Here is a 57,671-nt window from a genome sequence, read left to right as displayed (position 1 = left end):
CGGAAATGAACCAGTATAATACGCGTTGTGTAATTTCGATTTATTAAAAAGAGAATTTAGGAAAAGGTTCATGTTCTGTATCTAACAGCCGGGGTAATTCATCACCAGGTATCATCGTGAATACCGGTGCAACACTTGGGTTGGAAGGATAGGAGTTCCCATCATACTTTAGCAGGTGTAATTTTCCTGCGCTTTCAATGAGTAAGTCATTCCATCCTTTTGAACGCTCTTTAAGCACAATTACCGGTGTTCGGCTAACGGTGAATTGGGTAATCTGTTTTCCATCGGGAGAAAGAAGCAGTAAGTTGCAACCCCCAGTGCCGCAAAAATAGGAGCCGGTATGGCTGACAAAAATTTCTTTTCTGCCATCTTCATTAAGATCATATTCAAAAAAAACAAAGGTTCTGCTAAAGGAATCAATCAGATTTTTTTCAATATCGGATTTGTAAAGAGTGGCTAAGGTATTAATTACCAGTTTGGCGGTTTCCGGTCGGTGGGTATCAGGACCGTAGCTTAAGCTGCTATCTGCTACCGCTGTTTCAAGGCTGGTAGTAGAAGTATTCTGGCAGGCTGTAATACTTAGGCCAATTACCATCAAACAGAGCAATTGTTGTTTAGGAGACATTTTATTTGGTTTTATTATTAGGCGAATGGGGTGTAGGTGTTCTAAGCAATACTTCCTGTTGAGGAATTGGAATTTGTATACCCGCAGCTTCAAATTGTTCCTGGATCTGCTGAATAACCTGGCTTTTAACCTCTCCTGCCATTCTCAAATCACTGAGCCAGAAAAATACTTCCAGTTCAATACTGCTGGGTGCGAAATCACGAGCAAGTACCACCGGTGGCGGAATGGTTGAAATCCTGGTATCCGCCTGAAGTATTCCGGTAATTACTTCTTTAGCCTGCGAAATAGTTGTTCCATAAGCAACACCAACTACCAGGCTGATCCGCTTTCTGTTTTTGCTCATGGTCCAGTTTACCAGGTGTTGACTAAGTAAATCACCATTCGGAATAATAAGGCTGGATCCATCGGATGTAACAACTACGCTTGAACGAAACCCGATGGACTTCATGGTTCCGGATTTGCCATCAACTTCAATGATATCTCCCACATTCACCGGTTTTTCAAAGGCGATGATAAGTCCGCTTACCAGGTTATTTACCAGCCCCTGCAGGCCTAATCCAATACCAACTCCCAGTGCTCCAATAATCAGTGTTATCCGGTCAAGGGGAATGCCTGCTGCCGCAATGGCAAGAAAAAGTCCCGTGCTGATGATGATAATTCGAATCAGTAATAACCAGCTCCCTACAGATACTTTGCCTATTTTTTGTTGATGTGGTGAAGTTGCATCCGGTTCGGCCGCAAAAAAAGAGATAAGCCTGGAAAGAAAAAGTGAACCGAAAAGGATCAACACAAAAATAAAAATGCCATTGATACTGAAACTGTAGTCACCTATTGTACGTTCTGTCGTCAAAAATAGATTGAATGGTCCTGCCAATTGCCGAAAGACAAAGAGATGACGGCCCATTAAAATTGCCCAGCCAACTATAAGAAAAATATAAAATAGGACAGGTACCCTGTTTCCAACTTTTTCAAAATTTATATAGAAGAGTTTTTTATCCGGATGCTGATAAATCTGGGAGGCAATCACAAGACCTTCATTTAAAAGTCGAACGGTCCAAAGAAACAGAATAGCGATTATTAACCCGCTGTATCCAATAATCATAAACGTCTTGGAGAGGTTATACCTACCGAATGAATTGAATCCGGCTGCCAGCAATTCTATAATAGTAAAAATACCAATGAAATAGAGAATTTTTCGTTCTCTCAGTTGAGCTTTTTGCTTGTTTTGAAGAATATATATTCCATAGACAATTCCAAAAACCTGCAAGGCTAACATTCCCCATCTTTCAATACGGGAAGCTTGCAGTATAAGATTACTTAATCCTGATAGAGCGAAAGCTGCTACTATAATAATCCAGAATCGCATCCAGAATGGAGTGATGTACCTGTTAAACAATACACCAAGGAAAACGGCAGCAGCTATCCATAATATAAAACTGAAAATGAAGGGAGGATCCAGGAACATGAATTGGAAAATGGAACTACTGATGATGATGGCAGACAATACAGGATATCTGACTACCAGCTGGCCTTCATAATTTGTATGAAGGGCCTTGTTTTCTTTAAGGTGACTTTTAAGAGTGTTTAAAAAATAGGTGCAAATCATTATTATAATTGCGAGCAGCAGCAATCTTGTGATATTGTCTTTCAAATAAAATTTTAACGCCAGCGATTCTTTTTTTTCTGAAATGTTCAGGATTTCAGGTAATGGCCGTTTGTTTTTTGGCTTTTCCCAAAGGTTGGGGAATTCCCGATTTCCCAAATTTGCTGCTAGGTTGGCATTGATTTTTTCAATCTCATTTCTTGCTGTATGAACCTCGAATAAAAACATGTCAACATCCTGGAGTAAGTGCTGAATAGAAGAAACTGCGTTAGTTATGGAACTATCAAGTGGGGCAACTTCCTTAAGGATGGAAAGCATTGTTTTGAAATAGTTTACCACCTCGCTTGAATCACTTGGAAATTGATATATAATAGAATCACTGGACAAGGAGTCGATTCTGTAACGGTAACCTGAAAGTGTCTGATAGTAAGTGTCAAGTTTGGATCTGTGACTTTCGAGCGTAAAAGCAACCTGTTCGAGTATGGCATCAGAAACAAACAGGTTTCGCTGTGTATGATGAGTTCCCTGGTTCCGGAATACACCATCACCAACAATAGCAAAGGAAGCTTTGCTGCTCTTAAGATCCCGAATGATATTGATGGTGTCAACTGATTGCTTGAGAAAAAGTCCCGCTTTTTGAATTTCCTGGCGTACGGCCTCCAATACTTTACGCTGCCTTGCTTCTATTCTGCCCTTTTCAAACTTGGCAATACTGCTCAATTCTTCTTTTATGCCGATTTTCTTAACCATTTTCATAAAAGCAGAACTGTCTGATGCTGCCATCGTATGAAGGGTGTCGGTTTTTTGGCCAACAGCTTCAAAACAATTGTAGCAAAAAACAAAAAAAATAGTAAGCCGAAGAAAAACGAAACGGTTGATTTTCATAAAATGATTACTTTGAATAAAGCGGGCATCTTTTTAAAAGGTATTCCAGTGTAATTTTATAAGCATCCTGTGTATTCCAGAAGGATCTCCTTTCCTGACTGTATATACTAACTCCTTTATCATTGTAAATACTGAGCGTTAAACTGGTTTCGAAATTCTGGGTACTGGTTGAAACAACCGATCCGGAACTCTTTTCTCTGCTCTTGTACTGATTGTTTTTATTGTTATTACCACTGCTGTAGGTAGTGTTCGAATTACCGGTCGTAATATTTGTCTGATTACCTTTATTTACTGAGACGATTCCATCAATTACATATTCAACTCCCAGAATATTACAAAGATCGTCCATGGTATATCCTTTAATTGTTTCCCTGTTGATTCCTGCTTTAATTAATAAAGCATTGCTTGTTCTTGGGTCTACTATGCTCATTACACCCGCATGACGGTTCAGAAAGGCAAAGGTTTCGTTTTGCACCTTGAAACTGATATCGTCAGATGCAGTTTCCCCGTCTTTCAAAAACGCATAGGGGAGGATGGCTACCTTATTATGGTGGTCAGCCAGTCCGGGGCCACTCATTGCTGCCGTTGAAGCAGATTTTGAACTCGCTTCAGATGGCAATGCTGGTTTCGAGAACATTTCAATTCTGCCGCTGCTATAAGTTATTTTCAGGACATCCGTTTTTTTGATTTTGTAAACAAGCGACTCCCCTTTGTAGGTAAATTTGATTTCATTGTCATCAATTTCCATAACCTTCCCAACCAACTCATCTCCGTTGAGTTTTAGAATAACATCATTTTTTGTATCTGTCTGGGCCAACAATATTGAACTGAAGAAAATTAATAAAATTCCAATAAGTAGCTTTTTCATTGTTTACTTTTTAAGCTTGTTCGTTAATTTGGTTTTAATAGTTGAAACACGTTCTTTTATGACTCGAGGTGCAGGAATCCGGTAGCCTGCAAACAGTTTAAAAACAATACGGGCATTCCCATTCACGACCTGGGTGTTCTCCTGCCGGTAGGACGATGTAAAAGCAGTTGCATACAGGCCACCAAAAAAACGTTCGCCATTGTAGCCAATACCGGCTCTGCTATCCAGTCGAAATATAAAATCCTGCTGACGGGTTTTGATCCTTTCTCCATTACCACTACGGGTAGTGAGATTCATGAATAATATACCTGCACCGGGGGTTACACCCAGTGCGAAATAAAAGTTGCCCTTCAGAACGAAGTTGTGATAATAGCCGGCCCCCAATACTAATTCCAGGTTGTTGGATCGTTGGGATGTCTGGCCTGGATTTACCAATTTAGTCTTGTCATCTATGGTGTAATACCGGTATAACAATTGTGGAATAAAACTGCCGGCACTTTTGAGCTGTCGCTCCGACTGCGTAGCCAGGGCATTTAAAGAGAAGTTTCGGTTGAATTTGTAGCCTGTCATACCCTGGAAACTCCGGTACTGCAGATCTGGAAACTGAATGTAGGGGTCACCGTCCTGCCAACCCGGCCTGAAATCGGCTGTGTTTTCCAGGTAATAACCGCGGGTACGCTGGTAGGATAATTCCTGGAGCCAATGATCCAAATAAAAATTCAAAGCAAGTCCACCACTCCTGGTTTTTCCTTTCTCTTTTGTATCGCGGTTGCCTGGAAGGAAATGAGGAACGAACCGAACGGATAGGGAGATAAAAGAATAATTGACGCTGAGCGTTGAGACGGATGAGGCATTAGGATCAATACGGGATTTGGTACCATTCGTAAAAACAGAGAAGTTTTCCTGATCGGTAGTTTGGGCCAGTTTGAATGTTATATACTCATTCATGCTGGCTATATAACCCTGTTTTTTTTCAGAGTGATCCTCCAGGCTGTCTTGCGAAAAGACCGGACTGCAAACTGACAGCAGGAAGCCAGCTGTCACCCACCGTAATGTTCGATGAATAAAAGGCATATAACTTATTGACTCAATGTTGAGCTTCCAGGGTAAGAATCAATTGCCTGTTCTTTATGCCTTAACGATATACAATTATAAGATAAAGTATTTAATGTTGAGTTGACTTTAGTCTTCCCTACCTTTGACTTATGTCAATTAGTTCAACAGCAGATTTATTGGGAATGCAGGCTGTTAGCACAGCCGTTGCCATTACGCTTAAAAAAATGAGGGAATTTGCCAAACCCGGTATGAACTGTGCCGAGCTGGATGAATATGGAGCAGAGATACTAGCTGACTTCGGAGCACGGCCTGCTCCTAAACTCACTTATGGGTTTCCCGGATATACTTGTATCAGCGTGAACCAGGAAGTGGCACACGGAATTCCCGGTAAGGACAAAATTCTTGCAGAAGGTGACCTGGTCAATATTGATGTCTCTGCTGAATTAAACGGCTATTGGGGTGATAATGGAGGCTCGTTTGTATTGGGTGCTGATCTTCATGGTCATGCTAAACTGGTGAATACTTCCCGCGATATTCTCCTTAAAACTATTGCAGCCATCCGGCCCGGTATGAAAATCGCTGAAATGGGAAGAATGATTGAGCTGTCTGCAAAAAAAGAAGGCTTTCGCGTTATCCGGAATCTTACAGGGCATGGTATTGGAAGAAGCCTGCACGAATACCCACATTCCATTGCTAATTATTTTGATCCCTTCAACAAGGACCGTTTCCGGAAAAATATGGTAGTGGCTATTGAAACCTTTATCTCAACAGGCGGTCAGCGGGCGAAAGAATTGAAAGATGGATGGACACTGGTTACCGGAGATGGAAGTTATGTTGCCCAGCATGAACATACCATCATGGTTACTGAAAAAGAGCCGCTCATTTTAACTGCGGCCAATGAAATTTAACGCCTCCTGGTTTTTTTGGCCAATCGGTTGATGACCGTATCCAGTTTTACCTGCTGTTCATTGCTGCAAATAGCCCGAACTTTTCTGAAATGCCGGTAATTATTCATACTGATCTGCTTTTCAAAACCGGCTATTTTCCCAGCTAATGAGTCGATCAATGTTTCCGGCTGAGGTTCCAGTTTTAAATTAGCATACAATGCCTCCCGATTCTGACGAATCGAATCATATAATCCCCGGTTGTTGTTAGATACTGTTTCCCAGAGTTCCCGAAACTGTTGCTTTTGGGTACTGTCAAAACCAATTTCTCTTGTCATGTATTCCACGGGAGACCGGTCATTCCGGTTGGTCTGGGGTGTTTTTTTCTCCCGCCCCCAGAAATAAGCACCCAGCAATACCAGGTTGCTGATCAGCAGGGCTGCTATGACTATGATTAATGTTTTATTCTGCATACGAATCAGGGTTGATTAAAACCATTCTCCAGGATATTGGAAGGCTGGAAGCTGTAGTCCTGTGCCAAACTTACCAGTTGATCAGTCGTTTCTTCCGGAACCGACCGATTGGCGGTGATGGTTAAAATGTTTATCAGGATGACGGTAGCCACCAGCGCAACGGCCACAATAGGTCTTGAGAGAAATGCAGCCAGCCATCCCCAACTGCTTTTCTCCTGCTCCAGCTTCGCTTTGATGCGCGTGTACAGATGAGGGTTAGCGGTGGCCGGCTGAATGCCGTCCAAACTGCTCATCGCTTTCGCGACCTGATCCTGTACCTGATTTTTATTAGTCATCTCTGTGTGTTTGATAATAGCTACTCAATATTTTTTGCAAATTGGTTTTTGCCCGGTTCAACAATGCTTCCACAGCTCCGTCCGTTGTTTCCAATACCTGTGCTATTTCTTTAATGGCCAATCCTTCAATTTTCTGCAAGCTGTATGCCACACGCTGCTGTTCCGGTAATTTACGAATCGCTTTAAACAAAACCTGCGCTTCCTGCTTTTTCTCCAATTGCACACCCGGATGCAGAAAATTTCCGGGTTCCTGCTCCTGTTCTTCTTCCGATCCAAAAAGCGGCACCAGGAAGCCAAATCGTTTCTTGCGTTTTCTTCTTCTGATGCAATCGAGCGACTGGTGTACCGCTATTTTATACAGCCAGGTCTGGATACTGGATTCGCCTCTGAACTGTTGTACCGATTTCCAGGCGATAATAAAAACATCCTGTGTTATTTCCTCTGCATCCTCTGCCTGCTGCACCAATCCAAGTGCTGTATTGTATATCCTGTCTTTCCAATCCTCCACCAGTTGATGAAAAGCTGTTTCATCTCCCTTGCGAAGCAGTTCTATAAATTGGGGATCGGTCACTTTTTTTTCTGATTGCCTGTTTCAGCCCCAATTTACAGGTTAATTCATTGTTCCGCCAAAACCACCCGGACCACCAAATCCTCCGGGACCGCCACCAGGCCCCCAGGGCCCCTGACGACGTTGCGGGGCAGGAGCCTTACCAAAATTCTTGATCCGGTAAGAGAAGGTCAGCATGAAATATTGTGTCAGCACTTGCGTCTGGTTGTCTTCAATATAGTTCGGTTGAATGGTTCTGCTAATGCTTCGGTTCTGCTTTAGTAAGTCAAATACGCTTAAGTGTAGTTCACCTTTCTGGTCCTTCAGGAATTTTTTCCCAACACCCATATTCCACAACCAGAAGTTCTGATTGAATGCAGCTGTCAAACCACGGAACAATTGATTGTTGATATCGGTATTAAAGATCCATCCATTTTTACTCAACAGGTTTACACCCAGGCCGGCAGACTGACTGAAATAATTATTGTTCAGCGATTGCTGGAAACTGTTTTTAACCGTACTGTAATTCGCATTGTAATTCAGGTTAAAATCGACATACTCACTGATATTGCTGGCGATGACCATTCCTCCACTCCAGGTTGTATTGCGTGCAATGTTAGATACACTGTTGATAATGCCAGGTGTTTTACTGAAATTTCCCCCCGCATTAAAAGTCAGGTTCGATTTTATTGCTTTAAATGGAAAGGAATAGGTGAACATGGTATTGGCCGACCAATATCCATTCAGATTGACCGGTTTGGACAACTGTGCTCCTTCTCTTAGGGTAACCGTTGGTGTTAGTACGGAATCCGAAAAAGCAGTATAAGTTGCATTGGTGATAAAATTGTCCGATTGCGTTGCAAAGAAGTTCACAAAGAAACTGTTTCCTTTCCTGCTATTGGTATACGTGTAGCGGCCACCAACGCGGTTACTCACGGTCTGTTCGAGCTCCGGATTACCAGTATTCAGGAACAAAGGATTGGTGTTGTTGATCACATTCTGCAACTGATTTACGGAAGGATTGTTAGTACTGCTTCTGTAAAAGATGCGGATATTACTCCTGTCGCTGAGTTTCTTGCGAAAGAAAGCGTTTGGTAACAAATTGCTGAATGTCTTTTTCAGGTTGCCGGTTTGCGGATAGGTTTGGTTGTTATCCAGCGTGGTATGCTGTGCATCCAGTCCGATATTGAGGTTCATGTTACGATCCCCGATCCTATAGGTAACGCCACCACGATGTGTGGTCACCTCATTTACAAACACATTGGATAAACTGGTATCGAGGATGCTGAACTTGTCCGTTGTATTGTCAAATGCCCAGGTACGTTGATCTGCATCGCTTTTGGTAAAGGAAGGGTTGTAGCTGAATTGCAATTGTCCGCGTTTACCAATAGGTTCGGTGTAAGAAATATTTCCTGATAAATTATATCCCTTGGTGTCGGCCAATTGTTGCTGTAACAAAGAATCATTGGTTGGTATACCGGCTTTGTAGAAAGTTGAAATCGCTGAAACATCCTTCTGGCTGTTTCGGTCATTGATACCTGTTGTAATTCCAACTGAAATGGATCTTCCTCTTTTGCCGAAGGAATGGCGATACAACAGGGTATTATTGAAGTTGTAACCATTTCCGGTGGTGCGGTTTCGGTTTTCGGTTTCGCTGATCAGGTCACCATTTTGTTGTGTCTGAATACCGCTGATCGTGTTCTGTATATCATTCTTCTGGTAGCTGAAGCTGGGTATGATCAAAAGCGTATTGTTAGAATCAATCTTGTATTCCATCCGCATGTTGACGCGGTGGTTGAAATTCTTGTTTTCACTCAGTGATTCTTCGTTGTAGAAAGTGCTGGAATCCGGGCGGATGAATTGTTCGCGGGTTGATCTGGAATCATTCTCATTGTTGGCATTGTTAAAGAAATAACTGCCGCTTACATTGAAATTCTTGCCCCAGAGATCACTGAAGTTGATGCCCAATGCATTGGTGGTAGTAATCCCATTGGATCCGGGTACCTGGAAGTTGCCTCCACCGCCTCTGCCAGCACCACCACCACGGCCACTTCCACCACCTGAAAGTCCCAATAAATCAGAGCTTGAGAAGTTTTGCTGATTGATATTATTGAAAAGCCCAACCACCGATATGCGGCGTTCCTTGTTAAAGAAATTGACAGAGCCTCCGCCCTGGTAGCGATCATTGGTTCCATAACCGGCATATACTCTGCCGAACTGCCCGGCCCTGCGATCTTCTTTTGTTACAATGTTGATAGCTTTATACCCCTGACCATCATCAAAACCGGTAAGTTGTGCCTGGTCGCTCAAACGATCAAATACCTGGATTTTATCTACTACATCGGCAGGCAGATTACGCAACGCGGCCGTGGCATCATCTCCAAAGAACTCACGGCCATCCACAGTTACTTTTCGAACCTGTTCTCCCTGGGCTTTGACCTGACCGTTTTCTATGGATACACCCGGCATTTTTTTAACCAGGTCTTCCACATTTGCATCGGGATTCACTTTGAACTGGCTGGCATTGAACTGAACAGTATCGCCTTTCTGCTGGGCAGGAGGGGTAGTTGCTTTTACTACTACTTCTTCCAGGGCATCTTCGCCTTTTGCCAGCCGGATGGTACCCAAACTGGTTTCACCACCCCGCAGGGTTACCAGTTTTTCAAAGGGGGCAAAACCAACAAAGGAGATAGCAACTTTGTAAGATCCATTAGGAATCTCTGAAAAACTAAAGGAGCCGGTCTTATCCGTTACTGCATTTCTACTGAAATTACTGTTCCGGAGTTGTACAGTGGCGCCTGTTAAGGGAGCTTTGGCGGTACTGTCTTCAATCTTTCCGGTAATCCGGTTTTGTGCATAGGAAGGTAAAACTGAAACCAAAACCAGCACGAGTCCAAGGAAATACTTCATATAATATAGGTCTGTGAAGTATTGGACGCTGATTCTTATAAAAACCTACGGCTCATCCTCAATCTTTTTTAAAAGCCTGCCCGTTTTAGGGATACCGCTGCGCTGGGAACTATAGATACCGGTATGGCCACTGAAATAATAGGCAGTAAAACAGGCAATTGCGAAAAACAGAAAATGCTCTCCGCCAAATAATTCAATTCCCATAATAGTGCAGGCAATAGGTGTGTTGGTGGCTGCAGCAAACATGGCAATAAAACCAAGTCCTGCCATCAGGTCTACCGGAGCCCCCATCCATACAGCCAGAACGTTGCCAAGCGTAGCACCGATAAAAAACAGGGGGGTAACCTCGCCTCCTTTGAATCCCATCCCTATAGTGATGGCTGTAAATAACAGTTTCCAGACCCAACTGAAAGTTTCCGCTCCTCCCGTACTGAAAGCAGAGCTGATGGTGACTACTGATGGATCGGCATTCCAGACTCCCAGCCCCAGATAGTCCTGGTTGCCTGGTATCATACTGAGTCCAATTATGATTAATCCCCCTGCAATTGGTACCAGCCAGGGCCTGGGAATCAGCATATTGGAGATGTATTTAACCTGGTTGGTTAGCATACTGAAACAGGCACTAACCAATCCCGCGCAGGCTCCGAGGAGAATTACTTTAACCAGCAACATGCCTGAGTTCCACCAGTTTTCCGGCACCGTGAGTGTTATCGCCTCAGATAGAATGGAATAACTCACATGCCCAACGCCCCAGAACTGGCAGGTGATATCAGCCAGCAAACTGGCGATCAGGCAGGGGAGTAGCGCGGTATGCAGGATCTGTCCAAGAAATAATACCTCCACAGCAAACAGAGCACCGGTTACCGGGGTGCCAAATACTGCCCCAAATCCGGCAGCCATTCCGCAGAGGAGTAGGGTTTTGCGATCTTCCTGATCCAGCCGGAAAGGTTTTGCCAGTGCATCGGCAAGGCTGCCTCCCATCTGAACTGCTGTGCCTTCTCGCCCGGCTGATCCGCCAAACAAATGGGTGATCAGGGTCGCTATCAATACCAGTGGGGCCAGCCTTAGTGGAATGCCGGTACTGGGTTCATGAATTTCGTCCAGGATCAGGTTGTTCCCTTTTTCGGTTCTTTTGCCAGCCAGGTCATATAAAAAATAAATAAGTACGCCGGCGGCTGGTAAAAAAGCCAGTAACCAGGGATTTCGAAGTCGCAGGTTGGTGACTTCATCCAAGGACCAGAGAAAAAAGGCCACCAGGCTTCCAACCAAAATCGCAAGAGGGATTGCCAAAATGGTCCACCGAATCAGGAACCAGGAAATCCGGGCTTGTTCGGGTGCCTTCCATTTTTGTTCTAAGCCTTTCATGTGTATTAAAAATACACAAGTTAAAAGGGAATAAGGAAGGAAACCGATATTTGAAGTATGATTTATCCTCCCTACTTACAAAAAGGCGATACCATTGGAATGGTTTGTCCGGCTGGTTTTATGGCACCTGAAAAATGGCAAACCTGCGTGCAAACCCTGCAGGACTGGGGATTTAATGTGGAGCTGGGTGCTACTATGAATAGTGCCTCAACTACCTATTTCTCAGGGACGGATGAGGAGCGCAAACTGGATCTGCAACGCATGCTGGATGATAAAAAAATCAAGGCCATCCTTTGCGGAAGAGGCGGATATGGGATGGGGCGTATCATAGATCAGCTTGATTTTAAAAAATTCGAACGTCGCCCCAAATGGATTATTGGTTTTAGCGATATCACAGTACTGCATGCACATCTTAACAGGGTATGCGGAATTGCAAGCATTCATGGACCCATGGCTGCAGCCTTTAATGAAGGTGGCGATGAAAATCCCTATGTTCATTCACTCAAAGCAATGTTGCTCGGTGAAAAATCGGAATACCAGGCTACACCTCATCCCTTTAATATTGCTGGAACTGCACAGGGGCGACTGGTAGGTGGCAACCTGAGTTTGATTGCACACCTGGTCGGAACAAACTCTGCCTATAAAACAAAGGGGAAAATACTGTTCCTTGAAGATGTGGGAGAACTATTATACAATGTAGACCGCATGTTTTACCAGTTAAAAAGAGCTGGTCTGCTGGATGGATTAGCCGGACTTGTATTAGGTGGGTTTACGGATAATAAAGATACAGAACGCCCTTTTGGTCAAACCGTGGAAGAAATCCTGCATCACCTGGTTAAGGATCGTGATTACCCGGTTTGCTTTGGTTTTCCGGTCAGTCATGAAAAAGAAAATTACGCCCTGAAAGTTGGTGCGAGGTATCAGTTACTGGTTTCTCCATCAGAAGTTCGACTGGTAGATAAAGGCTGATTACTGGCAGCCAGTTGCAAGCTGTTCCGAAACGGTATTCAGTTTAACATGGAAAGCTAAGCCTGTACTATCGTTTGCCGGCTGCAATTCAATGGAAGCACGAACATATACTCCTTCAGCAAGTTTGGCTGCCTGTTTTGCAAAAAACCGATTGGCTTCTTTAATTCCTGCATCATTCATAAGTTCCCAGCTTTGTGCAATTCCGCAGGGTTGAAAATTCCCCTGGTTGTTTTCAATTTTCAGGAATCCATTCGTCAAAAAAGGGCGGGTGATCAGGTTGACTGGTTGGGTTGTTTGTTCAAGACTGTAATCCAGTCCGGTTATCATCTCAGAGCCATCTTTGTCCAATTGCACAACACGGTCTTCCATGATCTTGAATCTGCGGGCGCTGTCATCAGCAGACCCCAGGGTAAGAACATCGCCTTCCCGGCTGAATCTGCCGATAGAACCCAGGGGCTGGCTTTGTTCTCCGATATATGATTCGGATAGAAAATAGGTGCTGTCATCCAGTATAGCCAATTCGGTGAAGATCCCTTCACAACTGGCGCAGGGTAATGTATCTGCATAGTAGGAAGCCAGTTCATTCAGTGAAAGGGCGGTTCGGGTTTCCGGAACTGTTATATCTGTTGTTACTTCAATACCATCATTACAGGCCAGCCAGCCCAGGGCAAGCAGGGCCATAAAGTGGGTTCGTTGCATTGGAGGAAATTTGACCCAATATAATGAAAAAAGCCACCCGTATGGACGAGTGGCTTTAGTGTGCTTACTACCAACCAGTGACTTAAGCAAAAATTTTATGATTGTTATGATTCAAATTTATCCTTTTTTCAAATAGTGAAAAGATTGATTAATTTTATAGATACATAGATTCTATCTATCAGATGACACTTACTCAGCTTGAATATATACTAGCGGTAGATGAGCACCGGCATTTTGCTACGGCAGCTGCGCATTGTTATGTGACCCAGCCAACTCTCAGTATGCAGATACAGAAAATGGAAGAGGAAATGGGGTTGAAAATCTTTGATCGCAGCAGGCAACCGGTAATACCGACCCCTTTGGGTGAGTTGGTGCTGGAGCATGCCAGGCGGGTGATGCGGGAAGTAAAACTGCTGGAAGATGTGATTAAGGAAAAGCAGGGACTGATACATGGAGAGTTGCGCCTTGGGATCATCCCTACGCTGGCTCCCTACCTGCTGCCCATATTTCTGCCCTCCTTTCTGGAGAAATATCCGGAATTGCAATTAAAGGTGAAGGAGATGACAACCGATAATCTGGTTGAAGCAGTTGCTAAAGGACGATTGGATATGGCACTGGTGGTAACTCCACTGAATCATAAAGGAATAGAAGAATATCCTCTTTTTTACGAAGAGATGATGGCCTATGTATCGCGCAAGCATGCGGCGTATAAAAAAACCTACATGCTGGCTAAGGACATTGATGTACATGATCTCTGGTTGCTGGAAGAAGGGCATTGTTTTCGGGATCAGATACTGAACCTTTGTGAATTGCAGCAGGCACACAAAGACCTGCTCTTATTCGAATACGAGGCCGGGAGCCTGGAAACACTTAAGAAAATGGTGGAAACCAATCGTGGTATTACCATTTTACCAGAGTTGGCCACCTATGACCTGACTGCTTCCCAGCAAAGAATGTTACGACACTTTAAAACACCTGCACCCATGCGGGAGGTTAGCCTGATTGCCAGCAAAACCTTTGTGAAGGAGAAATTACTCGAGGCGCTGAAGGAATGTGTACTGTCCAGTTTGCCTGAAAAAATCCGGAAGAATAAACCCCGAAATGTTATTCCTGTTCAGGAGGGGTAACTGCTTCGTCTACTGTTTCCTCCAGTTCTTCGGAGTCTTTTCCTCTGCGGACACGTACAACCGGATTTTCTGAGGTGCCGGTAACGGTCATGGGTATCCCAATAATGCCCAGGGGAGGCAGACCCAGGCGGAAGCGCAAATTCAATTGTCCGTCCAGGGAAACCTGTCCTTCTACCCTTGGCCGGAATCCGAATATGCGCATTCTCGTTCTCTCAATTGTTATCAGGTTGTTGTTTATGGAAGAATTAATAACAACTGCTTTCAGTTGAGGATTATTGATGCTGTCCTTGCCGCTTGCTTTACTGACCGCATTGAACAGTTTCAATCCTTTTACTTCAACATTTTCCAGGACCAGTTTTCCTTTTCCTTTCAGAGATGGATTTACCGGATCCATTTGTTCATTGATTCGTCCGGATAAAAAGTAATCCATTGAAATCAGCCCTTTGGTATAGGCAGCAGATGGCGCCATTTCTCTGAACAGACTGATTTCCTCGTACGCTTTTTTGACATCAAAAGAATCAGCGCGGGTTTTAATTGAAAACTTTGCGGAGTAGGGGTTTTCAGGCTGGTAGTCGGCTTCCAGGAACACCCGGGCACCTGCAATCCGGGCGGTTGTTTGACTAAGTTTGGCTACTCCTTTTTGTATTTGCAATTGGCCGGCCAGCTGATGCAGGCTGCTTTCTCCAAACTGAACAGTATCAATGGCGGCTTTCAGTATAAAATTTATTCCATCAGGGAATAATAAAACCCCTGAACCTTCTTTGCCAGTTGAAGTACTGTCTGACACAGTTGTTGCTTCAAAAGCTGTGAAATCATCCAACTGCAAATGTTTTCCTCTTATGGATAAGATCCCTTTGAGTTCGGATTGATTCATAAGATACCCGACTATTTGCTGCACATCTCCCTCCAAATTCAGTTGATTCCTTTTATACTGTAGGGTGGTGTTTTTCAGCCAGGCATGTTCCTGGTTGAATTCCAATCGCAACGAAGGAAATACAAAGGGTGCAGGATAGGCATTGCTGCGCAGTTGTAATTGTTCTGCCTGCAGGTATCCTTTTTGCCGGAGGTTTCTGTATCGTTTTTGCTCTATATCAGATACGCGCCCGCCCAGATCCAGATTCATTTCAAGATTTCCGCCAACCCGGAAATCATCAATCGCCAGGAGCTGGTAAAGGCTGTCCAGGTTCAGCGTTCCATTTGCTGCAATCTGGTAATGGATGTCTTGCAGGTTTTCCAGTTTTCCGGTCAATTCAAAAGGCTGATTATTGAATTGGAATTTGGCTGTTGGAATCGAAATCCTGAGGTCTTTGGAATTCCCTGTATTGGATTCAATGGATGATTCAATAAAGATATTATCAAGGGAGCTTGCTGAAAAAGGGGTTTGAATTCGTCCTGCTTTCCATTGGAGCTGAGCAGCCGTTACTGGGAACGCATTATTCTCCGTATTTAGCTCACCCGCCGCATCGATTTGCATGTGAAGGTCCCCTTCATAACGGTAACCCTCAAGTGGAAATACCTGGTTGATTTCCTTCATAGGAAGGGTTGCCTTTCCGGAGATTTTCATGTTTGAGGGAAACAGTCCATCCAGCTCTGCTGTCATTTCCATCTGACCAGAACCTGGTTTTGCTTTGAATTCCTGAATTTTTAAATGAATGTCCTCCCAATTGGACCCTGTAAGGCTGGATTCAATGCTGGCAGAGATTTCAGCAACCGCCAATGGTAACTGTTGGAATTTAATCTTGCCTTGTTCAAGGCGCGCATTAAGTTGATAGGAGGGGACAGACAATAAAATGGTATCTGGCCGAAAATTGGAAGGATTCTGTCCTCTTTTCAGTTGACCATCTATGTTTGCCCGAATAGCTAATTTACCAGCGATGTCAACATCACTCAGGCCAAGTGCCTGGTCTAATAACTGCAGTTCTATTCTGCTGTTGATATCCGCCTGAATGATTGGGTTGTCGAATCCCTGTACCTGTCCTTTGATTTGGGAGCTATCTTCATCCAGTGTGAAATACAAGCAATCTATTTTCACCAGCATGCTGTCGGGTTCCAGCCGGGGCAGGTAGAGGTCAGCCTTCAATTGAACGTTACGTAAAGGCTTAGGCGCATTTTTATGTTGTATGCTTCCCTCGTTAATCAGGCAGGAAATATGCATGTCGGGTGCTTCGCCGGTACCGGCTCTGTACGCGCCTTTCAGATCCAGGGTTACTTTACTTTTTCCGGTGATGCGGGTATCCTTGAACCAGCTGTCATACCCTGGCGGTAAAACAGAGAATATGTTTTTAAAGTCTGTCGAACCAGATACAAGACTTAGATCAATATCATAGCCATCCCGCACGAAAAATAGTGTTCCGGAAAAATCAACCGGTAATTGATTGATCAGGATATCATTTTTTTGAAAGCGTAAGGCCAGTGAATAGGTATTTACGCCGGTAATTAAATCAGCATCCACACTGCGTTGATCCAGGTATCGGGTGCCATTGTATTCAACACTCATGGATTTTGCATGAAGCGAGGAGGTGAGATCAAACTCTTCCTGATCTAGCATGCCTCTTCCTTCATATGAAAATTCATTGGATTCTATTAACAAGGGAATGGACGCATCCTCATAGTACAACGAACAATCCGAAAAATATATTCCCTGTATTTGTAAACTCGTTCCTCCGGACTTTTTCACTGCAGCAGTGTCAGTTTTATTCTTTGCTTTATAGATTGCATAATTGGCTTTTCCATCTTTGTCAACTAAAACTTTCACGTTGGCCCCTTCTATGAAAAACTGATCTACTTCGAGATCGTCTTGAAAGAGGGAGGCCAGATTAATCCCAAAACTCAGGCTTTCGCCTGCCATCAGGGTGTCTTTTTCAAAAGGTTTTGCCCCTGTTAAGGAGAAGTCTTTTAGTGTAAGTGTCAGCCTTGGAAAATGACTGAAAAAGCCAATCTGGACTTTTTTAAAATCGACCTGGCTTTCCACCGTTTGGTTGATCCAGGTTTTGATTGACTGTTCAATCCGATCTGCAAAAAGCAAGGGAAGCAGGTATAGTAATGCCAATATGCTGCCTAATAAAATACCAATTATTTTTGCCACTCTTCTGATTCTAACACTCATACTGGTCTGGATATAATTAGTTCTTGTATTTTAAAACAGAATCGATCGCGGCTTGATATGCAGGGAATGTTGTAAGATCATTATGACTTCCTTCTTCTATCGTTTCAAATTTATCGGCTGCTTTTAATAGCGGTTTCAACCTGCTCGCATTGGAATAAGGAACAACACCATCATCTGTGCCCTGTAGTATCAGAATGGGAGCTTTGACCTGTTGGATGTACTGGTAGGTTGGGAATTTCATTTTTATCATCCGGCTTACCGGGTAAATGGGAAGGTAGCGACTGAACAGGGAAGTAATGCTGTAATAGGGCGTTTCAAGAATCAGTGTTTGCGTAGCCGATTCGGTTGCCAGTCGGGTCGCGATTCCGGTACCCAGGCTCTTACCATAGATAAAAATACTGTCAGCAGCATACCTGGCCCTAACCAGCTTGTAGGTTTGCCTGGCAAACTGGTGAAGTTGTTCTTCCGTCAGTTCCCCGGTGCTTTTGCCAAAGCCCGGATAATCGGGCATCCAAACTTCAAATCCCCTGCTGGTAAAATAGCCGGCATATTTCGCATAATGCGAAATATTTTTTTTGTTGCCATGGAAATAAAGAACAGCGCCTGAAGCCGGTTTGCTGCTGTCTGAAGCAGGTAAAAAACATACTACATTCATGTTAACCCCTTCTTTAATGGGGATATTCATTTCCTTAAAGGGTTGCTCAAATTTATAGGGACTCGATTTGGTAAGCGGCTCGGGGTGAAACAAAAAATAATCCTGTAAATAAAAAACTGCGATTCCAATAACCGCATACAATACCACTGCAATTTGAAGTCGGCTCAGCCATTTCATCCGACAAAAATAAGAAAGCAGCCTGCTCCACTTGCAGGTAAATAAATTAATACTATATTGAATATGTAAATAGTAATATATGAAAAGTGGATTTTCATTGATGATGCTTGTTATAGCCCTGTTCTCAGTGTTACAGCTTTCTGCTCAAACAGAAGGGCAGGAGGAGAAACTAAACCTGCCGGGAGATAACCTGAACCTCTATGCTGTTATGAAGATGTTCCAGGAATCGGAGACCCTGGAAATTTTTGAAAAAAAACTTAACGAAGAAGATAACCGGATCAATAACCTGGATCTGAATGGGGATGATGAAATCGATTATATCAAGGTCCTCGATGAAGTGGATGGGGATGTTCACAATATTATTCTGCAGGTGTCCCTGAATGATAAGGAGAAGCAGGACGTAGCCGTATTCACAGTGGAAAAAATCAAGGATGGCCAGGTGCGGATCCAGTTAACAGGGGACGAAGAACTGTATGGCAAGGATTATATTATTGAGCCCAATATGACAGAAGGCGCTTCCAATGGGAGACCCAATCCGGGTTATACAGGCAAAACACAAAAAATCGAGGACAAGCTCATTGTAGCCAATTCAGTCCCTCAAACTGAAATTGCCACCTGGCCGGTGGTGGTTTATATGTACCAGCCAACCTATGTGGTATGGCGTTCTCCCTATTACTATGGATATTATCCGCCCTGGTGGAGGCCCTGGCGCCCCTGGTACTGGCACCAGTACTATGGATACCATTACAACTGGTATCACCATTACTATGGGTTCTACAGAAGAAGTTATTATCACTACTATCCCGGCTGGTCTGTTTTTTATTACAGCAACCGCAGATCTGTTTCAATAACAGTCACCAACAGACGCAGATCCGGCTATTACCGGTCTACTTATTCCAGGCCTGAATTGAGAAGGGATGGGATGGCGATGTACACCCAAAAGCATCCCGACCGGCCGGTGCTGAAACCTGGTGTAAACCGACCTGCACCCCGACCTACACCCAGCAAGCCTACAGTAACCAGGCCTGCTCCTGAAAGACCAGGAACAACAAGACCTGCTCCTTCCAAACCAGCTCCCGCAAAACCTGGGGTGGAACGCCCTGTTGCAAGACCTACTCCGCAAAAACCAACTACCCGACCAACAAACCCGGTTAGCAGGCCTGCCCCGTCTACTCGTCCGGCACCATCAACACGCCCGGCACCTTCCACACGCCCAGCAGTGAAACCGGCTCCGGCTGCTCGTCCGGCACCTAAACCGGCAACACGCCCGGTTAAAAAACCGGGTGGCGGAAATTAATGATCTATACTTATAACACGGGTGATCAGCCAACGGTCACCCTCTTTTTTCCACACCATTATGTTTTTAAAACTGCCGCAATCCATTTTGTTATTCTCTATATGGCAGAAACGATGGCGGTTGATCTGGATTGCACCCGAACCCGGAACAGGATATACTTCTAATGTACCAGGTTCCATATCCCGACGGAAACCGGATTCCGTGTTTCTCTCAAACAGCTGTTTTGATTTTGTTCGGGTTTGTTCATAATTGTCCATTCCTCCTTTATCATGATAGAATTCAAGATCAGGAGAAAAGTAAGCCATGACTTCATCTAACTGGCGTCGGTTAAACGCATCAAAAAAGGCACTGTCCAATGCCTGGATCTGGTAATATAAACTATCCCGGTTAGTAGCTGTACCAGATTTAGCGATCTCAGGTACAGCAAACAGGGTGGCGGTAAATGCAAGCAAGGCTCCATCTCCGTAAGGACCATGTCCGGGTACTACGGTTGCTACCTCCGGATAAGCAGCTTGCACAGCCTGAATGGTGGTACTCCAGCTGGTGATATTGGCATCTCCTACAAATCCGAACCCGGCATCCAGTGACTTAACAAGGCATCCTCCAAACAGGGCCTTATACTCCGGTACATAACTTACTATATTGTCTTTCGTATGTCCTTCTCCGAAATATCGGTTAATGATTGGTTTGCCATTCAGGAAGAGCTGCTGTTCTCCTTTGAAAACCTGCCTGGGCAAAGGACTGCCTGCAGCTTCTGCCAACTCTCTTGTCAGTTCATTTGAAATGGAATGAATACCCGCTTTATGAAACTCCGCCAATCCAGCCAGGCAATCATTATGAAAATGATTAATAACAACAGCCTTCACCTTCAGCTTCCATTTTTTTCTCAACACCCGGATCAACTCAATACTCGCCGTATCCGATGCGGGCGTGTCAAACACAACAGCAGAATCTCCACTGATATAGATCATGCCATTACAACCAACTTTACCCCAGTTGTCGGTTTGCAGATAAGATTCATGTACATACAGATTAGGCTGAATGGGAGTAATCTTCAAATGCGAAGACGCATAGGATTTCGATTGTGCCTGCAGGTTATATCCGGTTGCAAGGCATAACACTATCATTAATATCTTACCGATACAGATCCATCCAGGCAAGGAGTTTTTCTTCAAACAGGGGAGTTTCTTCATATGGAGGGTTATGTGCACTGTGTTCAAATAATTCAAGTGTGATGTCTGAGAATTGTTTCATAATGCCAGTCCATTGATCTGCGGGGCCAGCAAGGTAGTCGAATTTTCCATGTGCAAGCCAAACCGGCACATAGAAATCAGTCAGTCCCTGGGTTATATCAATATCTCTGAAAACAATTCCCCACAAATAGTCTATCGCCGGCATATTGGTATAAACATCTTTCCAGAAAGCGCCAGCATCTATTTCAAGATTCAGCCAGCTCTTGGGTGCCAGTGCCAGGTTATACAAGAGGAAGGATTTGTCCGGTTCAGCTTCAATGGCTGCAGGTAATGCTTCCATATTGGCACGAAAGGCATTGATACGTTCAGGCTCCGCCAGTGTTTCAAAATGCAGATCAGCCAGCGCATGATTTCCCGTAGAAAGGGATGTGGCCATGCCGGTCAGTATTACTCCCTTAACATGGTCGGCATATTTTTTTGCATATTCCAATGCCATATACCCATGTCCACTGTGACCAACAATCCAGCACCGCTTCCATCCAAGTTCCTTTCGAAGCGCTTCCATATCCTCAATGATCTCCTCCAACGCATACAGTTCTTCTACTGGTTCTGTGCTATCTGGAGGAATGCTAAAGCCACGGTGGTCAGCAAATACAAAATCCAGTTTTTCTTTTAAGGATGCAGAGAACAGACGCTGGTAAAAAAGCCTGCTTCCAATTACGAATACTGGTTCTCCTTTTCCTTCTTTTAAATAGTGGAGCTTAAAGCCATTTCTTTCAATAAAGCCTTCCTGGATTTTCATATCGGATCTTGCTTTGGGGTACGGAAATTTCGGTCAGTTTCATCAACCGCCCGCAATATACTACAGCAACGGCTTTGTAAGGATGTAAATGGTAAGCAGTTATTCACATGCTTGAATTATCAACTGCATTATTTCTCCAACTTGTTGATTCGTCCATCTTGTTACAACAACCAGTTCATTTTTATAATCAATTATGATATAATTACCACCGTATCCTGCTGCATAATAGAGTTCACGCGGGGCTCCTTTCAATGACTGATCACTGTTGTTCCACCATAGATATCCATAGGCTTTATTTGCAGGCGATGGTGCAAGTGCCTGCCGTATCCAGTTTTCTGAGAGCAGTTGTTTGTTTTTCCATTTTCCTTTTCGGAGAAAGAGCAATCCATATCGTGCCTGGTCCACTGTGTTGATAAACATCCCTCCACCAAAATGCCCACCTCCGCTTACTGATTGTACCTGCAATCCATCCATCGTTACCCATGAATTTGAATAGCCATACCATCTCCATGTAGTGGAAGCTCCAATGGGATCCTGTATCTGTTCTTTCAAAACCTGTGGCAGTGGCTTTCGCCAAACCTGCAAGAGAGAATATGCCAGCAGGTTTACCCGGATATCATTGTATTTAAAAAAAGTACCGGGTTCATTTAATTTCCTGTTTTTCCAATCGTCGATAGTCCCTTCGCGGGGAGGCCTGTCGGCCCAGTCCTGCTGACCGAATAATTCACCCGACCAGTCTGAACTCTGGTTTAATAAATGTTCCCAGGTAATCTTGCTGTTATGCGGACTATCAAAAGATCCATCCCATACGTATTTATTCAGTTTGTCATTGGTAGAACGAATCAGTCCCTGGTCTACTGCCAGTCCGGCTATGGTTGATAAATAACTTTTTGTAACACTGAAGGTCATGTCCACCCGCTCGATATCCCCCCAACTGGCAACAATATATCCCTTTCTGATAATCAGTCCGGCTGGCTTACCCCTGTCCTTCATGGGCCCCAGGATCTGGTAACCCGGTTCTCGCTGATAGGATTTATAGGCAGCAATTCTAAGGTCGGTATCCAGTTCAATTTCGGATCGTTTTGCCAATGCTACGGCACTGTCCACCAGTTCTTGTTTCATGCCCAGTTTGGCGGCCGGTTGCCGGATCCAGTTACTGTCGGGATAGTACCCTTGCTGCGCAAAACTTGTCAGGGTAAAACAGGCAGTTATCAACTGAAAAAACAGAATCTGAACAGGATTTCTTTTCATTACAGAAAGGTACAGCAGGGGACTGAAAAAAATTCCGGGAATTCTGTAATGCAGCGTTCGATCCTGCATCTATAGAAGTATAAAACCTGAAAATATGAACCTTCGAATCCTTTTTTGTATGGTATTTTATCTGGGAATAGTATTGAAATCCCAGGCTCAATATGCATTTAAAACAGAAGTAAGCGGAAAGGGGCCAGCCCTGCTGCTGATTCCCGGCTATAGCTGCAGTGGTGATGTCTGGAAGGAAACGGTTGCAATCCTTAGCGCAAACTACGAGTGTCATGTGTTGACCCTGGCCGGGTATGCAGGCCAACCGGCTATAGATACACCGGTACTGAAAACAGTAAAAGGAGATATCATTCGCTATGTAAAAGATAAAAAACTAAATAAACCAATTCTGGTGGGGCATAGCCTCGGAGCTTTTATGAGCATCTGGGTGGCAAGCGAAGCACCGGGACTCTTTGGAAAAATTGTCTGTGTGGATGGTGTGCCATTTATTTCAGCATTAGGCAGACCTCAAATCACGGTTGATTCAGTGAAGAAAAATCCGGCATTCAATCCGGAACTGGTGATTCGTAATTTTCAAAACCTTCCCGATAAAGGGTTTGTTGATCAAACAGCCATGGCTATGCGCTGGCAGGTACAGGATACTGCAAGAGCAAGGCAGATCGCAATCTGGCAATACAACAGCGACCGCAAAACACTTGCTACCACATTGCTGGAAATGTCTACCACCGATCTTCGCGCAGCATTAAAGAAAATTCCTCAACCTGTATTGGTGATGGGTAGTATTTATCAGACAAAAGAGCAATCTGAACGTTGGCTGAAGCAGCAATATGAGCAAACACCTGACCTGGTAATTAAAGTTGCTGATAGTAAACATTTCATCATGTACGATCAGCCGAATTGGTTTATAACTGAATTAACTGCATTTTTAAACAAATAAGCAGGTGAAGCAACACAAAGAATTTACGGATCTCTACGAGCAGTACGCTCCCGGTATACTAAAACTCTGTATGGGTTATACCGGAGACCGTACGCAGGCGGAGGACCTGTTGCAGGAAGTCTTTCTATCGGTCTGGAACAATATGCACAAGTTTCGGCAGGAAGCTTCCTGGAAAACCTGGATTTACAGAATCGCGGTGAATACCTGCCTCACCTATTTGCGGAAGCGTAAGTTGAAAACCGTGGATATTGATGAACACCCGGTTGCACAGTTACAGGAGGAAAAATCAAACCGGGAGCAGGAAGTACAGTTATTGTACACCTGCATCAGCAAACTTCCGGAAGCCGATCGTCTCCTTATTTCCATGGTGCTGGAAGATCAGTCCTATGAGGAAATTGCTGCAGTAGTTGATATCAGTGTGAACAACCTGCGCGTGAAAATTCATCGTATTAAAAAACAATTGACAGAAATCTATAATCAATATGCAAGACTTTGATGCACTGAAAAAAATCTGGCAGGAGGAGCCAGGTACAGCCAGGCAGATTTCTACACCTGCTGAACTCAGCAGTACCTCCCAGCGTAACCGCAAGTGGTTGAAGAATACCCAACTGATTGGTGCCATCGGCCAGATTTTTACTGCGGCCTTTATCACCTGGATGATCTTCTATGGAAATTTCGGTTTCAAATACTGGTACACCTATTTTTCAATGGGACTGATTGTATTGTTATCCCTTATGCAGATGGGAATCATGTTCTATACCTACTCAAAAATCAATGCCATTGATGATGCGGCTGCTCCTTCGGCTCATCTACGGCAATGGGAGGAGTATTATGCCATGCGGATGCGCATGATTCAATTCCAGGCACCAGTCTTTGCCATCCTGCTTACATTGGCTATTGGCATCTATTATATTGAAGTACTCTCTTTTATGAAAATGCTCCAGGCATCGATAGCGGTGGTGGTTACAGCAGCCTGGATTCTCTTCGCCTATTTTTACCTGGGTAAGAGAAGTATACGTAAAGAGAAAGGGCGCCTTCAATCGATCATTGATGAGCTGAAAGAGGTAGAGCAGCAGTTGACAACAAATGAATAATCCGGTTGGATCAATACTTCAGAATATCTCTCAGAAAATTATGGTACTCCGGATAGGAGGGCAGGTTATTATGCCCTCCACCTTCGATCCGTATTAAGGTGATTTTGGAACGATTGATTGCCTGCAATTTTTCACTGTGCCGGATGGGAATCAACCAGTCGCGCGTGCCATGCAGGATATAGGTATGACAATTCACATGCCGGATCCATTTGTCTGTTCGGAGGTGATAACGCAATACCACAGACACCGGCAGGATGGGCAGAAATCGTTCCACTACTTTTTTGAAACTATAATAAGGCGCGTCCAGGATCAGGTAACGGGGACGATTATCCGAAGCCAGCTTGGCAGCAAATCCACTACCTATACTTCTGCCATAAACAATGATATGATGTTCAGGGTACTGGTGGGTAAGTTCAGCGTAAACAAACTGGATATCTGAAAGCAACTGTTTCTCGCTTCTTTTGCCGGTACTTTTTCCAAAGCCCCGGTAATCAATAAGCACTACGTCATAGTTGTACCGGTAAAAATCCCGGGCATATTTGGCCCAGCCCTTAATACTGCGACTATTGCCATGCAGGTAGAGGATTAATCCTTCCGGTTTGTCGCGGTAAAAATGCAGTCCATTGATACTGACCCCCGGCTCCGGATGAAAGAACAATTCCCGAAATGGACTATCATATTTAAACTCAAAATCAGCCGCCAGTTTCTCCGGTTTGAAAATCAGTTTTTCCTGCAGGAAATATCCCAGCACGCTCAGGAGCAATATGGCAAGGAAGATGTAGAGGAGGATCATGGTATGGAAGATAATACATTGGAAGGAGGTGAATCGAGTGAATGAGGTGAATAAGGTCAATGAGGTGAATAAAGTGAATGGTGAATTTCTACCCGTCGGGTTTACCCCCAATTAGTGCACTTTTCCCATTCCTCGGTATTCCCATTCTCCCGTCTCCTCTGTATCCTGTCTCCTTTGTTTCCTCTGTATCCTGTCTCCTTTGTATCCTCTTCCATGCCTCCTTTGTCTCCTGCTTCCCGTCTCCCGTCTCCCTTCTCCTTTGTTTCCTCTTCCATTCCTCCCGTCTCCCTTCTCCTTTGTCTCCTCTTCCTTATTCCTCCTCATGATACACCCGCTTCAACCGTATCGTGGTTACGGGTGCAACAATAAGCGGGAATTTCTCCACCACGACATTGGAGGGGTCGAGACCAAAACCTCTTTCTTCAGAGAGACTGATTTCTTTCAGCCAGAAATAAATCTTCATGATGATGCGCTCAAAGAATGGCAGTTCATTATCCTGGCTCAAGTATTTTTCCATTACGATAAACTGGAAATCACCCACCACATTGTTTCGCTCCAGGCTTTCGTACCGGCTGTAAATATTCACTTCCTTATTGTTCACCAACTCTTCCACCACTTTGCGGAACAACAGGTTGATTTTTGGTTCCATCCGGAAGCCCAGCCTGAATTCCACCCGGATAATATCATTGGGAATGATATGGTCTACCACATACTCACAGGTATAAGGATCATCCAGCGTATCCACATGCACAAACCAGTAGATGTCTGCCCGCTTGGGTTTCTTGTTCAGGATGGAATAAATGATCTTGTGTTCAATCTCTTTGGGGTTGTTCGCACTGGTCATATACACCAGGTGGGTAGCATGTTTCGGAACTGTTTTGTCATTACTGAGTTCCTGGATCATGGGCACATAATGCTCCAGCCGAACAAATTCCACATAGCGGTTTTTGATCTTGCGACTCCGGTAGGATACATACATGATGATGAACATACCCAGCCCAATAATCAGGGTGATATAACCCCCATGGGTAAACTTTTCCAGCAAGGCTACCAGGAAGGTTATTTCAATCACCAGGAAGGTAATCAGAAACAGGTAGATCAGTCCCGAATTAATCCTGCGTGCCACCATATAATTTGAAAACAGGATCGTGGTAGTAATCAGGGTAACTATAATCGCCAAACCATAGGCAGCTTCCATACGGGAAGATTCCTTAAAGTATAATACAATGCCCACGCAACCTATAAACATCATGGTGTTGATACCCGGTATAAACAACTGGCCTTTTTCCTCAGAAGGATATCGAATCTTCAGCCTGGGCCACAAATTGAGGCGCATGGCTTCACTGATCAGGGTGTAGGCACCGGAGATCATTGCCTGGCTGGCGATAATGGCAGCAGTGGTGGCGATAATCACCCCCGGTATAATAAACCATTGTGGCATCAGGTCGTAAAAAGCATTAATACCCAGCTCTGCTTTTGCCGCAGGGGTAACTTCAATGCCGGTACGATTGGCCAGCAAAAACGCGCCCTGTCCGAAATAATTCAGCAACAGGCAGGTTTTTACATAAATCCAGGAGAAACGTATATTATCCCGACCGCAATGTCCCAGGTCACTATACAGCGCTTCCGCACCCGTTGTACAAAGGAATACCGCACCCAGCAACCAGATCGCCTTGGGATAGGTAGCCAAAAAGTTGACCGCGTAATAAGGATTGATCGCCTTTAAAATGGATAGATCATCTGTAATATGCAATACCCCCAAAATACCCAGCATGGTAAACCAGACCATCATAATGGGACCGAACATCTTTCCAATGGAAGCAGTCCCAAACTGCTGCATAAAAAAGAACAGCGATATAATCGCCAATACAATATATACAATGGTGGAAGTCTGCAATTCATGAAATACCGGCAACTCTCTTAATCCTTCAATGGAAGAAGTAATGGTCATGGGAGGGGTGATGATACCATCTGCCATCAGGGAAGCCCCCCCAATCATGGCCGGTACTACCAGCCATTTTTTTCTTCGCCGTACCAATGCATACAGGGCAAAGGTTCCGCCTTCCCCCCGGTTATCTGCCCGCAATACCAACCATACATACTTAACCGTGGTTACCAGGGTGAGGGTCCAGATAATACAGGACAAAGCTCCAACAATCAAATCCTCCGTGACAGTCCTGCCGGATATAATCGCGTTAAATACATAGAGAGGAGAAGTTCCAATATCACCGTAAATAATTCCTAAAGCAATTAAGAGGCCTCCTAATGAGACTTTGTCTAAATTTTTTCCCACTGTTAGACTATTGCGCCGGCATTCAACTGCCGACTGGTATTCAGAATAGACCAGCTATATGGATGGTCGTCTTGCAAAGGTATAGTTAAAATAATCATACCTTATGCATATGTTGTGAACATAAACAACCGACTGGTGCGTAAAATTGTCCTATAAATATCTGCAATGGATATTACCTTTAACTAAAGCGTACGAAATGAAAATCAAACTCGTATTGTTTGGCATTTTTTTATTGGCCCTTATTAATGTAAACGCCCAGGCTCCCCGGATAGTATATACGGAGCCTGAAAAGGAAGACTCGCGCCGTACCTCTTTTGAGATCCTGGGAAAAATAGACGGCAACATCCTGATCTATAAAAATAACCGGACAGAACATGCGATTTCCATCTATGATGATGAAATGAAGTCGCAGGACAGGGTGCTTATGGACTTTATGCCCGACCGTGTGATCAATGTGGATTATATCACCTATCCTGAAAAAATCCTTTTCTTTTACCAGTACCAGCGCAAGCGGGTGGTGTATTGTGATTATATCGCCATCGGTGCCAATGGTAAACCCCTGGGCAACCCGGTAACCCTGGATACCACCGAAATCGGTTATACATCCAGCAATAAGATCTATACCGTCATCAACAGTGACGACAAACAAAAGATCATGTTGTTTAAGGTTAACAGTAGTAATCCGCGTAAATTCTTCATCACTTCTTTCCTTTATGATGAGAATCTGGCCCTGATCACCCGCAATTTCAGCCAGGTTGACATGGATGAAAAAGGTGATTATTTCTCAGACTTTCACCTGAGCAATTCCGGAGAACTGGTGGTAGCCCGCTTCTCAAGAGCAGGTAACTCTGACTTCATATCCGGGGTGAATATGTTAATCAAACACCCGGATTCCCTGGGTTTTAGTATCCGAAATGTCGAAATCGGTAAACAGATTCTCGACAACCTGCTCATGAAAATCGATAACAGTAACAACCGGGTGATTCTGGCTTCCTTTTTCTCCCGGCAGAAAAGAGGAAATATAGAAGGACTCTACCTGGTGAACTGGGATAAAGGCAATAATGCCAAAGTGATGGATACGGCTATTGTATTTACTGATGATCTGCGGGTGATGGCCAAAGGTACCGATGCCAACAAAAAATCAGCCTTCAATGATTTCTTCATCAAAAATATCTTTACCCGGAAGGATGGTGGTTTTGCTATCGTGAGTGAGTCTCTTTATACCACTTCTCGCAATAATGGTTTCAACCGGTGGGATTATATGGGCTGGGGCAATCCCTGGTTCGGTCCCATGAATTACGGTTATTGGTCGCCGATTTATTCTCCTTTTGGCATGCCCTGGAACCGGTATGGCTGGAACAACAACCCTATGAACCGCTATTTTGCTGAAAACGTTCTGGTGATTTCCTTCAGCCAGGATGGTACCAGGGAATGGAGCAATGTGATTACCAAAAATCAGTTCGACGATGAAAGCGATAACCTGATTTCTTATGGAATCATGAATACAGGCGGGGAAGTTCACTTTCTTTTTAATACTTTCGAAAGAAGAACTTTTGTATTGACCGACCAAAGCCTGGATCCAACGGGTAAGATTACCCGCTATCCAACTTTGAAAAACCTGGATAAGGGATACGATTTCATGCCTAGATTCGCGAAGCAGGTTAGTGGCAGGCAGATCATCATACCCTGCCTGTACAGGAATTACCTGTGCTTCGCCAGGGTCGATTTTTAAAACCCAGCCAACGTGATAGGAGTTTTCAGGCAGAAAAATCCAGGCAATGCCCTCATCCTGCTGATTTATGCCTTTGTACTAAAATTCCCGGTATTTCTGCATGCCACTGCTCCGTTGAAGCAGGAGGATGATAATTATCTCTATAAATTATTACTCAATACCCTTGCTCCTTTCTTCGGTGAGCAAGGGTTTTTTTATCCCCTGCTTGCTTTTTTGCTGCTCTACCTGCAGGCCAGCCTCCTGAACCGGATCGCCAATACCATCAAACTCCTGCCCAAGCCCAATTACCTTTTTGGGATGGCGTTCTTGTTGGTCAGCAGCCTGCTGTCGGAATGGAACCAGTTCTCCAGTACCTTGCTGGTGAACTTTGCCCTGATCTGGATCTGGTATGGTATGGTGCGCTGGTACAATAATCCGCGGGCCATGGGAGCCATTTTTAATACTACCCTGCTGGCAGGTATCCTGCCTTTATTATATACCCCCTCCATTGGATTTGTGGTAATGGTAATCCTGGGCATTTTTATTACCCGACCCCTCCGGATAGGAGAATTCGTGGTAGCCCTGATCGGTTATATGGCACCCTTTTATTTTCTGCTGGTGATCATGTACCTGACCGATAACTGGCACCCTGAAGAACTGATCCCTTCCATCCAGTTCCACCTGCCGAAATTGCCGGAATCGCTCTGGACTACAGGAGGAATTTTATTGCTGGTCATACCATTCCTGGTAGGCGCCTTTTTTGTACAGGATAACCTGAATAAAATGCTGATCCAGGTGCGGAAGAACTGGAGTTTGCTGTTGTTGATACTGCTGGTCGGACTCATCGTCATCCTCGTAAATCCGGGTGATAACTACCAGCACTGGATGCTGAGTGTCATTCCCATCGCCTGTTTTCATGCGGCAGCCTATTTTTACCCCGATAAGAAATTGTTTCCGCTGATTTTACATTGGCTGCTCTTTGCCTTTGTGATGGCCATCAATTTCATTACTTTTGCGCCTTAAATTCTCCTACATGAAGTTTGGTGTAGTCGTTTTCCCCGGATCCAACTGTGACCGCGATATGCAGGAAGCCCTGCAAAATGACCTGGGGCAGGAAGTCATCATGCTCTGGCATAAAGACAAGGACCTGTCCGCCTTCAACACCAACGACTGCATTGTTTTACCCGGAGGATTTTCTTATGGCGATTACCTGCGCTGTGGTGCAGTAGCCCGCTTTAGCCCGATGATGCAAAGCGTGATTGAATTTGCCAATAAAGGAGGAAAAGTGCTGGGCGTTTGTAACGGTTTCCAGATTTTATGTGAAGCTCACCTTCTTCCCGGTGTATTATTAAGAAATGCCAACCAGCAGTTTATCTGCAAAAATGTGTACCTGAAAGGAGGCGATTCCAACCAGGCCCTGAAAATTCCTATCGCCCATGGTGAAGGACGCTTTTTCGCAGATGAAGCTACCCTGGATCAACTGGAAGCCAATAACCAGGTGATCTATCGCTACTGTGATGCCGGTGGTTCCATTGACACCAAAGCCAACCCAAATGGGGCACTTAGAAATATTGCCGGTATCCGGAATGCCGCCGGAAATGTATTCGGAATGATGCCCCACCCCGAAAGAGCTACTTCAGAAGCCCTCGGTAACCTGGATGGCCGCACTGTTTTTGCCTCCCTGTTAGGTGTCAGATAACTGTTAATCTGGGACCTTGTGTGACTTGGTTAACATAACATTTGATTTTTTTCGCTGAATTTTGAGCCATGAAAAAAATGTTACTCTCTTTTCTGGTACTGGTACTTGCTACAGGTGCTTTTGCCCAAAGCGAAAAACAGGTTCGCTGGACCTTTCAATCCAAAAAAATTGCTGAAAATACCTATGAGGTACGCATGACTGCTGATATCGGCGGTAATTTTCATATGTACGCACAGGATGGAGGCGATGGTCCGGTTTCAACCACTTTTGATTTTACCAAAAACCCCCTGATCAGCTTCGATGGCCAGGTAAAAGAGCAAGGCAAACTCAAAAAAGTGTACGAAGAAGCATTCAGCTCTGAAGTTCGTTATTACGAGAAAAAAGTAGATTTTATTCAGGTTGTCAAAGTGAAAGGAAAGGCCAAACCTACCCTCGCAGGCAAAGTTGAATTCATGGTCTGCAACGATAAAGAATGCCTTCCCCCCTCCACCGTCAATTTCAAGGTAGCGCTCGGTGGTTAATAAACCCTGATTGGTATGCTCAATCGAATTTTACTACCCCTAATTTTACTGGTACTCCAGTTGCCCCTGCATGCGCAGGAAACTCCGAAGCCCGTTGAATGGACCTTTACCGGTTCCAACAGTTCCGGAACTCCTGAAATAATACTAAAAGCAAAAATTGCTCCCGGTTGGAAATTGTATTCCATCACCGCCACCGATGAGCAACCCAATACCCGGATTGTTGCGGACTCCTCCTGGGCTGCCCAAATGGGAACCCCAGTGGAAACAGGAAAGCTGGAAAATCAGCCCGAACCCCTGTTTGAAAACGACCGGATTCCCTATTTCCAAAATGAACTGGAAATTCGTATCCCGCTTCAGAACCTGAGTGGCCAGCAACTGCTCAAGGGCAGTATCAATTACATGGCCCTGAAAGGGGAGGAGATCATCGGGCCAGAGGAAGTTCCTTTCCGCTTTGAACTGGAAGCCGATGGATCGCTTGCTGTTGCTACGCTGAAAACAGTAGATGGCACCCAGGGTATCATTAAAAGAGCTGCCATTCAATTGGATCAGCCTGCCGCCGATTGCGGAGGAACCGGACTGGTGAAAGAAGGTGAAGGCGGACTCCTAAATATTTTCGTGCTCGGTTTCCTGGGTGGGTTGATTGCCCTCTTCACTCCCTGTGTATTCCCAATGATTCCTCTTACCGTTTCCTTTTTCACCAAAAAATCACAGGATCGCAAAAAGGGAATCGGCAATGCGATGTTGTATGGCTTTTTCATTTTCCTGATTTATATCCTCTTATCTGCGCCCTTCCATTTCCTGGATACACTGAACCCGGAAATACTGAATAATATCTCGACCAACGTTTGGCTCAACCTGCTCTTCTTTGTGATTTTCGTAGTGTTTGCCCTTTCGTTTTTCGGCTTGTTTGAAATCACCTTGCCCAGTAGTATCTCCAACTCGGTGGATTCCAAAACCGGTGTAGGTGGCAGCGTGGGTATTTTCTTTATGGCCCTGACCCTGGCCCTGGTATCGTTTTCCTGTACAGGTCCCATCCTGGGTTCCCTGCTGGCAGGATCTCTTTCCTCCAATGGTGGAGCTATGCAGCTTACTGCCGGCATGGGTGGATTTGGTCTCGCACTGGCATTACCCTTTGCCTTGTTTGCCCTCTTCCCCAACTGGCTGAATGCGATCCCGAAATCAGGAGGATGGCTTACCACCGTTAAAGTGGTGCTCGGATTTGTAGAACTGGCATTGGCGATTAAATTCCTGAGCAATGCAGATCTCGTAATGCACTGGGGTATCCTTAAAAGAGAAGTATTCTTCGGTATCTGGATTGTAATCGGACTTGTTACCAGTCTCTACCTATTTGGACTGATCCGCTTCCCGCATGAAGGTCCGGTTAAAAAACTGGGCACTACCCGCAAAGTCTTTGGAACCCTGTTTGCCTTGTTCACCTTGTACCTGATTCCCGGCTTGACCAATACTCCCTACGCCAATCTGAAATTGCTGAGTGGATTTCCTCCACCCCTGACCTATAGTGTGTATCATCACGAAGAAACCATCATTGTAAATGATTACGAAAAGGCGCTGAAACTTTCCAAAGAGTTGAATAAGCCCCTGCTGATCGACTTTACCGGATGGGCCTGTGTGAACTGTCGCAGAATGGAAGAGAATGTTTGGCCGGATGCGAATGTCAAAGCCCTGATGGAAAAATTTATCCTGGTTTCACTTTATGTGGATGATCGAAAACTTCTGCCTGATGCGGAACAGTTTATCTACACCAATGAAAAAGGAGTGCAAAAAGAAATTAAAACCATCGGTGATAAATTCGTCACCTTCCAGACCGAGAATTTTAAAAATGCTTCTCAGCCCTGGTATGTGATTCTTTCACCGGAAGAAAAACTGATGAATAACCCCGTGGGGTATACGCCGGACAAGCAAGCCTATGCCGACTGGCTGCAATGCGGACTGGATGCATTTGAAAAGAAATAAAAGAAGAGGCTGTCGATTTCGACAGCCTCTTTGCTTACTGCTAACAGCCTAACCTTTATAATTAAAACCAAACTAACTGCTAGAAGGTAGGATCCGTAGGCGTATTCGGATTATTATCCCGCTCACGGAAAGGATAAGGGAAGAAGTTTCTTTTCTTCTCTACATTGGGATCATTGGAACGATTGAACCTCCTCATGTCTTCCATTTTGAAGCCCTGCATGTACAACTCAATACAACGCTGACGATAAATTTCTGTTAGCACTGCTTCCTGTGTAACCGCACCACCATATACCGGTTGATTGGCACCAATACCAAAGGGATCAGCTGCACTGGTTTTGGTAAGGATCTTATTGAGTTCTGTAACAGCATCGTTCAGGGAAGCACCACCTGCTCTTGCAAGGGCTTCAGCTTTGATGAGGGTCATCTCACCCGGAACATAAATCGCCCAGGGAGTTGCCAGCTCTGCACCAAAACCTTTTATGCGCCAGCGGGGAGCTATGGTTGGGTTCACACTCATGTAGAATCCAATCCGGCCATCTGTCATATCAGGTCTCAACGCTTCCGGTAAACCAAAAGTGGAATCAATTACCTGGAACACGTTATTGGTGGCAGTAGACACATTGAAAATAGGGTTGGGTGATACCGCATCAAAATTCATGGTGCTCTTCTTGGTCAGGTCAACCGCATTGGCGGCAGCCAGCGCAGCTGCATAATTGCCACTGAACAGGGAGTACCTGGCCTTCAGTGCCTGCAGGGTATTCGGGATTTCAATGCCGGCGGGAAGGTTGGTTAAAAACTGCGCACTGATAGGATTGGCAGCAATCGCGGCCAAAGCTGCATCCAATGTTGCAATCGCTTCTGCAAATCCTTCAGCGCGACTCTTAAAACTCACATTGGTTCCAATAGATGCAGGGATTTGTTCCCAATACATCGACAGGTTGCCCAATGCCATGGCCTTGAAGATGGACGCATAACCAATCAGTCCGGCTGCATATCCTCTATCACCCAGGTTGGCAGCATTGTCAATTACATTGTTGGCATCAAAGATGACTTTCAAACTGCTGGTCCACAGGTTGCCCAGGATATTGTTGTTGCCATCCACATTGATACCACCCCGCCATAAGTTAAACTCATCCACGTTTCCTTCATTTCTTAAACTCAGTTCAAAGGAGGAGAAGCCATTGGCGGTTACCAGGTTGTACAAAGCCGACTGGCGACCCACACTGTATTGTTTCTGCACGCCTACTGCCACACCGGTAAGTCCGGTTGAATTCGACAGCGCATCCTCTACCGGGGTAGCACCCGGGTTAGTGAAATTCTTGCTGCAGGCTACCAGGCTGAACGCCAGGGAAGTGAGCAGGAATCCTTTATAAATAATTCTTTTCATACGTTTTAATTGGAGGTTAGGTACTAGAATCTTGCACTGATGTTGAAGGCGAATGTTCTCGGAATGGGCACATTACCAAAGTCAATACCACGGGCAATATTACTTCCACCACCGGCATTGGTTTCCGGATCAAATCCTTTGTAATTATCCCAGCTGATCAGGTTTCTACCGGAAAGGCCTATACGCAGATCACTGATGGCTTTACCAACTTTACCCAATCCATAGCTCAGTGATACTTCCCGCAGTTTTACAAAACTTCCATCATCAATTCTCCACTCTTCAATGGCATAGATGCCACTGATATAACCTCTTGGCAATTCACCACGGTGTTCTTTTTCTGCAAATTCAGCCCCGTTTCCTACGCCCTGGCGGGTACGGAAATCAGCATTGAATACATCTACGCCCTGTACCGCATCCAGTTGTACACGCAAAGACAGATTCTTGTATTCAAAGGTGTTCACGAGGGTTCCTGTCCAGTCGGGGTTAGGATCTCCAACAATCTTACGCAAAGGTGTTCCGGTTGGCAATCCGTCTGCTCCTCTTTGAGGCGTATACGAAAGCGGACTGTTCTGCGTTCCTCTTTCCTGAACAGGGATGCCATTTGCATTTTTGATTTCTCCACCATTTTCGTCTCTCGCAAAGAAGAATCCATAGAACACACCAATGGGTGCACCACGCAGCAGCGATACAGATCCTGCAGGCAGGTTAAACTGGATCAATCCCTGCGGGATTTCTTCCACTACGTTTCTGTTGCGGTTGAAGATTACATCCACATCCCAGCGGAAATTTTTAGTGCGGATGGGTGAACCACCAATCATCAGTTCAATACCCTTGTTACGAACCACACCTACGTTATCCAGCAGGCTGCTGTAACCGGTACTTGGAGCAATAAAGCGCGAAATCAACAGGTCGGTCACTTTTTTATTGTACCAGTTGAAGGTTACATTCAGCCGGCTGTTGAAGAAGGCCATATCGGTTCCGATCTCAATCTCTTTTTGTACTTCCGGACGCATATTGGTATTGGCCAGTTGTCCGGGTGATAACAGGGCTGTTCTTCCCACCAGGGGAGAAGCATTGTAGATATTGAAGCGATCATAGGCACCAATACCAGTCAGGTTACCACTTTCGCCATAAGCTGCGCGGAGCTTGAAGTAATTCCAGGTTTTTGCGAGTCCCAGTTTCTCCCAGAAGTTTTCATCACTCATCACATAAGAGCCACTCAGCTTGAGATAGAACTGGTTGCGCTGATCTTCACCGAACACAGAAGAACCATCGATCCTTCCGGCAGCTGTTAAGAAGTAGCGATTTTTAAACTTGAAGTTTTGCTGCAGGTAACCACCTGAAATAGAGATTTCAGAACGTGCATCTGATCCCGGAAGTACCGTACTGGCGCCTCCTACTGTTTGTACAAAGGGAGCCAGACCACGACCCTGTGCTACAGAGAAATTGGATCTTTCATATTGCAGCGAATAACCAACCTGGGTAGTGGAAATAAAATCTTCTGTAATGTTCTTGTTCAACGTAGCATTGATCTCATGGTTGATCAGGAACTGCTGGTTGTTACCAACAGATGCATATCCATTTTGGGTTGGGTCAAGAGAGGGACCACCACCCCAGAAACCCGGACTGGCATTGTAGGTATAAGGAGGAATATAGGTTGTACCTACCTGCGAGATATTATCAATACCCATGGTATAATCAATGGTCAGATCCTTCATGGGTTTCAATTTTAACCCAAGGGAACTGATGATGCGGTTGGTCTGGTTGCGCTGTTTGATGTCTTCAATAATGCTAACCGGGTTGATCCGACCGCGTTCACCTACTGCCTGCAGGTTGCCATTGGCATCTCTCTGCCAGATATCATGGAAATTACCAATGATGGTCACACTGTTGATGGGGGAGAAGAAAGAGTTGCCATCCGGCTTCTCATTGGCCATGCTGTTCACATAGTTCAGGCCGGCATTCACACTGGCCCACTTGGTGATTTCCTGGTCGAGGTTTACTCTGAAACTGAAACGCTGGAAATCAGTATTCTTGATAATACCCTGGTTGTACAGGTGAGAAGCAGACATGAAATATTTGGTCTTGTCTTTCCCTCCGCGTACAGAGATGTTATTATCAGTACCGATACCTGTGCGGAAGATATAATCCCAGTAATTGTAACGTGTAACAGGAGTGGTGTTGGTTAATCCGGTTAAAAGGATGTCCTGTGTAACAGCACCCGGACCATCAGCTGGTCCGCCGAATTTGGTAGGCGCTTTGTTATAACCCACATCTTTTCTCAACTGGTTCATGTTAACCGATGTATTGAAACTAACCACAGGAGCGCCTGAGCTACCTCTTTTGGTGAAGATCTGTACAACCCCGGCGTTCGCGCGACTACCATAAATAGCTGCAGCAGCTGCACCATTCAGGATTTCCACGCGCTCAATATCGGCGGGGTTGATATCCACCAGGCGGTTAGGGGCAGGAGAAATTAATCCGTCATAAGCATCCTGGGTATTGGTAACCCGGCGGGCACTGTTGCTTACGATTACACCATCCACAATATATAGCGGCTCACTGGAACCATTGATGGTGCTGGTACCGCGCAGGCGTACAGAAATACTTCCTCCGGGGTCACCACTGTTCTGGATGATCTGGGCACCTGGTGTTTTACCCTGCATGGCGGCCAGTACGTTACCGGTTGCACCCTTGGTGAGTTCATCACCTTTAACAGTGGCAACAAAGTTACCCAACTGGCGACGCGTAGTACCCAGGGAAGTACCTGTTACGATTACTTCATCCATGCTGGTGGCGTCTGACTTCAGGCTGGCATCCAGGGTATAGGAGCTAACACCTGCTGAAATAGTCAGCGACTGGGTAATGGTTTTAAAAGCAATTCCTGAAAACTCCAGTACATAACGTCCGGGTTTCAGATCGCTGGTGATGGTATAGCTACCGGTTTCATCAGTAGTGGCACCAGCAGTGGTGGTTCTTACCTGCACAGAAATGGAAGGAAGGGGCAGTCCGTTTTCGTCAGTAACTTTTCCGGAAATGCTGACCTGTCCAATGACTGCCAGGGCAAACAACTGAAGCGGCAGGCCAAGCAACAGCACCTTCCAACTCCTTCGTTTTGCACTTGTTCTTGAGTTCATAAAAGCAGTGTTTAGTTAAAATGAATGATGATTTCAAAACCTGCTGCGAATAACCGGAATACAGGCATGCACCTTAGGTATCCTCAGAATAGGAATACGGGTGGAGGTAGGGCAGTACAGTTCTCTCAGTTTTTAGCAGCACCTGAAATTAACTATTATTTCTATTAAATTGTTGCAAAAACCAGCAAATAATTGCAGAAATTCTCAGTTCAACTTATCTAATCTTGCTAAAACTTTCATTATCAGGGCAGTAATGAGGAGGGAGTTGAGGGAAAATGCGGGAATGGAAAGGGGGGAATGGAGGAAAGGAGGAAAGGAAGAGGGGTAATAAAAAAGCCCCCTGGGTGGGGGCTTCAGTTTGGCGTCATTCTGTAACAGCCTTCTGGCTGGCAAGCGAACATTGGAAATGTCAGAGGGAGCTACAGAATGACATTATTTTGATTTGCTAATCGTTTTTTTACTATAGCAATATTACAGTGTAAAATTGTTTCCGTTCTTTTTTATTATTTAAAAAATCATTAAAACTAGAGCGCAATATTTTTCTCTGTCATCATCTTACGCAGGTTGATCAAACCATAACGCATACGGCCAAGCGCAGTATTGATGCTGCAGTTGGTAAGCGCCGCGATTTCTTTAAAACTCAACTCAGCATAATGACGCAGAATGATTACTTCGCGCTGGTCTTCCGGTAAACGATCCAGCATCTGGCGCACCCGGTCATGACTCTGACGCTTCATCATTTTTGCATCCGCACCTTCTTCTGTGAAATTGATCACTTCAAAGATGTCGCGATCATCACTGGTTTTAATTGCAGGAGAACGCTTCACTTTTCTAAAGTGGTCAACACAGAGGTTGTGTGCAATCCGCATCGCCCAGGGAAGGAATTTACCTTCTTCTGTGTAGCGGCCCGCGCGCAGCGTGTCAATAATTTTAATGAGTACGTCCTGGAAAATATCTTCTGCGAGATACTTGTCTTTCACGAGGAAAAGAATGGACGTGTACAACTTGTCTTTGTGGCGGAGGATAAGGGTTTCAAGGGCTGCCATGTCTCCATCCATGAACAAATGGATGAGTTCATTGTCTGTTTTGACGCAATGTGATTTCATAAACATCTACGGTTTTAGTATTAAATGGGATATTGGTTACTTGGATTTGTGGGAAAATTACGAGTGTATTAGTAATTCTACGATAGGCGAAGTATTTATGGTTTTTGTTTTGGACGTTTGGTTAACTAAAAATAATAATTTATTCGAAAAAACAAGAGGTTGTTAAAATTATTTTCCAGTTATCGAAAATTATCGGTCAATAGTCTAAAGGAATTTACCTAGCTACATACGAAAAGAGATAAAAAGCAGTTTGTTTTCCCAACTATTTTTTTGGCACCACGTTATCGTAGCTTTGCATATCTATGAAATCAGCTACCAAACCCGCGTCTACCCTGATGCAGGATATCTATATAAAAGGTGCTCGCGTCCACAACCTGAAGAATATTGATGTTACCATTCCCCGCAACAAACTGGTAGTGGTTACAGGTGTTTCCGGCTCTGGTAAAAGTTCCCTCACCATCGATACCTTATTTGCAGAAGGCCAGCGTCGCTACGCGGAAAGTTTATCCGCTTATGCCCGCCAGTTCCTGATGCGCATGAACAAACCCGATGTTGATTTTATTAAAGGGCTTTGCCCGGCTATTGCCATCGAACAAAAAGTGATTACCCGCACCCCACGCTCCACAGTAGGCAGTATGACAGAAATCTATGATTACCTGCGACTCCTCTTTGCGCGTGTCGGACATACCATTTCTCCTGTATCCGGTAAACGTGTTCGCAAAGATGATGTGGCTGATGTAGTGGATGCCATTAAAAAGCTGAAAGAAGGTGCCAAAGTACTGGTACTGGTTCCTTTTCATTTACATGCCAATCGCTCGGTTCCGGAAGAACTCAATATATTATTGCAGAAAGGTTTCAGTCGCCTCTACGATGGAGAACTCCTGCGCATTGAAGACCTGCTCGATTCTTTCCAGGAAGGCGGTGGCAAACCCTGGAAACCTTCTCCCAAAAAACCGGTATACTTATTAGTTGACCGGCTCGTGGTAAAAGCATTTGATGAAGATGATTTACATCGCATCGCCGATTCCATTGGCACTGCCTTCTATGAAGGAGAAGGCGCTGTTGAACTCCAGGTAGATGGCAACCAACACCTGCATTTTTCCAATCGCTTTGAACTGGATGGCATCACTTTTGAAGAGCCGGTTCCCAATCTCTTTTCTTTTAATAACCCCTTTGGTGCCTGCCCCACTTGCGAGGGTTTCAGCCAGGTACTCGGTATTGATGAAGACCTGGTTATACCCGACAAACGGTTAAGTGTATACGAAGGTGCAGTAGCTCCCTGGAAAGGAGAAAAACTCGGCTGGTGGAAAGAACAGTTTGTAAAAGCTTCCAAAGCTACCGGCTTCCCGATTCACAAGGCAATTGCAGATCTTACCAAAGAACAATACCGCCAACTCTGGAAAGGCATCTCGCCAGCACTGGGCATTGATGATTTCTTCCAGGAAGTGGAATCCAATTTATACAAGGTACAGTATCGTGTGTTGTTATCACGGTACCGGGGACGTACTACCTGTCCCGATTGTGAAGGCTATCGCCTGCGCAAGGAAGCCCTCTATGTGAAAGTGGGTGGCAAACATATTGGTGAACTCTGCGAAATGCCGGTGCGCGATCTGCAACAATGGTTTGCAGAACTGAAATTGTCAGACAATGATCGCCAGATCGCTAAACGTATTTTACTTGAAATTGAAACCAGGATCGGCACCCTGATGGATGTGGGATTGGGTTATCTTACCTTATCACGCCTGGCCAACTCTCTCAGTGGTGGTGAAAGCCAAAGGATCCAGCTCACCCGCAGTTTGGGTTCCAATCTCACCAACTCCTTATACATCCTGGATGAACCTTCTATTGGTTTGCATTCACGGGATACGGAACGTTTGATCGGTGTGTTAAAAAACTTACGCGATCTCGGCAACACGGTGGTAGTAGTAGAGCATGATGAAATGATGATGCGCGAGGCGGATTATATCATCGACATGGGACCCCTTGCTTCTCATCTCGGTGGCGAAGTAGTGGCAGCCGGCAATTATGATGAACTGATCGCCAACAAAAAAAGTTTAACCGGAAAATACCTCAGTGGTGCTCTCACAATTGATGCTCCCGAGAAACCAAGAAAATGGATGCGCTCCATTACTGTAAAAGGTGCGCGACAACACAACCTCAAAAATATTGATGTCGAATTTCCACTTGGGGTATTCACCGCCGTTAGTGGCGTGAGTGGTTCCGGTAAAACCACCCTGGTAAAACAAATTCTCTATCCCGCCCTGCAAAAACTGAAAGGAGAGTCCTCACCTAAAGTAGGCATGCACAAATCCATTGAAGGCGATCTTGATTTTATCACACAGATTGAACTGGTGGATCAGAATCCAATTGGTAAATCCTCCCGCTCCAACCCGGTTACCTATATCAAAGCCTATGATGAAATCCGCGATCTCTATGCTTCTCAACCCCTGAGCAAAATGCGCGGTTTCCAACCCAAACATTTTTCCTTCAATGTGGATGGAGGCCGATGTGATGCCTGTAAAGGGGAAGGCGAACAGATTGTAGAAATGCAATTCCTAGCGGATGTACACCTCACCTGTGATGTATGCGGCGGTAAACGGTTTAAAGAAGAAGTGCTGGAAGTTACCTACCAGGAAAAAAACATCCACGATGTACTCGAAATGAGTGTAGACCAGGCCATGGAATTTTTTGCCAAAGAAAAAGATGTGGTGAATAAAATCAAGGCACTGAGTGATGTGGGTCTCGGTTATGTAAAACTCGGCCAGTCTTCGGATACCCTTTCCGGCGGAGAAGCACAACGCGTAAAGCTGGCTTCCTTCCTGGGGCGCGGGCGCTCACAGGGACATATCTTCTTCATCTTTGATGAGCCCACTACCGGCCTGCATTTTCACGATATCAAAAAACTGCTGGCTTCCTTCAATGCATTGGTAGAACAGGGACATACCATCCTCGTAATTGAACACAATACCGATGTGATCAAATCAGCCGATTGGGTGATTGATCTGGGTCCGGAAGCCGGTGATGAAGGAGGAGACTTGGTATATGCCGGACTGCCATCCGGACTTAAAAAGAATAAAAAAAGCTGGACGGCCAGGTTTCTTACCTGAGCCGGTCCAGGCTTTTAATGAGTTTCTCATCTTTTCGGATACCCCTGGCCGCGAGTATCAGGAAAATCAGCATCGCAATGGGCAATAAACCACCCCACTGATACGTACCCTGGGTCATATTGGTGGAAGTCTTGAAGCCTTCAACAGAATAGACCTGCAAGCCAATTACCACCGCCGATGCTAATATGCCTAACCAAACCAGTTGCAACTGGGTCTTCCGGTTTTTAAACAGGAAAATGGTAATCGTTGCCAGCGTTGCAATACCAACTGCCAATGCAAAGGACAGCAGGCTTTCTGTTGCCAGGAAATGTCGAACTGTACCATCTGGCAGGGTTGCTGCAAACAAAGGAACTTTCGCCATCGCAAAGCCACAAATGGCAGCCAGTGCCAGCCAAACCGATTGTATACGTTGAATCATATGATTGTCTGATTGAGTAGCGTAAAGATATAGAAATTGCTAATTGCCGGCTTGCAGCTCCTGCTGATAAAAGGCCAGTGCCAGATCCGTATACTTATAACTGCGATTGCTCCATTCACTTAGTTTGAATTTCGCCCGGCCTGCTATTTCAACAATACCTGCAGTACTGCGATGAAAGCCTGCATTGTAAGCAGCTGCATAAAAGCGGAGTTTCTCTGCTGCAGAAGCCCATCGCATTTTAGCACAGCGTTTGTCCATGGCAGCTAGAAAATGGCTGAGGTAATCAAACTGTCCGTCTATAGTAGTCAATGCCGCGATTCTTTTCTTGCGATCCAATTCTGTTTCAGGTAAGGCATCCAGCCTGGATGCAAAACTGGGCTTCATCTGAAAAGGCCCGATCGAGAAATCTGCATAGGCCGAACCAAACTGGATATACAATACCTGCAAGGCAATCGTTTCGAACTGATCCCGGAACTGCGAATACCGGAGCAACTCGGGATAAATAATTGCCTTGGCAAACAGCGGATCATGCCCCTGTTTGCGTAATGCTTCCCAGCGTTGTGCTTCCTGCTGCATCCATTGCTTTGCCTTTGCAGTTGCCTCCTGCAATTCAGGATCTGCCTTGCTTTGTGCAAACAGGCAGAAAGGTAAGAGCATCAGTATGGTAACCAGCTTTACCAAGGCATGCTGGTTAGCAGTACATCTTTTGTTGCATTCACCTGCAGGTAATGCAGGGTGCTGGAACTGCCTTTGTTTTCCACGGTCGGAACAAAAGCGCGTTCAATCAATTTACCATCTGAAAACGTGATGCCTTTGTAATTGATCTCCGCATATTTGCTGGCATCTGCATTGAAGATATAGGTAGAGCTGGAATTGAGTCGCTGCAGGGTATAGAGGGATTTGCCATCGCGGGACACTTTCTGTCCATTGCCCTGCTGATCGGGATCCATTACAATTACTGAACTGCCATTGAGGTCGAAAGCTTTGGAGTTGTTGCTGTAAGGACCATACTTAGCTCCGGATTCCGTGTAATATACTTTCTGCATCGAAGCATCCATGGCTTCAATCAGAAAGGTACCGGTAGAAGGATTTACCAAAATTTTACTCATCATCACGCCGGGCATTTTGATTTTTTTACCACCGGGTAAATGGGCAGTGCTGTTCATGGCGCCTGTATTTTCATCGGCGGTCATGGATACAAATGCCACTCTTTTTTTAACCGGATCCTCTGCCGCGGCAGCGGGCATTTCACCGGGTTCCAGGGTGCCTACCACTTTACCGCCCAGCTTGATTTGCATTTTACCATCGGAGGTGAAACCCATTTCAGGTTGTACTTTGGTTTCCTGGAACTCCTGCATGGAATTGGATTTCAATCCGCCTTTGGGCAAAACATCTTCCGGCAACTTATCTAACGGACCGGTTCTGCCTTTCTCGGTATTGATGAAAAACTTCCCTTTGATCTTGGTAATGATGCTGTAACCGCCACCACCGGCGCCAACCAGCAAACGGGATTCATTGTAAACGATGCTTTCGCCTTCCTGCAGGGTGAAGAGTTTTTTTTCTGTCTGGAATTCCGGCACGAAGAGGAAACTCCAAATCAGTAATAAGATCGGGTTCATTTGGGTGTATTATTAGGGTGATGAAGTACTCTGAATTTACAACAAAAAAAGCGACTCAGTGAGTCGCTTTTTCAAAGTTTCGTTGCATGGTATTATCCTAATTCCGGATAAAGGGGGAACTGCGCCATGAATTCATTTACTTTCTTGCGAACCGATTCCAGTTTGGCTTCATCATCCGCATTCATCAACACCGTGTCAATTGCATCCACCACAAATTCCATATCCGATGCCTTCATACCCCGACTGGTAATCGCAGGTACACCTACCCGGATACCCGAAGTAACAAAAGCTGATTTATCATCAAAAGGAACCATGTTTTTATTCAGGGTGATATCCGCCTTGCCCAATACCTGCTCGGCTTTTTTACCACTGATATTTTTATTGCGAAGATCAATCAGCATCAGGTGGTTATCGGTTCCATTACTGATTATCTGGTAGCCTCTGCTTACCAGCGCAGCAGACATGGCCTGTGCGTTTTCAATTACCTGTTTTGCATAAACTGTGAACTCATCACTCAGCAATTCACCAAAAGCTACTGCTTTCGCAGCGATCACATGCTCCAACGGACCACCCTGCGTACCAGGGAATACTGCCATGTCCAGCAGGTTGCTCATCATTCTGATATTACCCTTGGGATCTTTCAAACCGAAGGGATTTTCAAAATCTTTTTTCATCAGGATAATACCACCACGGGGACCGCGTAAGGTCTTATGCGTAGTAGAAGTTACAAAATGACAATGTTCAAAAGGAGAGGACAACAATCCTTTCGCAATCAATCCGGCAGGGTGTGCCATATCACACAATACAAAAGCACCTACTTCATCTGCTACTTTGCGGATGCGGGCATAATCCCAATCGCGGCTATAAGCAGATGCACCACAGATGATCAGTTTGGGTTTTTCTTCGCGCGCCACTTTTTCCAGCATGGCATAATCCACCAGTCCGGTTTCTTTCTCCACACCATAAAACAGGGGCTGGTAAATCTTTCCGCTGAAGTTCACACTGGAACCATGGGTAAGGTGACCACCCATGCTGAGGTCGAGTCCCAGGATTTTATCTCCCGGTTGCAAAATAGCCAGCATCAGGGCAGCGTTTGCCTGTGCACCACTGTGCGGCTGCACGTTCGCATACTCACAATTGAAAACCTGTTTGATGCGATCAATCGCCAGTTGTTCTACCTGATCCACAATTTCACAACCACCATAATACCTGCGACCAGGATATCCTTCCGCGTATTTGTTGGTTAACACACTTCCCATGGCCTGCATTACCTGCAGGGAGGTGAAGTTTTCAGAAGCGATCAGCTCAATACCATGGCGTTGGCGCTCCAGTTCTTTATTGATCAGGTCGAAAACCAGTGAATCATGCATCATGAAATCTAAAATTTGCCGCAAAAATACAGCATCGCTTCCAATTGGCACCTTTATTAATGTTGCGATTGATTTTTCCCTAATTTCACCCCCAAGTTATGAAAGCGATTATCCCCGTAGCCGGTGCTGGTACCAAGCTGCGCCCTCATACATATACCCAGCCAAAAGCGCTGATTCCATTGGCAGGGAAAACCATTCTTTCTATTATTGTTGACCAACTGGTGGAAGCCGGTGTAAAGGAATTTATTTTCATCATTGGCTACCTGGGTGATAAGATCCAGGACTTTGTGGAAGAGAAATACCCTTACCTGGAAACACATTTTATACAACAGCATGAGCGCATGGGAATCGGGCATGCAATTCTCCTGACCCGCGAGATTGTAAAAGAGGATGAAATCATTGTAGTATTGGGGGATAGCATCTGCGAATACGATGTAAAAGAAGTAGTTGATTCCCAAACCTCCCTGCTGGCAGTGAAGCGTGTGGATGATCCCCGCGATTTTGGGGTGGCAGAAATCAACGAAGAAGGTTTGATAACCAGGGTGGTGGAGAAACCACAGATTCCTAAAAGCAATATGGCCCTCACAGGTATTTATAGAATTCGCGAAACCCGCCTGCTCTTTGAATGCCTGGATAATAATTTCAGGGGGAATGTCACTTCCTATGGTGAATTCAACCTGACCGATGCCCTTGAATGTATGATCGGCGGAGGTGCCACCATCCGGGCTTACAAAGTGAAGAACTGGTTCGACTGTGGTAAAAAGGAAAGCCTGCTGGCCAGTAATGCTACCCTGCTCAAGAAAATGGGACAAAGCATCGCGGCAGACAAGCCCTTTGAAAATACGATCATCATTCCGCCTGTAAGCATCGCTGCAGGATGTGATATTTCCAATAGTATCATCGGACCGAATGTAGCCATCGGGGAATGTGTTACCATCAGTGATTCCATCATTAAAGATTCCATCATCGGATCCTTTGCCGATCTGAAGGATATCGTGCTCACACAATCACTCATCGGCTCCGATACTGAAGTAAGGGGCGAGAGTCGCAGTTTGAATATTGGCGACAATACAGAAATCGATCTCGGTAAACGATAATATTTTTTATGCCGGAACTATTTGACAACAACCGGATTTGCGGCCTGTTCGGGATTCAATATCCCATCATACAGGGCGGCATGATCTGGGCAAGCGGATGGCGTTTAGCCAGTGCCGTTAGTAATGCAGGCGGACTCGGATTACTCGGTGCAGGCAGTATGTATCCGGATGTATTGAAAGAACATATTCAGCAAATGAAAGCGGCCACCAGCAAACCCTTTGGTGTGAATGTGCCCTTGCTGTATCCGGATATTGAGCAGTTGATGGACTTGATTATTGCCGAAGGAGTGAAGATTGTATTTACTTCGGCGGGTAATCCTGCAACCTGGACGGCCAAACTGAAAGAGCAAGGCATCACGGTGGTGCATGTGGTAAGCAGTAGCAAGTTTGCACGCAAAGCAGAAGCAGCGGGAGTTGATGCCGTTGTAGCAGAAGGATTTGAAGCAGGCGGACATAATGGGAGAGAGGAAACCACCAGTTTTGTATTGATCCCTGCGGTACGGGCAGCTGTAAACATTCCGGTGATGGCAGCAGGGGGTATTGCTACCGGCCGGCAGATGTTGGCAGCCATGGTCCTGGGGGCAGATGGGGTACAACTCGGAACCCGATTTGTAGCGAGTGAAGAAGCAAGCAGTCACCCCGCGTTCAAGCAACTCCTGATAAGTTCACAGGAAGGTGATACCCAACTCAGTATGAAAAAACTGGTACCGGTACGACTCCTGAAGAATGCCTTCTATCAGCGCGTTTGGGAAGCAGAGCAGCGAGGAGCAGATCCCGCTGAACTGAAGGAGATCCTGGGTAGGGCGAGAGCTAAAAAAGGCATGTTTGAGGGCGATCTGGAAGAGGGTGAACTGGAGATCGGACAAGTGAGTTCCCTGATAAAAGAAATATTACCGGCTAGTGAAATAATTCGTAATTTGATAACTGAGTTCCGGACGGCTGTGGAGACCAATTACTAGTAAAACTGCAACTATGAAATTATTCAACGCGCTGCTTATCAGTGCCAGCCTACTGGCTTCCGGAGCAACTTTCGCCAATAATGGCACTACTCCCAAACCCGGCAGTGAATTACCAAAAGAAGATGCCACGGTTCATGGGTATGTAGTAGATGCTACTACCAAAAAACCGGTAGCAGGCGTAACGGTTTCCGCCTCTCATCAAAAGAAAAATTTCAAGAAAGAAGTTTCCACCGATGCCAGTGGTTATTTCAAACTCGACGATATGCCTTCAGGGGAAGTCCTCATCTATTTCGATAAGAAAGGCTACCGCATGCTGAAAAAATCTCCGCTTGTACTGAAAGATAAAACTGTCACCAAACTCACCATCGACCTACGCGAAGAAGAAATGGATACAGTATATGAGCACCCGGTGCTAAGATTGATTGATGGGATATTTTAATAGTGCAAATCTTCAGGCTTTTTTGCCATAACGTTTCGCCCGAACTTTTTCTACTTCTTTTGTAATCTCTGCTAAAGAAAGCTGAGCTCTCTTAGAACGGATCTTTTTTAGAGCTTGTCTAAAAGGGTTCACTCCAGTTTTATTGTTTGAATCTAAGATCTTGTTCGTAAGTAGCTTATTAGACATAGTCTGAAATTACAAAGAATTTTTGCGTATAAAAATCGGGTTACCTTTGCAGTCCAAATTTGGTAGCTTAAAACCTAAATTTGAATGGTATGAAAAAAGAGCAAATGTTCAGGTCTGACTTCTTATTTCCTGATACTGATTTTTTAACAGGAATGGGTTCTGTTTTGAATATTGCTGGCAGCTATTTTGAATTTGCTACATCTAAAAGCGAAAACTTAGCTGATTTAAAAGCGCTTCGTTCCGACTGGGGGGTTACTGGTCAGGACTTGGAGGCAGCCTACCATGAATGCACAGATGATAGTGACCAAAAGTAAATCTGTCGCTAAATGTCCCAATGTTGGCAAGAACAAACAAAACAAAAGCTTACAAGACAAGTCATAATTAAATTAAAGTACATAAACGAAAGAGCCTGGCAACGACCAGGCTCTCTTTTTTTTCATGCGGACAAGGTTTAGTCCTTTTTTATATCGAAGCGATTGTTTTTGTTTTCAATCACTGTGTTTTTATCCGGGAAATAGGAACGGTATTTTTGAAGGGTGGCTTCGGATTGTTTGTTGCCATCAATGATCAGTGCCTCACCTGTATATTCAATGCGGTAATTGGCTTCGTCTTTGATCAGTCCCTCTGCTTTCATTTTACCGATCATTTCCTTATAACCTGTTAGCAGCACTCTTGCTTTCGCGATTTCTGCCTTTGCGTTTTTCAATTCCTTTTCCATATTGGGAAGGGAAGTTTTAAGTTCTGTTTTGATTGCTTCCCGCTGGGCTTCGATCTCCTCTTTCATCCTGGACTGCTCGAGTTTCAATTGAGCCAATGCCTTATCCAGTTCCTTTAGGTGCTCCTGCATTTCTTCCTTGTTAAAAGCTGCCTTCAACTCTTCGGCAATATGCTTTTTGGAAGCTTCTATTTCTTTCATGGCTTTGGCCAGTTCGCGTTCAATTTCTCCGGAATTGAGCTTCGCCAGTGCCGCCTGCATGGATTTCTCTACCGATTCCCAGTTCTTACTGCCGAGTTCCAAAGTCAGTGATTTCTCTGCCTTGTCAAGTGATTTCAGATGATCGTCCAATGATCCCGGTACAGTATCCACCACCGGCTGTTCCTCCAGCAGCAACTCACCCATGAGTCCGCCTGAATGAATAAAAGGAAAAGCCTGTGTTGTTCCAACCGCCAGCATGCAGCCTGCAGCCAGTAGTAAATTTTTGAATTGATTCATAGAAGGAAGTTTTAGATATTACGAATTTGTTCGTATAAATGTACGACTAGTTTCGTAATAGACAAGAAATTTCAAGTGATTGGGGAAGAATTAACAGGACGGTGAAAAGTGAAAGGTGAAAGTTGTGAAAAGAGAGAAGGTGAAAGACTGCTCCGTCGTTTCACCTTCCATACCTTTCACCCTCTTTCACCTTTCACCTTTCACCTTTCACTTCCTCACATCCGTGCCCACTTCCACAACTCCTTCCACGTTACCTTCTTCCCGTACATCAGAATTCCGGTACGATAGATTTTAGCAGCCAACCAGGTGGTGCCGAGGAAACCGCCAATCAACAGGGCAATGGAGAGGATCAACTCCCAGGCTGGTACGCCATAGGGAATCCGGGCCATCATTACAATAGGAGAGGTGAGGGGAAAGAGACTGCCGAAGATCGCGAGTCCGCCATCCGGATTGTTGATCGCCTGGGTCATAATCACAAAGGCAAAGATGATGGGCATCGTGATGGGCAACATCAACTGCTGTGCATCCTGCGGATCTTCATTCACCGCACTACCTACAGCTGCAAAGAGAGAAGAATACAGGAGGTAGCCACCGAGGAAATAAATGATAAAGAGTCCGACAATCATGAACATATTCACCGACTGTAAATTATTCATGATGGTAGTAAGCATGGATGATTTAGCCGCACCTGCCTGGTCCACCGCTGCCTGTGCAGCACCTGCCTGCTCCATCACCTGCGGGAATAACACCGGAATCAATAACTGCAAGGACAACATCAACACCCCCCAGATCAGGAACTGCACCAAGCCAACGGCTCCAATACCTACAATCTTGCCAATCATCAATTGATAAGGCTTCACACTGCTCACCATTACTTCCGCAATGCGGTTGGTCTTTTCTTCCATCACACCACGCATTACCATGGAGCCATAAATAAAGAGCACGATGTAAATCAGGAATCCGCAAATAAATCCGAGCGCAGTAGCAAATCCGGCATTGCCTGTTTTGCCATCCGACTTGGATACTTTCAGATCCACCTTGGTTTTGTTGGTCTCCACCTGCTCCAGGGTTACACCGGGAGCCAGCAGGGTTTGCAGGCTGCTTTTCTCCAGCGCCTTGTTAATGCGACTCTCAATCTTGCCCTGTGTCATCAGTCCCACGTTGTTGCGGGTATGATACTGTAGGCTATCGCGCCGGCTGATGCTATCCGGCAGCAGGATATAACCGGAATATTTTTTATCCACCAGGTCTTTCTGCAATTGTGCGGTATCGGCCTGTTTCAGAAAAGTAAAGCTCAGTGTCTTGTCAGACTGGATCTTGTTTTCCAATACACCCTTACTATCTACAATGGCTACCCGAATATCCTCTTCCCCTTTTACACTGAAATAAATGATCAGTCCATACAGACCAAAAATTAATATCGGCAACAGAATGGTGGAGAGTAAAAAAGTTTTTTTCTGCACGCGACTTAAAAACTCGCGTTTTATAATGATAAATGTCTTGTTCATGGTTCTGTGTTAATGGTTAGGAAGCAGCTTGGAAAGCACGGGTGGTTGCATGGGTTCCTTCCACCAGGCGAATGAAGATATCATTCAGCGATGGCAGGATTTCAGTAAAGCCAAGCACGGGTACCTGGTTGCGAATCAACTCTTCCAGTACGGCATTGGTACTTGTACCTCCTGCTAACTGAATCGTGTATTCATGACCGTTTTGTTGTACCAGTTGGAACTGTGCAGAAGCCGGTAACTTAATCCCTTCTTCTGTCAGCACCTTGAACTGGTTCTTCTTGTATTCCTGTTTCACACCATGTACCGTACCATCCAGGATTTTTTGTCCCTTGTTCACCAGGATGATCTGGTCGCAGATCTCTTCTACCTGCTCCATCCGGTGGGTACTGAAGATCACCGTACAGCCTCTTTTCGCGAGGTTGTAAATCTCTTCCTTTATCAGGTTCGCATTTACGGGATCCAAACCGCTGAAGGGCTCATCGAGAATGATCAGCTTGGGCTCGTGCAGTACAGTAGTTACAAACTGCAGTTTTTGTCCCATCCCTTTACTGAGGTCCTCTACTTTTTTATTCCACCAGCTCTGCATTTCGAATTTCTCGAACCAGGTCTTGACTTTTTCCAGGGCCTCGGCCTTGGAGAGTCCCTTTAACTGGGCCAGGTACATGGCCTGCTCGCCGATCTTCATTTTCTTGTAGAGTCCGCGTTCTTCGGGCATATAGCCGATGTGCAGGATATCGTCCTCCGCTTTGAAAGGGCGGCCATCAAAACTGATTTGTCCGCCATCCGGGTAAAAGATCCCTGTGATCATGCGCAGTAAGGTCGTTTTACCGGCACCGTTAGGTCCGAGTAAACCGAAAATACTACCCCGCTCAATCGAAAAACTGATATCATCTACGGCTTTGTGCGCGCCGTAATGTTTTTTCAGGTTGTGAACCTCCAATAAAGGCATATTTGGTGTTGTTGGTTTAGAAAGTTATAGTTGCTGTCTATTGGATGCCTGAAAAACCAAAACATTACAAGCGCCACCAATAATATTATTGTTGGTAGATGGCAGCCAGGACCCGCGCAATGCGCTCTCCGTCCATGGCTGCACTCACAATGCCTCCTGCATAACCAGCGCCCTCACCAGCAGGGTATAAATTTCCTATCTGCGGGTGATTCAGCAACTCCGGGTCTCTGGGTATTCTCACCGGGGAAGAAGTGCGCGACTCGGTAGCTACTACCACAGCATCGCGAGTAAAATAGCCTTTCATCTTTTTTCCGAATGCCTGGAAACCACCGGCCAGGCTCTTATACACAAAGTCCGGTAGCACTTCCCAAAGCGGCGCGGCCTTGATCCCGGGCAGATAAGAACAATCGGGCAAATCAGCTGAAACCTTCTTCTGTACAAAATCAGTCATGCGCAAAGCCGGACCCACCAGGGCTCCACCTCCTGCTGTAAAGGCCCGCTGCTCCACCTGGCGCTGAAACTCCATCGCGCCAAGGGGACCTGTAAACCGTTGCCAGTCTTTTTCTTCAATGCTCACCACCATGCCTGAATTCGCATAAGGATTGTTGCGCTTGGAGGGACTCCAGCCATTGACCACCAACTCACCCGCAGCAGTAGCCGCCGGCGCGATGATACCCCCCGGACACATACAGAAGGAAAATACCCCTCGGTTCTCGACCTGTTGCACCAGGCTATAGGAAGCAGGGGGGAGGAATTCTCCGCGGGTGGGACAATGATATTGTATCCGATCAATCAGTTCCTGCGGGTGTTCAATGCGCACGCCCAGGGCGAAGGGCTTGGCTTCAATGAGGATCTGCTGGCGATGGAGCAATTCAAAAATATCCCGGGCAGAATGGCCGGTAGCCAGGATCACGGCATCACCCTCAAATCGGTTGCCCGAGGCTGTTAGGACTGCTTTTACCTGGTTGTTGACCAGCTCAAAACCAGTCATCTTTTCTTCAAAGAGGAATTGACCACCACTCTGAAGGATCTGCTCCCGCATGGCCACCATAATATGCGGCAGTTTGTTGGTGCCGATATGGGGATGCGCTTCATAGAGGATCCGCTCATCCGCCCCGAACTGTACAAAGAGTTGCAGGATGCGGTCGATATTGCCTCTCTTGGTGGAACGGGTATAGAGTTTACCATCACTATAGGTGCCGGCACCTCCTTCACCAAAACAATAATTGCTTTCAGGGTTGACAATACCCTGCTTGTTCATCGCAGCCAGATCGCGCCGGCGGCTCCGGACATCCTTGCCTCTTTCCAGGATCACCGGGCGGATGCCCAGCTCAATCAATTGCAGGGCGGCAAAAATGCCACAGGGCCCCGCGCCCACTATAATCACCTGGTGTTGGGCGTTTCGTACATCCGGGAACTGAAATACCTCGTGCGGACGTTCCACAAAAGGTTCATTGATAAAGGCACGCAGGCTAAGGTTTATCCTTATCTGCCGGCCACGGGCATCGATGGATTTTTTGAGAATATGGAAACCGGTGAGTTGATGTCGCGATTGACCACTGGCAGCGGCCAGGTAGTCAAGAATGGACTCGGGATGAGCAGCTTCCGCCGGACTCACCTGTATCGTGAAGGTTTGTTGCATGGTTAGGTAGTTGTCCTAAAACAGGGCAAAAGTAGTTCGTCTAAATTTAACCGCTGCGTAAAAACACTTCATTTATATTTGCACCCCTTTATTGAGGTAGCAACACCTTAATAAAGTTGTATCTTAAGTTTTCGTCTATGTCCATGTATTCGTCTGCCTCCATACGAGTGGCAGTCCTGCTAGCTGTATTTGCTATAACAGGCTGTGCCACCTCCTACCAGCCCTCGCAGGTTCAGTATGATTCCGTGCGAATCACTGATAAAGCGCCCAGGGATCCCAAACTTGAAGCAATACTAAGTCCCTACGCCGATAGCGTGAACAGCAGCATGAACAAAGTGATTGCCGAGCTGGCTATATCCATGGAGAAAAAATTACCGGAAGGTACCCTGAATAACCTGGTAGCAGATGCCCTGCTGGCAGAAGCAAAGAAGGCCTATGGTGTTGTGGATGCGGCTTTCGTAAATTATGGTGGCGTGCGCATCTCACAAATACCAGCCGGACCGATCACCATCGGAAAAGTATTTGAGCTAATGCCTTTCGATAACCTGCTGATCATCCAGGAGCTGAAAGGAAGCGTGTTCCAGGAATTCCTGAACAGAATCGCGGAACGGGGAGGCTGGCCGGTAGCTGGCGTACAATTTGTGATAAAGGATAAAAAAGCGATTGATGTACTCGTAGGAGGCAAGCCACTGGATCCGCAGGTTACCTATCGGGTAGCCAATTCCGATTATATCGCGAATGGTGGAGATGATTGTGATATGCTGCGAAAGCTGCCACAGATCAATAAAGGCATCCTGATGCGGGATGCATTCCTGCAGTATTTCGAAGCGCAGACTAAGCAAGGGAAAAAACTGAATGCAGCACTTGAAAACAGAATTCGCTATGCTCAATAGAAGAAAATTTTTACAAACGGCAGGAATGGCAACCGGAGCCTTGCTGACACAGCGGGTACTGGGACAGGAAGGACTGGAAGAAAGTCCGGTACAACAATTGACCCTCTTACATACCAATGATGTACACAGCCGGCTGGAACCCTTTCCAATGGATGGCAGCCGAAACCAGGGATTGGGAGGAGTAGCAGCAAGAGCGGAAGCGATCAAGGCCATCCGGGAAAAAGCAGACCATGTATTATTAGTAGATGCAGGAGATATTTTCCAGGGTACACCTTATTTCAATTTCTACAAAGGGGAGCCGGAGATGAAAGCCATGCAGGCGATGGGTTATGAAGCAGCAACGATGGGCAATCATGATTTTGATGCGGGACTGGAAAATTTTGCAACACAGTTACAACATGTGCAATTTCCGATAGTGGTAGGCAATTATGATTTCACGCATACACCGATGGAAGGTAAAACAAGACCTTACCATATTGTAAAGAAAGGAAAATTGAAAATCGGACTAACAGGTGTTGGTATTGAGTTGAAAGGATTGGTGCCTGACAACCTGGCTGGAAACACAGTTTATTTAGATCCGATTGCAACAGCAAACAAGTGGGCAGCGCATTTGAAGCGAAACGAAGGATGTGACCTGGTTGTCTGTTTGTCACATTTGGGATACAAGTATCGGGAAGCGAATAAAGTGAGTGATGAAATACTGGCACGAGAAACAGAACATATTGATGTGATTATAGGTGGACATACACATACGTTTTTAGATGCACCTGTTGTGTATAAAAATAAATTTGGATCGGATGTGATAGTGAATCAGGTGGGGTGGGCTGGAATCGTTCTAGGCCGCATGGACTTTGAGTTTCAGCGGAATAAAAAGAAAAATTTGGAGCGATCTCACAGTGTTATTATTGGCAAAAAAACAAGTGAGTAAAAAATTTTTTTTTCAACGAAAAAATTTGATATTCGTCCCCCTACGTTAATTTTTTATCAACGTACTACTAACAAAAAAACTTCACGCTCACAAATGACCAAAACCTTAGATACAGTCTGGAATAGTTGTCTGGAGATCATCAAGGATATCGTGGAGTGGCAGCATTTCAAAACCTGGTTCGAACCAATCAAACCCGTTGAACTCAAGAACACCGTACTCGTGATTCAGGTACCCAGTCAATTTTTTTATGAGTATCTTGAAGAGCATTATGTAAACCTGTTGGCAAAAACATTGCGCAGGGTGTTAGGGAAAGACGCACAGTTGGAATATCGTATCATGGTGGATAGTGGTAATCATAAAAGCAAGCCATTAACAGTGGATGTACCAGCACATGGTTACAAGACCTATTCCAATAATGAAATGGACTTCCCGTTGGTGATCAACAATCCGGTAAAGAATCCTTTTGTGATTCCTGGATTGAAGAAGATGCAAATTGATCCGCAGTTAAATCCCATTTATACATTTGATGCTTATATAGAAGGTGATTGCAATCGTGTGGCACGCCGGGCCGGTAAAACGGTGGCGGAGAAACCGGGTGCGAATTCATTCAATCCGTTGGTCATATATGGTGGCGTAGGATTGGGTAAAACGCATTTGGCGCAGGCGATTGGAAATGAGGTAAAGCGCATCAATCCGAACAAAGTGGTATTGTATGTGAGTTCGGAGAAATTCATCAACCAGTTTGTGGATCATAGCCGGAACAATGCGATCAATGATTTCATACATTTTTATCAGTTGATTGATGTATTGATTATTGATGACGTACAGTTCTTCAATCGGGCGGAGAAATCGCAGGATGCGTTTTTTGCGATCTTCAACCATTTGCACCAGAGTGGCAAGCAGTTGATCTTAACTTCTGACAAGGCGCCGAAGGACCTGGAGGGGGTGCAGGAGCGATTGTTGAGCCGGTTCAGGTGGGGCTTGAGTGCGGATTTGCAGATGCCGGATTATGAGACGCGGATTGAGATATTGGAGCGGAAGATGAAGAACGATGGATTGGACATGCCGAAGGAGGTAGTAAAGTACCTGGCCTACAATATCAATAATAACGTGCGGGAGCTGGAAGGAGCGTTGATATCGCTTTTGGCACAATCTTCGCTGAACCGTAGGGAAATTGACCTCGATTTGGCCAAGAAAGTACTCCGTAACTTTGTGAAGACCTCTTCCAAGGAAATCACTATTGAAGCGATCCAGAAGATGGTCTGCGATTATTTTGATGTTCCGTATGATAAATTGCTGCAGAAGACCCGGAAGCGGGAGATTGTGCAGGCCAGGCAGATCACGATGTACCTGGCGAAATCCTTTACCAAGAATTCGTTGAAGACGATCGGTGAGCATTTTGGGGGCCGGGATCATACCACGGTGATCCACAGTTGCCAGACAGTGAAGGATTTGATGGATACGGACACGATTTTCCGGGAGAATGTGATGGAATTGCAGCAGAAAGTGCAGTTAGCCAGCTTGTAAAATTTAGGGTGAAATATTTGGGTGGAAACCCTGGAAATAGCTATTTTTGCGCTCCCTGAATGCGATTCGGGGTCGGTAGGTGAGGTGCCTGAGTGGCCGAAAGGGCCGGTTTGCTAAACCGTTGTACGGGCTTAAACCTGTACCGAGGGTTCGAATCCCTCCCTCACCGCAGGAAATGCAGTCTTCTTTGAAGGCTGCATTTTTTTTGTGCGCCATGCATGGCGTCAGACTCGACGGTGCAAGTCCGTTATGGGGGTATGTAATCGCCAACCATTAGCCAAGAGCAAGGGTGTCTATCGCGAGGTAGAATCTGAAGGAAGCTGGCGGC

At 45.3% G+C, this 57,671-nt stretch carries 51 protein-coding genes and 1 tRNA gene (1 of these 52 running past the window's edge); 22 read left to right on the top strand and 30 right to left on the bottom strand.

Annotation, left to right across the window (positions count from 1 at the left end; translation table 11 throughout):
- A protein-coding gene (locus L0U88_RS15445) for a DUF2167 domain-containing protein (RefSeq protein ID WP_234866986.1) crosses the window boundary here: on the top strand, nt 1-19 show its 3' portion. 881 nt of this gene lie to the left of the window's left edge; only the last 19 of its 900 coding nucleotides appear in the window; the start codon falls outside the window, past its left edge; the stop codon is at nt 17-19.
- Nucleotides 20-43: 24 nt separating this feature from the next.
- Here L0U88_RS15445 and L0U88_RS15440 read toward each other — a convergent pair whose 3' ends face one another.
- The 4 genes from L0U88_RS15440 to L0U88_RS15425 all read right to left on the bottom strand — a co-directional run bounded on the left by L0U88_RS15440 (nt 44) and on the right by L0U88_RS15425 (nt 4,929).
- A complete protein-coding gene (locus L0U88_RS15440) occupies nt 44-625 on the bottom strand; it encodes a COG3650 family protein (protein ID WP_234866985.1) in 582 nt (193 codons plus the stop codon).
- Between the two features lies 1 nt (nt 626).
- A complete protein-coding gene (locus tag L0U88_RS15435) occupies nt 627-3,011 on the bottom strand; it encodes a mechanosensitive ion channel family protein (RefSeq protein WP_234866984.1) in 2,385 nt (794 codons plus the stop codon).
- A gap of 109 nt (nt 3,012-3,120) precedes the next feature.
- Nucleotides 3,121-3,981 (bottom strand): hypothetical protein, encoded by an 861-nt coding sequence (locus tag L0U88_RS15430; RefSeq protein WP_234866983.1) that lies wholly within the window; start codon nt 3,979-3,981, stop codon nt 3,121-3,123.
- 3 nt (nt 3,982-3,984) lie between these two features.
- Nucleotides 3,985-4,929 (bottom strand): DUF4421 domain-containing protein, encoded by a 945-nt coding sequence (locus L0U88_RS15425; protein WP_234866982.1) that lies wholly within the window; start codon nt 4,927-4,929, stop codon nt 3,985-3,987.
- 257 nt (nt 4,930-5,186) lie between these two features.
- Here L0U88_RS15425 and map point away from each other — a divergent pair, with 257 nt between their 5' ends.
- Nucleotides 5,187-5,945, top strand: a complete 759-nt coding sequence (gene map / locus L0U88_RS15420; RefSeq protein WP_234866981.1) for a type I methionyl aminopeptidase — start codon at nt 5,187-5,189, stop codon at nt 5,943-5,945.
- On the opposite strand, the gene L0U88_RS15415 is transcribed toward map, so the two are convergent.
- From L0U88_RS15415 to L0U88_RS15395, 5 genes are read right to left on the bottom strand one after another with little or no spacing between them, the layout of a single operon-like run.
- The gene (locus L0U88_RS15415; RefSeq protein ID WP_234866980.1) at nt 5,942-6,394 is read right to left on the bottom strand and encodes a Spy/CpxP family protein refolding chaperone; all 453 of its coding nucleotides are present in this window, start codon (nt 6,392-6,394) and stop codon (nt 5,942-5,944) included. The two genes, map and L0U88_RS15415, sit on opposite strands and share 4 nt — an antisense overlap.
- A 5-nt stretch (nt 6,395-6,399) precedes the next feature.
- Nucleotides 6,400-6,729, bottom strand: coding sequence for a hypothetical protein (locus tag L0U88_RS15410; RefSeq protein WP_234866979.1), 330 nt, complete (start codon nt 6,727-6,729; stop codon nt 6,400-6,402).
- Entirely contained in the window at nt 6,722-7,300 is a 579-nt protein-coding gene (locus tag L0U88_RS15405) for an RNA polymerase sigma factor (RefSeq protein WP_234866978.1), read from the bottom strand. The genes L0U88_RS15410 and L0U88_RS15405 overlap by 8 nt, the downstream gene beginning before the upstream one ends.
- Before the next feature lie 39 nt (nt 7,301-7,339).
- On the bottom strand, nt 7,340-10,186 hold the full coding sequence (locus L0U88_RS15400; RefSeq protein ID WP_234866977.1) for a TonB-dependent receptor: 2,847 nt from the start codon (nt 10,184-10,186) through the stop codon (nt 7,340-7,342).
- A gap of 45 nt (nt 10,187-10,231) precedes the next feature.
- On the bottom strand, nt 10,232-11,551 hold the full coding sequence (locus L0U88_RS15395; protein ID WP_234866976.1) for a voltage-gated chloride channel family protein: 1,320 nt from the start codon (nt 11,549-11,551) through the stop codon (nt 10,232-10,234).
- Nucleotides 11,552-11,608: 57 nt separating this feature from the next.
- Between L0U88_RS15395 and L0U88_RS15390 the strand changes: the two genes are divergently transcribed.
- The gene (locus L0U88_RS15390) at nt 11,609-12,520 is read left to right on the top strand and encodes a S66 peptidase family protein (protein ID WP_234866975.1); all 912 of its coding nucleotides are present in this window, start codon (nt 11,609-11,611) and stop codon (nt 12,518-12,520) included.
- On the opposite strand, the gene L0U88_RS15385 is transcribed toward L0U88_RS15390, so the two are convergent.
- Nucleotides 12,521-13,219: a copper resistance protein NlpE gene (locus L0U88_RS15385; RefSeq protein WP_234866974.1), complete on the bottom strand. Its 699-nt coding sequence runs from the start codon at nt 13,217-13,219 to the stop codon at nt 12,521-12,523.
- Nucleotides 13,220-13,401: 182 nt separating this feature from the next.
- Between L0U88_RS15385 and L0U88_RS15380 the strand changes: the two genes are divergently transcribed.
- Entirely contained in the window at nt 13,402-14,346 is a 945-nt protein-coding gene (locus L0U88_RS15380) for a hydrogen peroxide-inducible genes activator (RefSeq protein WP_234866973.1), read from the top strand.
- Here L0U88_RS15380 and L0U88_RS15375 read toward each other — a convergent pair.
- Complete coding sequence (locus tag L0U88_RS15375) at nt 14,324-17,452, bottom strand: AsmA family protein (protein WP_234866972.1); 3,129 nt, start codon at nt 17,450-17,452, stop codon at nt 14,324-14,326. The two genes, L0U88_RS15380 and L0U88_RS15375, sit on opposite strands and share 23 nt — an antisense overlap.
- Nucleotides 17,453-17,468: 16 nt before the next feature.
- A complete protein-coding gene (locus L0U88_RS15370; RefSeq protein ID WP_234866971.1) occupies nt 17,469-18,284 on the bottom strand; it encodes an alpha/beta hydrolase in 816 nt (271 codons plus the stop codon).
- Between the two features lie 79 nt (nt 18,285-18,363).
- Here L0U88_RS15370 and L0U88_RS15365 point away from each other — a divergent pair, with 79 nt between their 5' ends.
- Nucleotides 18,364-19,581, top strand: a complete 1,218-nt coding sequence (locus L0U88_RS15365; RefSeq protein ID WP_234866970.1) for a hypothetical protein — start codon at nt 18,364-18,366, stop codon at nt 19,579-19,581.
- On the opposite strand, the gene bla is transcribed toward L0U88_RS15365, so the two are convergent.
- From bla to L0U88_RS15350, 3 genes are all read right to left on the bottom strand, one after another.
- Nucleotides 19,578-20,756, bottom strand: a complete 1,179-nt coding sequence (gene bla / locus L0U88_RS15360; RefSeq protein ID WP_234866969.1) for a subclass B1 metallo-beta-lactamase — start codon at nt 20,754-20,756, stop codon at nt 19,578-19,580. The two genes, L0U88_RS15365 and bla, sit on opposite strands and share 4 nt — an antisense overlap.
- A complete protein-coding gene (locus L0U88_RS15355; RefSeq protein ID WP_234866968.1) occupies nt 20,716-21,576 on the bottom strand; it encodes an alpha/beta fold hydrolase in 861 nt (286 codons plus the stop codon). The genes bla and L0U88_RS15355 overlap by 41 nt, the downstream gene beginning before the upstream one ends.
- Nucleotides 21,577-21,675: 99 nt before the next feature.
- Nucleotides 21,676-22,827: a serine hydrolase domain-containing protein gene (locus tag L0U88_RS15350; RefSeq protein ID WP_234866967.1), complete on the bottom strand. Its 1,152-nt coding sequence runs from the start codon at nt 22,825-22,827 to the stop codon at nt 21,676-21,678.
- 94 nt (nt 22,828-22,921) lie between these two features.
- Here L0U88_RS15350 and L0U88_RS15345 point away from each other — a divergent pair, with 94 nt between their 5' ends.
- From L0U88_RS15345 to L0U88_RS15335, 3 genes are read left to right on the top strand one after another with little or no spacing between them, the layout of a single operon-like run.
- On the top strand, nt 22,922-23,773 hold the full coding sequence (locus tag L0U88_RS15345) for an alpha/beta fold hydrolase (RefSeq protein ID WP_234866966.1): 852 nt from the start codon (nt 22,922-22,924) through the stop codon (nt 23,771-23,773).
- A 4-nt stretch (nt 23,774-23,777) separates the two neighbouring features.
- Complete coding sequence (locus L0U88_RS15340; RefSeq protein WP_234866965.1) at nt 23,778-24,269, top strand: RNA polymerase sigma factor; 492 nt, start codon at nt 23,778-23,780, stop codon at nt 24,267-24,269.
- On the top strand, nt 24,256-24,867 hold the full coding sequence (locus L0U88_RS15335) for a hypothetical protein (RefSeq protein WP_234866964.1): 612 nt from the start codon (nt 24,256-24,258) through the stop codon (nt 24,865-24,867). Before L0U88_RS15340 ends, L0U88_RS15335 begins: the two co-directional genes overlap by 14 nt.
- Before the next feature lie 10 nt (nt 24,868-24,877).
- Here the strand turns inward: L0U88_RS15335 and L0U88_RS15330 are convergent, their stop codons facing one another.
- The 3 genes from L0U88_RS15330 to L0U88_RS15320 all read right to left on the bottom strand — a co-directional run bounded on the left by L0U88_RS15330 (nt 24,878) and on the right by L0U88_RS15320 (nt 27,953).
- The gene (locus L0U88_RS15330) at nt 24,878-25,660 is read right to left on the bottom strand and encodes an alpha/beta hydrolase (protein ID WP_234866963.1); all 783 of its coding nucleotides are present in this window, start codon (nt 25,658-25,660) and stop codon (nt 24,878-24,880) included.
- Between the two features lie 101 nt (nt 25,661-25,761).
- On the bottom strand, nt 25,762-25,935 hold the full coding sequence (locus tag L0U88_RS15325) for a hypothetical protein (RefSeq protein WP_234866962.1): 174 nt from the start codon (nt 25,933-25,935) through the stop codon (nt 25,762-25,764).
- A 35-nt stretch (nt 25,936-25,970) separates the two neighbouring features.
- Nucleotides 25,971-27,953 carry a KUP/HAK/KT family potassium transporter gene (locus L0U88_RS15320; RefSeq protein ID WP_234866961.1) on the bottom strand — a complete coding sequence of 661 codons (1,983 nt, stop codon included), beginning with the start codon at nt 27,951-27,953 and terminating at the stop codon, nt 25,971-25,973.
- Nucleotides 27,954-28,149: 196 nt separating this feature from the next.
- Here L0U88_RS15320 and L0U88_RS15315 point away from each other — a divergent pair, with 196 nt between their 5' ends.
- The 5 genes from L0U88_RS15315 to L0U88_RS15295 all read left to right on the top strand — a co-directional run bounded on the left by L0U88_RS15315 (nt 28,150) and on the right by L0U88_RS15295 (nt 33,858).
- On the top strand, nt 28,150-29,685 hold the full coding sequence (locus L0U88_RS15315; protein WP_234866960.1) for a hypothetical protein: 1,536 nt from the start codon (nt 28,150-28,152) through the stop codon (nt 29,683-29,685).
- A 12-nt stretch (nt 29,686-29,697) separates the two neighbouring features.
- Nucleotides 29,698-30,687: a hypothetical protein gene (locus L0U88_RS15310; protein ID WP_234866959.1), complete on the top strand. Its 990-nt coding sequence runs from the start codon at nt 29,698-29,700 to the stop codon at nt 30,685-30,687.
- Between the two features lie 10 nt (nt 30,688-30,697).
- Nucleotides 30,698-31,363, top strand: a complete 666-nt coding sequence (gene purQ, locus L0U88_RS15305; protein ID WP_234866958.1) for a phosphoribosylformylglycinamidine synthase subunit PurQ — start codon at nt 30,698-30,700, stop codon at nt 31,361-31,363.
- A gap of 68 nt (nt 31,364-31,431) precedes the next feature.
- Nucleotides 31,432-31,884 carry a protein-disulfide reductase DsbD domain-containing protein gene (locus L0U88_RS15300; protein WP_234866957.1) on the top strand — a complete coding sequence of 151 codons (453 nt, stop codon included), beginning with the start codon at nt 31,432-31,434 and terminating at the stop codon, nt 31,882-31,884.
- 15 nt (nt 31,885-31,899) lie between these two features.
- Nucleotides 31,900-33,858 carry a protein-disulfide reductase DsbD family protein gene (locus tag L0U88_RS15295; RefSeq protein WP_234866956.1) on the top strand — a complete coding sequence of 653 codons (1,959 nt, stop codon included), beginning with the start codon at nt 31,900-31,902 and terminating at the stop codon, nt 33,856-33,858.
- Nucleotides 33,859-33,937: 79 nt separating this feature from the next.
- Here L0U88_RS15295 and L0U88_RS15290 read toward each other — a convergent pair whose 3' ends face one another.
- The 3 genes from L0U88_RS15290 to L0U88_RS15280 form a co-directional block, all read right to left on the bottom strand.
- Nucleotides 33,938-35,245 (bottom strand): RagB/SusD family nutrient uptake outer membrane protein, encoded by a 1,308-nt coding sequence (locus L0U88_RS15290; protein ID WP_234866955.1) that lies wholly within the window; start codon nt 35,243-35,245, stop codon nt 33,938-33,940.
- A 23-nt stretch (nt 35,246-35,268) separates the two neighbouring features.
- Complete coding sequence (locus L0U88_RS15285; RefSeq protein ID WP_234866954.1) at nt 35,269-38,382, bottom strand: SusC/RagA family TonB-linked outer membrane protein; 3,114 nt, start codon at nt 38,380-38,382, stop codon at nt 35,269-35,271.
- A 524-nt stretch (nt 38,383-38,906) separates the two neighbouring features.
- Complete coding sequence (locus L0U88_RS15280) at nt 38,907-39,488, bottom strand: RNA polymerase sigma factor (protein ID WP_234866953.1); 582 nt, start codon at nt 39,486-39,488, stop codon at nt 38,907-38,909.
- A gap of 302 nt (nt 39,489-39,790) precedes the next feature.
- Between L0U88_RS15280 and uvrA the strand changes: the two genes are divergently transcribed.
- On the top strand, nt 39,791-42,595 hold the full coding sequence (uvrA, locus tag L0U88_RS15275; RefSeq protein ID WP_234866952.1) for an excinuclease ABC subunit UvrA: 2,805 nt from the start codon (nt 39,791-39,793) through the stop codon (nt 42,593-42,595).
- Here the strand turns inward: uvrA and L0U88_RS15270 are convergent.
- The 4 genes from L0U88_RS15270 to glyA all read right to left on the bottom strand — a co-directional run bounded on the left by L0U88_RS15270 (nt 42,588) and on the right by glyA (nt 46,005).
- Nucleotides 42,588-43,013 carry a DUF4293 domain-containing protein gene (locus tag L0U88_RS15270; RefSeq protein WP_234866951.1) on the bottom strand — a complete coding sequence of 142 codons (426 nt, stop codon included), beginning with the start codon at nt 43,011-43,013 and terminating at the stop codon, nt 42,588-42,590. The two genes, uvrA and L0U88_RS15270, sit on opposite strands and share 8 nt — an antisense overlap.
- A 39-nt stretch (nt 43,014-43,052) precedes the next feature.
- Nucleotides 43,053-43,694: a hypothetical protein gene (locus tag L0U88_RS15265; protein ID WP_234866950.1), complete on the bottom strand. Its 642-nt coding sequence runs from the start codon at nt 43,692-43,694 to the stop codon at nt 43,053-43,055.
- Entirely contained in the window at nt 43,688-44,632 is a 945-nt protein-coding gene (locus L0U88_RS15260; protein ID WP_234866949.1) for a hypothetical protein, read from the bottom strand. The genes L0U88_RS15265 and L0U88_RS15260 overlap by 7 nt, the downstream gene beginning before the upstream one ends.
- Nucleotides 44,633-44,724: 92 nt before the next feature.
- Nucleotides 44,725-46,005 carry a serine hydroxymethyltransferase gene (glyA, locus tag L0U88_RS15255; RefSeq protein WP_234866948.1) on the bottom strand — a complete coding sequence of 427 codons (1,281 nt, stop codon included), beginning with the start codon at nt 46,003-46,005 and terminating at the stop codon, nt 44,725-44,727.
- A gap of 95 nt (nt 46,006-46,100) precedes the next feature.
- On the opposite strand from glyA, the gene L0U88_RS15250 reads away from it, so the two are divergent.
- Genes L0U88_RS15250 through L0U88_RS15240 form a run of 3 tightly spaced genes read left to right on the top strand, consistent with a single transcriptional unit; the run spans nt 46,101 to nt 48,497 of the window.
- On the top strand, nt 46,101-47,099 hold the full coding sequence (locus tag L0U88_RS15250; protein ID WP_234866947.1) for a sugar phosphate nucleotidyltransferase: 999 nt from the start codon (nt 46,101-46,103) through the stop codon (nt 47,097-47,099).
- An 8-nt stretch (nt 47,100-47,107) separates the two neighbouring features.
- Nucleotides 47,108-48,058 carry an NAD(P)H-dependent flavin oxidoreductase gene (locus tag L0U88_RS15245; RefSeq protein ID WP_234866946.1) on the top strand — a complete coding sequence of 317 codons (951 nt, stop codon included), beginning with the start codon at nt 47,108-47,110 and terminating at the stop codon, nt 48,056-48,058.
- A gap of 13 nt (nt 48,059-48,071) precedes the next feature.
- Entirely contained in the window at nt 48,072-48,497 is a 426-nt protein-coding gene (locus L0U88_RS15240) for a carboxypeptidase-like regulatory domain-containing protein (protein WP_234866945.1), read from the top strand.
- A 12-nt stretch (nt 48,498-48,509) separates the two neighbouring features.
- On the opposite strand, the gene L0U88_RS15235 is transcribed toward L0U88_RS15240, so the two are convergent.
- Complete coding sequence (locus L0U88_RS15235; protein WP_234866944.1) at nt 48,510-48,683, bottom strand: hypothetical protein; 174 nt, start codon at nt 48,681-48,683, stop codon at nt 48,510-48,512.
- A gap of 89 nt (nt 48,684-48,772) precedes the next feature.
- On the opposite strand from L0U88_RS15235, the gene L0U88_RS15230 reads away from it, so the two are divergent.
- Nucleotides 48,773-48,997: a hypothetical protein gene (locus L0U88_RS15230; protein ID WP_234866943.1), complete on the top strand. Its 225-nt coding sequence runs from the start codon at nt 48,773-48,775 to the stop codon at nt 48,995-48,997.
- A 137-nt stretch (nt 48,998-49,134) separates the two neighbouring features.
- Here L0U88_RS15230 and L0U88_RS15225 read toward each other — a convergent pair whose 3' ends face one another.
- The 4 genes from L0U88_RS15225 to L0U88_RS15210 form a co-directional block, all read right to left on the bottom strand.
- Nucleotides 49,135-49,896: a hypothetical protein gene (locus L0U88_RS15225; RefSeq protein WP_234866942.1), complete on the bottom strand. Its 762-nt coding sequence runs from the start codon at nt 49,894-49,896 to the stop codon at nt 49,135-49,137.
- 215 nt (nt 49,897-50,111) lie between these two features.
- Entirely contained in the window at nt 50,112-51,404 is a 1,293-nt protein-coding gene (locus tag L0U88_RS15220) for an ABC transporter permease (protein ID WP_234866941.1), read from the bottom strand.
- A 16-nt stretch (nt 51,405-51,420) separates the two neighbouring features.
- On the bottom strand, nt 51,421-52,353 hold the full coding sequence (locus L0U88_RS15215) for an ABC transporter ATP-binding protein (protein ID WP_234866940.1): 933 nt from the start codon (nt 52,351-52,353) through the stop codon (nt 51,421-51,423).
- An 85-nt stretch (nt 52,354-52,438) separates the two neighbouring features.
- Nucleotides 52,439-53,995 carry an NAD(P)/FAD-dependent oxidoreductase gene (locus tag L0U88_RS15210; protein ID WP_234866939.1) on the bottom strand — a complete coding sequence of 519 codons (1,557 nt, stop codon included), beginning with the start codon at nt 53,993-53,995 and terminating at the stop codon, nt 52,439-52,441.
- Nucleotides 53,996-54,132: 137 nt separating this feature from the next.
- Between L0U88_RS15210 and L0U88_RS15205 the strand changes: the two genes are divergently transcribed.
- The 4 genes from L0U88_RS15205 (at nt 54,133) to L0U88_RS15190 (ending at nt 57,512) form a co-directional block, all read left to right on the top strand.
- Complete coding sequence (locus L0U88_RS15205; RefSeq protein ID WP_234866938.1) at nt 54,133-54,888, top strand: 5'-nucleotidase C-terminal domain-containing protein; 756 nt, start codon at nt 54,133-54,135, stop codon at nt 54,886-54,888.
- Entirely contained in the window at nt 54,878-55,816 is a 939-nt protein-coding gene (locus L0U88_RS15200; protein ID WP_234866937.1) for a bifunctional metallophosphatase/5'-nucleotidase, read from the top strand. The genes L0U88_RS15205 and L0U88_RS15200 overlap by 11 nt, the downstream gene beginning before the upstream one ends.
- Nucleotides 55,817-55,909: 93 nt before the next feature.
- Nucleotides 55,910-57,343 carry a chromosomal replication initiator protein DnaA gene (gene dnaA, locus L0U88_RS15195; protein ID WP_234866936.1) on the top strand — a complete coding sequence of 478 codons (1,434 nt, stop codon included), beginning with the start codon at nt 55,910-55,912 and terminating at the stop codon, nt 57,341-57,343.
- 78 nt (nt 57,344-57,421) lie between these two features.
- Nucleotides 57,422-57,512: transfer RNA gene (locus L0U88_RS15190), tRNA-Ser, on the top strand.
- The last annotated feature ends 159 nt before the right edge of the window (nt 57,513-57,671 follow it).

It is taken from the genome of Flavihumibacter fluminis, from assembly GCF_021491375.1.
In the GTDB taxonomy this organism is placed as follows: domain Bacteria; phylum Bacteroidota; class Bacteroidia; order Chitinophagales; family Chitinophagaceae; genus Flavihumibacter; species Flavihumibacter fluminis.
This window is presented reverse-complemented; position numbering and strand designations above follow the sequence as displayed.

Excerpts from the sequence above, each read along its gene's own strand:
- L0U88_RS15440 (WP_234866985.1), bottom strand. The coding sequence starts at position 625 with ATGTCTCCTAAACAACAATTGCTCTGTTTGATGGTAATTGGCCTAAGT.
- L0U88_RS15435 (WP_234866984.1), bottom strand. The coding sequence starts at position 3,011 with ATGGCAGCATCAGACAGTTCTGCTTTTATGAAAATGGTTAAGAAAATC.
- L0U88_RS15430 (WP_234866983.1), bottom strand. The coding sequence starts at position 3,981 with ATGAAAAAGCTACTTATTGGAATTTTATTAATTTTCTTCAGTTCAATA.
- L0U88_RS15425 (WP_234866982.1), bottom strand. The coding sequence starts at position 4,929 with ATGAATGAGTATATAACATTCAAACTGGCCCAAACTACCGATCAGGAA.
- map (WP_234866981.1), top strand. The coding sequence starts at position 5,187 with ATGTCAATTAGTTCAACAGCAGATTTATTGGGAATGCAGGCTGTTAGC.
- L0U88_RS15415 (WP_234866980.1), bottom strand. The coding sequence starts at position 6,394 with ATGCAGAATAAAACATTAATCATAGTCATAGCAGCCCTGCTGATCAGC.
- L0U88_RS15410 (WP_234866979.1), bottom strand. The coding sequence starts at position 6,729 with ATGACTAATAAAAATCAGGTACAGGATCAGGTCGCGAAAGCGATGAGC.
- L0U88_RS15400 (WP_234866977.1), bottom strand. The coding sequence starts at position 10,186 with ATGAAGTATTTCCTTGGACTCGTGCTGGTTTTGGTTTCAGTTTTACCT.
- L0U88_RS15395 (WP_234866976.1), bottom strand. The coding sequence starts at position 11,551 with ATGAAAGGCTTAGAACAAAAATGGAAGGCACCCGAACAAGCCCGGATT.
- L0U88_RS15390 (WP_234866975.1), top strand. The coding sequence starts at position 11,609 with ATGATTTATCCTCCCTACTTACAAAAAGGCGATACCATTGGAATGGTT.
- L0U88_RS15385 (WP_234866974.1), bottom strand. The coding sequence starts at position 13,219 with ATGCAACGAACCCACTTTATGGCCCTGCTTGCCCTGGGCTGGCTGGCC.
- L0U88_RS15380 (WP_234866973.1), top strand. The coding sequence starts at position 13,402 with ATGACACTTACTCAGCTTGAATATATACTAGCGGTAGATGAGCACCGG.
- L0U88_RS15375 (WP_234866972.1), bottom strand. The coding sequence starts at position 17,452 with ATGAGTGTTAGAATCAGAAGAGTGGCAAAAATAATTGGTATTTTATTA.
- L0U88_RS15370 (WP_234866971.1), bottom strand. The coding sequence starts at position 18,284 with ATGAAATGGCTGAGCCGACTTCAAATTGCAGTGGTATTGTATGCGGTT.
- L0U88_RS15365 (WP_234866970.1), top strand. The coding sequence starts at position 18,364 with ATGAAAAGTGGATTTTCATTGATGATGCTTGTTATAGCCCTGTTCTCA.
- L0U88_RS15355 (WP_234866968.1), bottom strand. The coding sequence starts at position 21,576 with ATGAAAATCCAGGAAGGCTTTATTGAAAGAAATGGCTTTAAGCTCCAC.
- L0U88_RS15350 (WP_234866967.1), bottom strand. The coding sequence starts at position 22,827 with ATGAAAAGAAATCCTGTTCAGATTCTGTTTTTTCAGTTGATAACTGCC.
- L0U88_RS15345 (WP_234866966.1), top strand. The coding sequence starts at position 22,922 with ATGAACCTTCGAATCCTTTTTTGTATGGTATTTTATCTGGGAATAGTA.
- L0U88_RS15335 (WP_234866964.1), top strand. The coding sequence starts at position 24,256 with ATGCAAGACTTTGATGCACTGAAAAAAATCTGGCAGGAGGAGCCAGGT.
- L0U88_RS15330 (WP_234866963.1), bottom strand. The coding sequence starts at position 25,660 with ATGATCCTCCTCTACATCTTCCTTGCCATATTGCTCCTGAGCGTGCTG.
- L0U88_RS15325 (WP_234866962.1), bottom strand. The coding sequence starts at position 25,935 with ATGGAAGAGGAAACAAAGGAGAAGGGAGACGGGAGACGGGAAGCAGGA.
- L0U88_RS15315 (WP_234866960.1), top strand. The coding sequence starts at position 28,150 with ATGAAAATCAAACTCGTATTGTTTGGCATTTTTTTATTGGCCCTTATT.
- purQ (WP_234866958.1), top strand. The coding sequence starts at position 30,698 with ATGAAGTTTGGTGTAGTCGTTTTCCCCGGATCCAACTGTGACCGCGAT.
- L0U88_RS15300 (WP_234866957.1), top strand. The coding sequence starts at position 31,432 with ATGAAAAAAATGTTACTCTCTTTTCTGGTACTGGTACTTGCTACAGGT.
- L0U88_RS15295 (WP_234866956.1), top strand. The coding sequence starts at position 31,900 with ATGCTCAATCGAATTTTACTACCCCTAATTTTACTGGTACTCCAGTTG.
- L0U88_RS15290 (WP_234866955.1), bottom strand. The coding sequence starts at position 35,245 with ATGAAAAGAATTATTTATAAAGGATTCCTGCTCACTTCCCTGGCGTTC.
- L0U88_RS15285 (WP_234866954.1), bottom strand. The coding sequence starts at position 38,382 with ATGAACTCAAGAACAAGTGCAAAACGAAGGAGTTGGAAGGTGCTGTTG.
- L0U88_RS15280 (WP_234866953.1), bottom strand. The coding sequence starts at position 39,488 with ATGAAATCACATTGCGTCAAAACAGACAATGAACTCATCCATTTGTTC.
- uvrA (WP_234866952.1), top strand. The coding sequence starts at position 39,791 with ATGAAATCAGCTACCAAACCCGCGTCTACCCTGATGCAGGATATCTAT.
- L0U88_RS15270 (WP_234866951.1), bottom strand. The coding sequence starts at position 43,013 with ATGATTCAACGTATACAATCGGTTTGGCTGGCACTGGCTGCCATTTGT.
- L0U88_RS15260 (WP_234866949.1), bottom strand. The coding sequence starts at position 44,632 with ATGAACCCGATCTTATTACTGATTTGGAGTTTCCTCTTCGTGCCGGAA.
- glyA (WP_234866948.1), bottom strand. The coding sequence starts at position 46,005 with ATGATGCATGATTCACTGGTTTTCGACCTGATCAATAAAGAACTGGAG.
- L0U88_RS15250 (WP_234866947.1), top strand. The coding sequence starts at position 46,101 with ATGAAAGCGATTATCCCCGTAGCCGGTGCTGGTACCAAGCTGCGCCCT.
- L0U88_RS15245 (WP_234866946.1), top strand. The coding sequence starts at position 47,108 with ATGCCGGAACTATTTGACAACAACCGGATTTGCGGCCTGTTCGGGATT.
- L0U88_RS15240 (WP_234866945.1), top strand. The coding sequence starts at position 48,072 with ATGAAATTATTCAACGCGCTGCTTATCAGTGCCAGCCTACTGGCTTCC.
- L0U88_RS15235 (WP_234866944.1), bottom strand. The coding sequence starts at position 48,683 with ATGTCTAATAAGCTACTTACGAACAAGATCTTAGATTCAAACAATAAA.
- L0U88_RS15230 (WP_234866943.1), top strand. The coding sequence starts at position 48,773 with ATGAAAAAAGAGCAAATGTTCAGGTCTGACTTCTTATTTCCTGATACT.
- L0U88_RS15225 (WP_234866942.1), bottom strand. The coding sequence starts at position 49,896 with ATGAATCAATTCAAAAATTTACTACTGGCTGCAGGCTGCATGCTGGCG.
- L0U88_RS15220 (WP_234866941.1), bottom strand. The coding sequence starts at position 51,404 with ATGAACAAGACATTTATCATTATAAAACGCGAGTTTTTAAGTCGCGTG.
- L0U88_RS15215 (WP_234866940.1), bottom strand. The coding sequence starts at position 52,353 with ATGCCTTTATTGGAGGTTCACAACCTGAAAAAACATTACGGCGCGCAC.
- L0U88_RS15210 (WP_234866939.1), bottom strand. The coding sequence starts at position 53,995 with ATGCAACAAACCTTCACGATACAGGTGAGTCCGGCGGAAGCTGCTCAT.
- L0U88_RS15205 (WP_234866938.1), top strand. The coding sequence starts at position 54,133 with ATGTCCATGTATTCGTCTGCCTCCATACGAGTGGCAGTCCTGCTAGCT.
- L0U88_RS15200 (WP_234866937.1), top strand. The coding sequence starts at position 54,878 with ATGCTCAATAGAAGAAAATTTTTACAAACGGCAGGAATGGCAACCGGA.
- dnaA (WP_234866936.1), top strand. The coding sequence starts at position 55,910 with ATGACCAAAACCTTAGATACAGTCTGGAATAGTTGTCTGGAGATCATC.